Origin of the sequence: Burkholderia sp. Bp8992, from assembly GCF_003853705.1 — a bacterium.
Lineage (GTDB): Bacteria > Pseudomonadota > Gammaproteobacteria > Burkholderiales > Burkholderiaceae > Burkholderia.
Genome location: NZ_QTQI01000020.1, coordinates 56982 through 113901, shown reverse-complemented (window position 1 = coordinate 113901; position 56920 = coordinate 56982). Strand labels below are relative to the sequence as shown.

Genomic DNA, 56920 nt, shown 5'->3' with positions numbered 1-56920 from the left:
CCTGAGCATCCGCTTCGGCCTCGGCTGGGCGAAGTCGCACTCGTTCTTCACGGGCCAGACGCCGGTGCTGAAGTACAACCGCAACCTGATGCAGGCGATCCTGTTCGACCGGTTGCCGATCGCGAAGATCGTCAATGTCGAGGTGATCTCGCTCGACCAGGCGCCGGAAGGCTACAAGAAGTTCGACGGCGGTGCGCCGCGCAAATTCGTCATCGACCCGCACGGGTTGCTGGCGGCATGATGCGCCGGCGTTCGTTCGCTACGCGCTGAAAGAAACGGGCGGCTCCGGAAACGGGCCGCCCGTTTTCGTTGTGGATGGGGTGGCGATAGCGACGCCAGCATTCGTCGCGATACAAGCGGCGTTTCGTAACGGGCGGTTCGGAAACACGCATCGTCGGATGCGACGGCGCGGACCGCGCGCTCAGTGGCCGCGATAGAGTCTCGCGGCCTCGGCGTTGCCCGACGGGTTGTGCCGCCAGTGGCGCGTATGCAGGCTCACGCGCCGAGTCGGGTGCGTGCGATGTACGGCATCGTGCCTGCCTTTCCAGTCCGACACGCGAACCACGCCGGCGCGTGTCCGGTCGGGTGCGCGCATCGACGGTGCGGCTTGCGCAACCTGCGTCTTGCCTGCCGGTGGGCTGGCGTTCGCGTCGCCGTGCGGCGGGATGGCCGCCAGTTGCGGCGTTCCGTCGGGCGAATGAAACGGAAAAACGGGCGTCGGCAATACCGGCAGCACCGGCTCGTTCGCGGCAGGCGGGCCGGATTCGGTCGCGGCAGCTGCCGGCGTACCGGCACCGCGGCAGGCAGGATCGGCCCTGCATGTACGGTCGACCAACACATAGCCACCGACCATCAGCACGAGCGTCAGGAGGCTCAGGATCGGCGCGCTCGATGCGCTCGGCCGCCGGAACGCCGCGTCGCGCAGCGAGTGCGCGACGCGCGACGACCGCGAACGGCCGGCACGCGGCGCGTATGCGGCGTGCGCCGGGGCGCGCGTATGACGAATCGGATCGAACGGCCAGTCCCACTGGCCGCAGGCGGGGCAGCGCTCGAGTGCGCGGGGCGCGACGAATCCGCATTCCCTGCAACGGCAACGCGTGGGGTGCCGCGATTCGGCGCGCGCGTTCAACACGGCGCGCCATGCATCGCGCGTGCGAACGTTCCGGTTGGGCAGGACGCGCATCGTCAGCGGCGGGCCGGCGCCGTCGACGGAGCACACTTCGACTGTCGTTCGCGTTCAGTGTTCATGTGATTCTCCATAACATCGGACGCGTGGAATCCCTTCGTCCGCCGCTGCCTACCGCTTCATTCTTTGTCGCTTGCGCGTGAAACGCAAGGCGTATGTCGAACGTCGCGATCTGCGTGTTTCGTACTACCTGTCGTGCCGTTGCCGGGCCGCGAGCGTCCCGATGGTCTCCATCGCGTGCTCGACGGCCGGCGTCCACGGCCGGCCGTAGTTGAGCCGCAGAAAGCGGCGGAATCCGCCGGTCGCGGAAAAGATCGGCCCCGGCGCGATGCTGACGCCGCTGTGCATCGCGGCGTCGAACAGGTGCATCGCGTCGATGCGCGGCGGCAGTTCGATCCACAGGAAATACCCGCCGCGCGGTGCGAATACTTCGGTGTCCGTCGGAAAATACGCGCGCACGGCCGCGAGCATCTGCGCCTGGTGCGCGGCGAGATTGCGCCGCAGCTTGCGCAAGAAGCGGTCGTATGCGCCGTCGCGCAGGTAGCTCGAAATCGCCAGCTGCGCGGGTACGTCGGCAGCCGGCGCGCTCGCGCCCGTCGCCTGCCGGATCTGCCGTACGTAGCGCCCGGCCGCGACCCAGCCGATCCGGAACCCCGGCGCGAGACATTTCGAGAACGATCCGCAATGCAGGACGAGCCCGCTGTCGTCATACAGTTTCGCGGGGCGCGTGGGCGCCGTGCCGAAATGCAATTCGTTGTACACGTCGTCCTCGATCAGCGGCACGCCGCGCGACGCAAGCAGGTCGATCAGCGCGCGCTTGCGTTCGTCGGTCAACGTCGCGCCGGTCGGGTTGTGGAACGACGTCATGAACCAGCACGCGCGCACCGGATGCGTGTCGAGCGCTTGCGCGAGCGCGTCGAGATCGAGGCCCGTGCGCGGGTCGACCGGGATCTCGACGGCTTTCAGGTGCAGGCGCTGCACGGCGTGCAGCACGGCGTGGAATGCGGGACGTTCGATCGCGACGATGTCGCCTGGGCGGGTCAGCGCCTGCAGGCAGAGTGTCAGCGCTTCGAGCGCGCCGGTCGTGATGACGATCTCGTCCATCGGCAACGCAGCGCCCGCATTGAGGTAGCGCAGCGCGATCTGGCGGCGCAACGCGTCATTGCCCGGCGGCAATCCCGACAGCAGTTTCGTGCGGTCCATGTTGCGGGCCGCCGACGCCGCGTAGCGCCACAGGCTGCTCATCGGGAACAGCGAATAGCTGGCGAATGCCGAGCCGAGCGGCACGATGTCCTCGCATTTGAGGGAGTCGAGCAGGCGCAGCAGCGTATCGTCGTCGCCGGCCGGCGCGGCGGCCGGCTTGCGCGGGGGATCGTGACCGAACCGCACGCGCTTGTCTTCGAGGTTCGCAACGAAATATCCGGATCGCGCGCGCGCGACGATCAGACCCTCGCTTTCGAGCGCGTAGTACGCGCGAAACACGGTGGACGGACTCACGCCGTACGCGCGGCACGCGGCGCGCACGGTGGGGATGCGCGCGCCGGCCGCCAGGTCGCCGCGCCGGATCGCGTCGGCGATCGTCTGTGCCAGCGCCGCATATCGCTTCATGCCTGCCTCCCCGGCCGCTCGAAGCCTTGCTGACAAAAAGAGTAGGGCACGGCACCCGTCGCGTGCAAGCGCGCCCCCCAATCGCTGATCCGTATGTTTTTTGACCGCTCTGATGCTGTTATTTCGTCTGACGAGCGGGCATCCTCTAGCACGTTTCATTCCCGACGCCCGACCGAGACGGAATCCTCGCTGAATGGCGGCGGCTCCTTGTCCCACGCGCGTGTCGCATGGGCTGCGGTCTGAGGCGTCCTGACCCTATCAGGAAGCAACCAGCGTGAAATTGAAGACTCTCACCGCCGGCCTCGTGGCCGGCATCGCACTCAACCTGTTCAGCGGCGTCGCAGCCGCGGCCTGCATCAACAATCCGGCGGCCCAGCCGAACGCGACGTTTCCCGCCGCACTGACCGGCAAGCTCGTCTATCACAGCTACGTCAAATACGGCGACGGCACGAGCCAGCTGTTCCTCTACGACTTCTCGGCCCACACGCTGACGCAGCTGAGCAAGAGCACGTGGGGCATTACCGATCCGATGAACGGCGTGTTCAGCCCCGACGGCAAGTGGCTCGCGTTCATGGGCATCAGCAACGGCGCATGGAACGTGTTCATGCTGCAGCTCGGTGCCGGCACGCCGCCCGTCAACATGACGAACAGCACGGGCGCGACGCGCAACGAGGATCCGAAGTTCAGCGCGGACGGCAAGTCGCTCGTGTTCAAGCAGAACGGCGACGTCAAGCAGGCAACGCTGTCGTACACGAGCGCGGGCCCGACGTTCACGTCGGTCGTGAGCCTGACGAATGCGCCGTCCGGTGCCGAATATTCGATGCCGTTCCTCGCGCCGGACGCGAGCGCCGTGTACTACGCGACCGGCACCGGCTCGAACATGGGGCTGATGAAGCGCACGATCGCGACCGGCGCGACCGCCGTGTTCGATCATCCGGCCGGGCTGCAGACCTACTACCCGATCGTGCGTGCGGACGGCATGGTGTACTACGCGCGCTGGAAGGACAGCGGCGGGGCCGACCAGATCTATGCGAAGACGGCCGACCCGGCATCGACGCCGAGCGCGCTGGCGCTCAACGACTGCGTGAGCAACAACTCGGATCCGGCGCCGGTGAACGGCACGAACTACCTGTTCTTCTCGTCGACGACGGCGGGCGGCTATCAGCTGTACGTGGGCGACGTGACGACCGGCCAGCGCTGGAGCCTGTCGCAGTTCGGCGTGAATGCCGACACGACGAAGGCGAAGCTCGGGTCGAGCTACTACGGCGGCCCGGCTATCGCGCAGCCGACGCTGCTGTCGCAAGGGCGCCCGGCCGCCGCGTCGGCGAGCTACAACGCATCGCTCACGCCGGACAAGGCGTTCGACGGCAACACGACGAGCACGCGCTGGGATTCGCCGGAAGGCGCGGGCGTTGATCCGCAATGGATTTCCGTGGATCTCGGTGCGACGAAGACCATCAGCAGCATCGACCTGTACTGGGATGCGGGCGCGCTCGTCTACCAGATCCAGACGTCGACCGACAACGCGAACTGGACGACGATCTACTCGACGAGCAACGGCGTGTCGTACGGCCACGTGACGCTGCCGAACCTGAACGGGCACGGCCGCTACGTGCGGATGCTCGGCACGAAGCGGGCGACGCCGTGGGGGTATTCGCTTGACGAAATGCAGGTGTGGGGATCGTAAGTAGAAGCCGAACGAAAACGCTGGTGAAGGTGTTGGAAGGAGATGGCCCGCATTGCGCGGGCCAGTAAATGCGTCGTGTAACGTTAGTGCGTGTTAGGTATCGGGTTCAGGTTCGGGCAACAGTGATCGGGGCACCCTGGGCCGAACGTGATCTCGACGCGACGCCCGGTATCGTCGAACTCACTCGGGGGAAACGGCAACTTGTAGATTCGCGCGATGATGGAATTCCGCTCGCCTCGAATCGAAAACTGATCCAATGCAGCCTTGACATTCGCGGCACGTTGTTGAGCAAGGGCCTTCGGATCTTTCTCAGTTGGTTCCGCCAGTCCGACAATCGACACCACATCGATAATGGAATAGCGGTTGCGCATGTCGGTTGACCATACGGACAGCTTCGCCAGTTCGGCGATGGACAGGTCGCTCGAATCCTTGCTGAATCGAACATCAAAATCCCAACCCGGCAAGTTCGACGGACCTTCACATGCCAATACTGATTGTGTGCAGCTCAATGCGAGCGCGAGCGCTGTTAGGAATTTAGTCAATGTCAACGACGTACCCCGCGATGCTGTCGGCGTTGTTGATTGACAACTCGGGATGTGATCGTCCCCACCCAGGGAGCAACGGGGTAATCGTGTATTGGTCATCGGTTGACGACATAGTGTCGTGGAAATGAGTCGCTTCGTGAATGATAGTTGATACGTGTGAATCGGCATTCGCAGTCCACGGACGCATCGTGCAGAATCGCTCGCCAATCGCGATCGTATGCGTCGTTGTGTCAGGCGCACACACGTGAGCGGCCTCGTTGGTCGTTCCGCGCGGATGAGGCGTGCAACCCGTTGCTAGATCGCCGGGGCTGCCGCTCCGGACGACGTTGTTTTCATTGAATGCCCGAACTACGCCAAGTACTTTCGTTAAGCCCGTGAGCAAATGCATCCGAGTTTTGTCGTCGTCGCGACCGAACCACTTGAACACGCGATCCTTGTCCTGCTTTGACCACTTCTTCAAGTCGGCGATGCGAATCGTCAATCGATCGACCGCGCGCCCCTGTGCAACCGCGAACATCTTACGAAATTCTGAATTCGTCATGTTTTCGCAGATCGGACGCAAGTCGACGTCCGCGAATCGCTGCGAGCCCTCGATGGTGTTTGTCGTTGTCTCGGCAACGGTAGTTTGGTTTCCCATCTTCTCAGTCCTCGATGTCCAGCGTCAAAATTTGCGCGTCTTCGGTTTGCACGCGTGCGGTACAACCATGCCGATCGCTCACGCCCGTTGCTAGTACGTTTCCGGATCGATCCTTGATCCAATAGCGCACGTTGCTTAATCGCTGCTTTGTCCGCACGTCGCGGATCACGAATTGGTCGTCGTGGATACCGGGTGCAGCCATGTGCCGCGTGGGTGCCAGTGTCGAACCCGCAGCGAACGGGTTCGCTGTATTTCCGCTACCGCTGCCACCATAAAAAATCGTGCTATCGCTCCCCGCGATCAATCGGTTTCGCCCACATGGACACAATACGGCGTCACCCTCCAGCGCAACACATCGCCCGCGGTGAGTCATGCGCTGTGCGCCGCCCACTATCGGGAACGCCCCGTCGCAATTTCCGCATGTCGCTTTGTCGCCATCCACGGCTACCTGTTTGCCGTGATTGAACATCGTAGACGTCACCGCGATGACGACACCACCCGTTGTCGTCGGATCGCCATTCCTCACTGCTCGTCGTCTCATGGTTGTTCCCTCAATCGAAGTTGGTAAAGACCCAGTCGACCGACTCGGGGTCGTAAATCGCGTATTGATCGATCTCCGCGCCGTCAATAGCGACGGTCGGCGGCATATGTGCCAATGCTTCGGCCTCTGCACCAGCTATTTGCTCGGCGGTCCATGTATCCATCATGTCGAGCGTCTTGCTGAACTCGGATAGTCCGGCTCGTGAATAGGCGGTTTCAATTCGATCGACCACGCTGTCGGGGAAGCGGATGGTGAAGTGGTCGCGATGTTCGACCGGAACGTCGAAGGATGCAAAGGTGTAGGTCATCAACGGATAGCCTGCATCGGAAACCACCAGACGGCTCCCGGTCGCCGCATACGCATAGTTCACGGCGATCAACAGTCGGCCATGCTGTTCCATGAAATGACGGGTGTCGACCTGCCGGAAATCGATGGGCCAGAAGTGGTCATCGTCGCGCGCAAGCGTCCGCGAACCCATGACTGCATCAACGGGTGAAAGGTAGGTGCAAATGAACGGATCAATCGTGCAGATCATCTGCATGTTGCCGCTATATGTTGAACCGATTGCGCCGGGAGAATAGGGCCGCGTGGCGCCTAAATGCTGAACCATCGCGTAAAGCCGGATCGACGAATGAAGAAAATATGGATAGTCGGCTTGTTCTTTTTCTGTCATAGGCTCGGATATCTCTTGCATGAACGAGCTATGAACGTTCGCCGGTAATGGTCGACGTGTCTATCGGACGAGTATGATTTTAGTTTGGATTCCGACGGAAAAGAGGTGACGTGACAATGGGCAATATTGAATAAGCGTCAATGAATCAATTTCGGCGCGCTTTGTACTTTGAGTAAGCGATTCGCGAAAGCCCGGGGTAGCGTCGAGCGCATGCTCGGCATGATCGCGCTTACCTTCGCGCCGGACGGCAGCGGGCGAGATTGCGCGATGGAATCGGAATGTCAGCTCTCGGGAATTGCCAGGCGTGGACGCGCGGCGCGTTGGGTGCGACGTCCGCCGATTTCCGGCGAACGCCTTCTTGTAACCGTAGCGCACCGGGAAGACGTAAATCGGCGATTACAGTGGTAATGCCGTCAGGTGAAGCGGCGCGAAAGCACCGCGCCGGAAGGGGGAAACATCCGCATCGTGTATTCGATCACGCTTTCGCAGTTGCTCGGCATGATTCCTGCCGCACAGCGCCGGCTTCACGCATGCAGCACATGAGCAGGAAATACGGGGCTGGCCGCGCTCGCCGCACCCTGCGCGAGCGGCGCGACCTGCTTGCGACGTTCGCGCGTCGGCGCGACGCCGAACGCGTCGCGATAGCTCTTGCTGAAGTGGCACGCCGACTGGAAGCCGCACGCCATCGTGATGTGCATGATCGACATGTCGGTCTGCAGCAGCAGTTCGCGTGCGCGGCGCAGCCGCAGCGTCAGGTAATAGTGCGTCGGCGTCATCCCGAGATGTTCGCGGAACAGGCGCTGCAGTTGCCGCTGCGACATGTTCGCGAGCCGCGCGAGCTCCTCGCGCGACAGCGGCTCCTCGATGTTGTTCTCCATCAGCGAGATCACTTCGAACAGCGACTTGTTCGCCGAGCCGAGGCGCGCGACGAGCGGCATGCGCTGCTGCGCGCTCGTGTCGCGCACGTGTTCGACGATGAACTGCTCGGCGATCTGCGTGACGCGCGCGGTGCCCACGCGCGCGGCGATCAGGTTCAGCATCATGTCGAGCGGCGCGACGCCGCCCGTGCACGTGATGCGGTCGCGGTCGATCACGAACAGTTCCTTCAGGAAGCGCGTGTCCGGAAACTCTTCCTTCAGCGCCGACATGTTTTCCCAGTGGATCGCGCACGCGTAGCCGGCGAGCAACCCCGATTTCGCAAGTGCATAGGTGCCCGTGCACAGGCTGCCGAGCGGGATGCCCGAGCGCGCGAAGCGGCGCAGGGTCGACAGATGGGCCGGCGTGGTCGCACGCTGCACGTCGACGCCGCCGCACACGAACACGATGTCCGGCTGCCCCGCGCATTCGGCCGGGCCCGTATCGACCGTGAGGCCGTTGCTCGCCGTGACCGGGCCGCCGTCCGGGCTGATCACCGACCAGCGGTAGAGCGGCTGGCCGCTCAGGTAGTTCGCCATCCGAAGCACCTCGATCGCATTGGTGAACGCGATCATCGTGAAATTCGGCAACGGCATGAACGCGAAGTGGGACAGCGACGCTGTGCGGTCGGGCGACATGGGGAGCGTTCCTAGAATCTCTAATAGCTATACGCCCGGGGGCACGGATCGGGCTGCGGTATTGTGTGAGCGAGCGCAACAAGCGTGCCATACGGCTAAACCCTAGCTCCATACGTTGTCTGGGCGTAAGGCCGATGTTGCACTGCACCGTATCCGGGAGACGCCGCACTCCGAACGCGCGGCAAACGCACTGCCGGTGTGCGTGTCCATAGGTGAACAGCCGACATCGTTTGGGTCGGTCAGCCGAAAAAGCACGACCGGTCACTTGTATAAAACGGACGCGCATGGCGGAAAAGGCAAAGAACGCGTCTAAATTCATCAATCCGCCGAAAATCCGAACGACAAGAATAGAGCCGTCGGCAACCTTGCACTGGCGCAGCGGGAAACCCAGGCAGGGCGGGCCTTGAGCTTTGGTTGCAGCCCTTTATTCTTCGTCACGGACGCACTATGTCGAATACCCAGCCTTTCTTCTCGCAGCCCCTTGCCGAGCGCGACGCGCCGGTGCGCAGCGCCATCCTGAAGGAACTCGAGCGTCAGCAGTCGCAGGTCGAGCTGATCGCATCGGAAAACATCGTGTCACGCGCCGTGCTCGAGGCGCAGGGCTCGGTACTGACGAACAAGTACGCGGAAGGCTATCCCGGCAAGCGCTACTACGGCGGCTGCGAGTTCGCCGATGAAGTCGAGGCGCTGGCGATCGAGCGCGTGAAGCAGATCTTCAACGCGGGCTATGCGAACGTGCAGCCGCACTCGGGCGCACAGGCGAACGGCTCGGTGATGCTCGCGCTGGCCAAGCCGGGCGACACGGTGCTCGGCATGTCGCTGGATGCCGGCGGCCACCTGACGCACGGCGCGAAGCCGGCACTGTCGGGCAAGTGGTTCAACGCGGTCCAGTACGGCGTGAACCGCGACACGATGCGGATCGATTACGACCAGGTCGAGGCGCTGGCCCACGAACACAAGCCGAACCTGATCATCGCCGGCTTCTCGGCGTACCCGCGCGCACTCGATTTCGCGCGCTTCCGCGCGATCGCCGACAGCGTCGGCGCGAAGCTGATGGTCGACATGGCGCACATCGCCGGCGTGATCGCCGCGGGCCGCCACGCGAACCCGGTCGAACACGCACACGTCGTCACGTCGACCACGCACAAGACGCTGCGCGGCCCGCGCGGCGGCTTCGTGCTGACCAACGACGAGGACATCGCGAAGAAGATCAACTCCGCCGTGTTCCCGGGCCTGCAGGGTGGCCCGCTGATGCACGTGATCGCCGGCAAGGCCGTCGCGTTCGGCGAAGTGCTGCATGCGGACTTCAAGACCTACATCGACAACGTGCTCGCGAACGCGCAGGCGCTCGGCGAAGTGCTGAAGGCCGGCGGCGTCGATCTCGTCACGGGCGGCACCGACAACCACCTGCTGCTGGTCGACCTGCGCCCGAAGGGCCTGAAGGGCGCGCCGGTCGAGCAGGCGCTGGAACGCGCGGGCATCACCTGCAACAAGAACGGCATCCCGTTCGACACCGAGAAGCCGACCGTCACGTCGGGCATCCGTCTCGGCACGCCGGCCGGCACGACGCGCGGTTTCGGCGTCGCGGAATTCCGTGAAGTCGGCCGCCTGATCCTCGAAGTGTTCGACGCGCTGCGCGCGAACCCGGAAGGTGACCATGCGACCGAACAACGCGTGCGCCGCGAGATCTTCGCGCTTTGCGAACGCTTCCCGATCTACTGATCGACCCCCACAAGAACAGTCACACGAGCGAGAGCGGATATGAGCACGCTGCATCAGGACAGCATCATCATCGACGGACTGAACATTTCGAAGTTCGAGAAGCCGGTGTTCGAGGACATGCGCAAGGGCGGCATCACGGCCGCGAACTGCACGGTGTCGGTGTGGGAGAACTTCACCAAGACCGTCGACAACATTGGCGTGATGAAGAAGAAGATCCGCGACAACGGCGAGCTGCTGACGCTCGTGCGCACGACGGACGACATCTTCCGCGCGAAGAAGGAAGGCAAGACGGGGATCATCCTCGGCTTCCAGAACGCGCATGCGTTCGAGGACAACCTCGGCTACATCGAAGCGTTCGCCGACATGGGCGTGCGCGTGGTGCAGCTTTGCTACAACACGCAGAACCTGGTCGGCACCGGCTGCTACGAGCGTGACGGCGGCCTGTCGGACTTCGGCCGCGAAGTGATCACCGAGATGAACCGCGTCGGCATCATGGTCGACCTGTCGCATGTGGGCGGCAACACGTCGTCGGAAGCGATCGCGTTCTCGAAGAAGCCGGTGTGCTACTCGCACTGCCTGCCGTCGGGCCTGAAGGAGCATCCGCGCAACAAGAGCGACGCACAGCTGAAGGAGATCGCCGATGCGGGCGGCTTCGTCGGCGTGACGATGTTCGCGCCGTTCCTGAAGCGCGGGATCGAAGCGAACATCGACGACTACATCGAGGCGATCGATTACGTCGTGAACCTGATCGGCGAAGACGCGGTGGGCATCGGCACGGACTTCACGCAGGATTTCGCGAAGGAATTCTTCGACATGCTGACGCATGACAAGGGCCGCTATCGCCAGCTGACGAACTTCGGCAAGGTGATCAACCCGGACGGCATCCGCACGATCGGCGAATTCCCGAACCTGACCGCCGCGATGGAGCGCCACGGCTGGAGCGAGTCGCGCATCCGCAAGATCATGGGCGAGAACTGGGTGCGCGTGTTCAAGGACGTGTGGGGCGCGTAAGCGCCGCATCGAGCCGAACCGCCGCTCGCGATTCAACATTAGAAAAATCGGGACGTGCCCGCGCAAATCGCGCGGGCACGCGGACGATGTCGCGCCTGCGCACTGAGCCGCGCGGCCAATTTCCTCACGGAGTCACCACGATGCAACCGCAACTGCCGATCAACGTCGATCCCGATACCGGCGTCTGGACCACCGACGCGCTGCCGATGCTGTACGTGCCGCGCCACTTCTTCACGAACAACCACGTGGCCGTCGAGGAAGCGCTCGGCGTCGAAGCGTATGCCGAGATCCTCTACAAGGCCGGCTACAAGTCCGCCTACCACTGGTGCGACAAGGAAGCCAAGCAGCACGGCATCACCGGCATGGCCGTATTCGAGCATTACCTGAAGCGCCTGTCGCAACGCGGCTGGGGGCTGTTCTCGATCATCGAGGCCGACCCGGCGAGCGCACGCGCAAAGATCGAGCTGCGCCACTCGTCGTTCGTGCTCCAGCAGCCGGGCAAGGAAGGCAAGCTCTGCTACATGTTCGCGGGCTGGTTCGCGGGCGCGATGGACTGGGTCAACGACACGACGCCGGAAGGCAAGGGCGCGCCGCGCGCGTTCTCGAAGGAAGTGCAGTGCGCGGCCGAGCATCACGACCACTGCGTCTTCGAAGTGTCGCCGATCGCGCACTGATGCATTGATTCACTGAAGCAGAACAACACCCGCAACACGAGACATTCGAACGCCAGAGGTCGCCAGCGATGCGTTATCCCCACCTGTTCAAACCCATGCAGCTGAACCAGCTGACGCTGCGCAACCGGATCGTCAGCACCGCGCATGCGGAGGTGTATGCCGAGCCGGGCGGCCTGCCGGGCGACCGCTATATCCGCTACTACGAAGAAAAGGCGAAGGGTGGCGTCGGCCTGGCCATCTGCGGCGGGTCGAGCCCCGTGTCGATCGACAGCCCGCAAGGCTGGTGGAAATCGGTGAACCTGTCGACCGACAAGATCATCGATCCGCTCACGCGCCTGGCCGACACGATGCACAAGCACGGCGCGAAGATCATGATCCAGGCGACGCACATGGGCCGCCGCTCGTCGTTCCACGGCGAGCACTGGCCGCACCTGATGTCGCCGTCGGGCGTGCGCGAACCCGTGCACCGCGGCAACGCGAAGATCATCGAGATCGAGGAAATCCGCCGCATCATCGGCGATTTCGCGGCGGCCGCGAAGCGCGTGAAGGCAGCGGGCATGGACGGCATCGAGATCTCGGCCGCTCACCAGCACCTGATCGACCAGTTCTGGAGCAAGCGTTCGAACCACCGCACCGACGAATGGGGCGGCAGCCTCGAGAACCGCCTGCGCTTCGGCATCGAAGTGCTGACGGCCGTGCGCGAGGCGGTCGGCAAGGACTTCTGCGTCGGCCTGCGCATGTGCGGCGACGAATTCCACGAGGACGGCCTCGATCACGAAGCGCTCAAGGAAATCGCGCAGGCGATGTCGGAGACAGGCCTGATCGACTACCTGAGCGTGGTCGGCTCGGGCGGCGACACGCACAACACGATCGCGAACTGCATGCCGCCGATGGCATTGCCGCCGGAGCCGTTCGTGCACCTCGCGGCCGGCATCAAGTCGGTCGTGAAGATTCCGGTGATGCACGCGCAGAGCATCCGCGATGCGGGCCAGGCCGAGCGCCTGCTCGCGACCGGCATGATCGACCTGGTCGGCATGACGCGCGCGCAGATCGCCGATCCGCACATGGTGATCAAGATCCGCGACGGCCGCGAGGACGAAATCAAGCAGTGCGTCGGCGCGAACTACTGCATCGACCGCCAGTACAACGGCCTCGACGTGCTGTGCATCCAGAACGCGGCGACGTCGCGCGAAGCGACGATGCCGCACATCATCGAGAAGTCGCGCGGCCCGAAGCGCAAGGTCGTGGTGGTGGGCGCTGGCCCCGCAGGGCTCGAGGCGGCGCGCGTCGCGAAGCTGCGCGGCCACGACGTCGTGCTGTTCGAGAAGAACGCGGAAGTGGGCGGGCAGGTGATGATCGCCGCGAAAGCGCCGCAGCGCGAACAGATGTCGGGGATCATCCGCTGGTTCGACATGGAAACGAAGCGCCTGGGCGTCGACCGGCGTCTCGGTGTCGCTGCCGACGAGAAGATGATCATGGCCGAGAAGCCGGACATCGTCGTGCTCGCGACGGGCGGGTCGAGCTTCACGTGGCAGGTGCCGGGCTGGGGCGTGGCCGAGGGTCTTGCCGTCAGCTCGTGGGACATCCTGACCGGCAAGGTCGAGCCGAAGCAGAACGTGCTGCTGTTCGACGGCGTGAGCACGCATGCCGGCGCGGGCGTGGCCGACTTCATGGCGAGCCGCGGCTCGAAGGTCGAGGTCGTCACGCCGGACGTGAAGGTCGCCGACGATTGCGGCGGCACGACGTTCCCGATCTTCTATCGCCGCCTGTACGCATTCGGCGTGATCCCGACGCCGAACACGATGCTCGACCGCGTCTATGAAGAGGACGGCAAGCTGATCGCCGTGCTGCGCAACGAGTACACGGAAGAACTGGAAGAGCGCGCGGTCGACCAGGTGGTGATCGAGAACGGTTCGTCGCCGAACGACGAGCTGTACTGGAAGCTCAAGCCGGAATCGGTGAACCGCGGCCAGATCGATCCGCACACGCTGTTCGCGGCCGAGCCGCAACCGTGCCTGTCGGAAGAACTCGGCAACGGCCGTTTCCTGCTGTTCCGTGTCGGCGACTGCATCTCGATGCACAACGTCCACGGTGCGATCTACGACTCGCTGCGTCTCGTGAAGGATTTCTAAAAGATGAATCCGTCCTTCCTCATTACCGCCCTGTTGTGGCTGTCGGTGGCGGGGCTCGCGTTCGCGGTCGCGAAGCGCTCGTCCTACTGGCGGCTCGGCCGCGCCACGGCGCCCGGCTCGTTCGGCGTCGCGAACCTGTTCGCGATCCCGAAGCGTTATTTCGTCGACCTGCATCATGTGGTCGCCCGCGATCCGTACATCGCGAAGACCCACGTCGCGACGGCCGGCGGCGCGATCGGCGCGCTGGCGCTGGTGTTCGTCAACTACGGCCTCGCGATCTACTCGCCGTGGCTCGACAAGCTGATCTTCCTCGCGGCGCTCGCGATGCTGGTCGGCGCCGTGTTCGTGTGGCGCCGGCGCGCGGCGAAGGACGTACCGGCGCGCCTGTCGCGCGGCCCGTGGAATACGCTGCCCTGGCTGCTCGGCTCGTTCGCGCTCGGCCTCGTGCTGTTCATGCTGGTGCCGACCAGCGCGATGTCGGGTACGTTCGCGGTGCTCTGCGCGCTGCTGATCGGCATCGGCGCGTTCACGATGACGGTCGGCGCCGCGAAGGGCGGCCCGATGAAGCACGCGATCGCCGGCCTGCTGCACCTCGCGTTCCACCCGCGCCAGGAGCGCTTCGCCGCGACGCGCGAATCGTTCACCGGCAACGGCACGGCCACGCCGCCCACCGCGCTGAAGCTGCCGGACATCGAGCATCAGGAATACGGCGTCGCGAAGCCGGTCGAATTCCGCTGGAACCAGTTGCTGAGCTTCGACGCCTGCGTGCAGTGCGGCAAGTGCGAAGCCGCGTGCCCCGCGTTCGCGTCGGGCCAGCCGCTGAACCCGAAGAAGCTGATCCAGGATCTCGTCGTCGGGATGGCGGGCGGCACCGATGCGGCGTACGCGGGCAGCCCGTCGCCGGGCATCGCGGTCGGCCAGCATCGCGGCGAACCGAACGGCCCGATCGTGTCGGGCCTGATCGAGGAGCAGACGCTGTGGTCGTGCACGACCTGCCGCGCCTGCGTGCAGGAATGCCCGATGCTGATCGAACACGTCGACGCGATCGTCGACATGCGTCGCAACCGCACGCTCGTGCATGGCACGGTGCCCGGCAAGGGCCAGGAAGTGCTCGCGAACTTGCGTGAAACGGGCACGATGGGCGGCTACGACACGGCCGCGCGCTACGACTGGTCGGTCGACCTGAGCGCACCGGTCGCGCAGCCGGGCAAGCCGGTCGACGTGCTGTTCGTCGCGGGCGAAGGTGCGTTCGACATGCGCTATCAACGCACGCTGCGCGCGTTCGTGAAGGTGCTGAACAAGGCTGGCGTCGACTACGCGGTGCTCGGCTCGAACGAGACCGACACGGGCGACGTCGCACGCCGGCTCGGCGACGAAGCGACGTTCCAGCAGATGGCGAAGCGCCTGATCGGCACGCTCGGCACGCTGTCGTACACGCAGATCGTGACGGCCGACCCGCACGTGATGCACAGCCTGCGCAACGAGTACCGTGCGCTCGGGCTGCGCGTGACGGTCAAGCATCACACGACCTATCTCGCGGAACTGGCCGACAGCGGCAAGATCGCGCCGAAGGCCGTCGAGGCGCTGCAGGAGAAGCGCACGACGTATCACGATCCGTGCTACCTCGGCCGCTACAACGGCGAGACGGAAGCGCCGCGCAAGCTGCTGAAGGCGATCGGCATCCAGGTCGTCGAGATGGAGCGCAACGGCATGCGCGGCCGCTGCTGCGGCGGTGGCGGCGGTGCGCCGCTGACCGACATCCCCGGCAAGCAGCGCATTCCCGACATCCGCATCGCCGACGCGCGCACGATCGGCGCGGACGTGGTCGCGGTCGGGTGCCCGAACTGCACGGCCATGCTCGAAGGCGTCGTGGGCCCGCGCCCCGACGTGCTCGACGTCGCCGAACTCGTTGCCGCTTCGCTGGAGTGAGTCGATGAACACGATCAAACGAATCGATCCGCGCCGGCCGTTCATCATCACGGCCGCCGGCCTGAAGCGCATCACGCTCGGCGAGGAAGGCAGCGCCGATGCGAACGCCGCGCAGTGGTCCGCGCACGGTCACGGCGCGGCCGCGAAGCCGCGCCGCGCGCTGCAGGATCCGAAGCACGTGATGCTGGTGGTCGCGCACGGCGAGCGCGGCGCGCTCGACGACCATTCGCGGCAGGCGATCGCCGCCGCCGCCGTGCTCGCCGACGCGCAGACCGAAGTCGCGCTGCTCGCGTTCGGCGAGCTGAAGGACGACGTGGCCGAGCTCGGCGTCGACAAGCTGCTCGAGCTGACGGGCTTCGATCGCCGTGCGTTCGATCCCGAAAGCGAACTGCAAGCATTGCAGGCCTGCGTGGCCGCGCTTGCACCGAAACACGTATTCATCCCTGACAACGCGACGGGCGACGGCGATCTTGGCCGGCGTTACGCGGCAGTAGCCGGCGCGAGCGTCGCGACCCACGTCGTCGAGATCGATGCGAAGCATGTCGGGGCGTATGCGCAGGCCGGGCGCGCGTTTGCCACGCGCGCGCTGCCGGACGTGATCCTGCTCGCGCAGAACGCGGTCGACGCGAAGCTGCCGTTCGTCGGCGCGGGCGAACGCCTGGCCGCCGACTTCATCCGCCCGGCGGGCGATGCCGCCCAGCCGTACCGCGATCTCGGCCTCGACGAAATCGATGCGGCCCAGGTCGCGCTCGAGGAAGCCGATTTCATCGTGTCGGCCGGCAACGGCGTGTCCGACATCGGCGCGTTCGAGCAGCTGGCCGGTGCGTTCGGCGCGGCGATCGGCGCGAGCCGCGTCGCGGTCGACAACGGCCACTTCACGCGCGACAAGCAGGTCGGCGCGACCGGCAAGACGGTCGAGGCGAGCGTGTACATCGCGTTCGGCATTTCGGGCGCGGTGCAGCACCTGCAGGGGATCAAGGATTGCCGCCACGTGATCGCGGTGAACCTCGACGGCAGCGCGCCGATCGCGAAGCGCGCGAACCTGACGGTGGTCGGCGACGCACAGGCGACGATCGCCGCGCTGATCGAACAGGTGCAGGCCGCGCGTGCCGCGCGCGGCGAATCGCCGGCCGCGGTCGGCACCCGTGAACCCGAAGGAGTCGCCGCATGAACGCCCCCCGCCCCCTGCAACGCATCGCGGTGCTCGTGTCCGTGGGCCGGCACCCGGTCAGCGGCGTCGCGCGCTACAGCCGCAACGATGCGGCCGCACTTGAAACCGCCCGCCAGCTCGCCGAGCAGCATCGCGCGACGCTCGACGTGATCCATGCCGGCGACCCCGCGAACGCGGCGCTTGCCGAATATCTCGCGCTCGGCGCGCGGGAGGTCGAGGTGCTGGCCTGCCGTGACGGCGACGACGCCGTGCACGCGCTCGCCGCGCGCATCGAAGACTACGACCTCGTGCTGACCGGCACGCGCGCCGAGGGCGCATACGACACCGGCATGCTGCCTTACCGCATCGCCGCGAAGCTCGGCTATCCGCTGGTCGGCTCGGCCGTCGACGTGACGGTCGAAGGCGGTCGTGCGGCCGTCCGGCAATTTTTGCCGAAAGGGTTGCGGCGACGCGTCGATACCGCGCTGCCTGCCGTGATTGCCGTCCATCCGCTCGCCAATGCCGAGCCGCGCTACGCGTACGCGCGGCTGCGCGCCGGCGCGATCCGGCCGGCGCTCGCGGCGCCTGGCACGGACGCCGACGCGGCCGCTTGGACGGTCGGCCCGGTCGAGCGTAAACCCGTAAAGCTGGTCGCCGCCGAGAAGCGCTCCGGGCATGCCCGGATGCTGTCCGCGACGACGACCGAGAGCCGTGGCGGCAACGTCGTAAATGAAGGGAGTTCGGTCGAAAAAGCACAAGTGATCCTCGCGTATTTGCGCGAGCATCAGCTCATCGACTACTGATTTTGATGCCTGTCGGCAAGAACCCAGGGATGCAAGGAATCCGGAGCAAACGATGAAAGTATCGGCAGACATTCGTGCACTGATCGAGCGGCGCAAGGAAGGGCACAGCCTCGATGCACCGTTCTACACGAGCGAGGACATCTTCGCGCTCGACATGGAGGCGATTTTCCGCCAGCACTGGATCCAGGTGGCGGTCGAACCGGACATTCCCGAGCCGGGCGACTACGTGACCGTGGAACTGGGGAGCGATTCGATCCTGATCGTGCGCGACGACGACATGGCGATCCGTGCATTCCACAACGTGTGCCGTCACCGCGGCGCGCGCCTGTGCAACGAGGATAAAGGTTCGGTCGGCAACATCGTGTGCCCGTACCACAGCTGGACCTACAACCTGACGGGCCAGCTGATGTTCGCCGAGCACATGGGCGAGAAGTTCGACCGCTGCAAGCACAGTCTGAAATCGGTGCACGTCGAGAACCTCGCGGGCCTGATCTTCATCTGCCTCGCCGACGAGCCGCCGGTCGACTTCGCGCAGATGCGCGCCGAGATGGAGCCGTACCTGCTGCCGCACGACCTGCCGAACACGAAGATCGCCGCACAGATCGACATCATCGAGGAAGGCAACTGGAAGCTCACGATGGAAAACAACCGCGAGTGCTATCACTGCGTCGCGAACCATCCCGAGCTGACGATCTCGCTGTACGAATACGGCTTCGGCTACCAGCGTTCCGACGCGAACGCGGAAGGCATGGACGCATTTGCGGAGACGTGCGTGCGTCGCGGGAAGGAGTGGGCCGAGATGGGCCTGCCGTCCGCCGAAATCGAGAAGCTGCTCGACGTGACGGGTTTCCGCACGCAGCGTCTGCCGCTCGACCGCAGCGGCGAATCGCAGACGCTCGACGCGAAGGTCGCATCGAAGAAGCTGCTCGGCGGCTTCGACAAGGCCGACCTCGGCGGCCTGTCGTTCTGGACGCAGCCGAACTCGTGGCACCACTTCATGAGCGATCACATCGTGACGTTCTCGGTGATCCCGCTGTCGGCCGGCAAGACGCTCGTGCGCACGAAGTGGCTCGTGCACAAGGACGCGAAGGAAGGCATCGACTACGACGTGAAGAACCTCACGGCCGTGTGGAACGCGACCAACGACCAGGATCGCGCGCTCGTCGAGTTCTCGCAGCGCGGTGCGAACAGCAGCGCGTACGAGCCGGGCCCGTACTCGCCGTTCACGGAAGGTCTCGTCGAAAAATTCTCGGCCTGGTACATCGGCCGTCTCGCCGAAAAAACCGGCGCGTAGTATCCAGCAGCGTATAAGCGGAGCAAGACATGATGCGAGATGCGGCCAATTTCGAGCCGGCGGACAGCCGGGTGACGCACCCGGCGTTCTGGAACGCGCTGCCCGAGCGCTGGACGAGCGACGTCGAGGAAACGCTGGTGTGCTGCCACGTGCGGCAGGAAACCCACGACGTGAAGAGTTTCTTCTTCCGTTCGCCGCAGGGCCGCACGTTCTCGTTCGAGCCCGGGCAGTTCATCACGCTCGAGCTCGACATCGACGGCGAGACGATCAACCGCTGCTACACGATCTCGTCGTCGCCGGCGCGGCCGCACACGATTTCGATCACGGTCAAGCGCGTGCCGGGCGGCAAGGTGTCGAACTGGCTGCACGACAACCTGCAGCCGGGCGCGGCGGTGCGCGTGCTCGGCCCGGCCGGCGAATTCACCTGCGCACGGCATCCGGCGCGCAAGTACCTGTTCCTGTCGGCCGGCTCGGGCGTCACGCCGCTGATGTCGATGAGCCGCGCGCATCATGATCTCGCCGAGGATCGCGACATCCTGTTCGTGCACAGCGCACGTACGCCGGACGACATCATCTTCGCGCGCGAGCTCGACCTGATCGCGTCGAACCATACGAATTTCCGCACGTCGTTCGTCGTCGAGCGCGTCGGCGCACGTACCAACTGGCCGGGCGTCACGGGCTTCCTGACGCTGCCGCTGCTCAAGCTGATCGCGCCGGATTTCATGGAGCGCGAGATCTTCACGTGCGGCCCCGCGCCGTACATGAAGGCGGTGCGCGACCTGCTCGACGAAGCCGGCTTCGACCGCAAGCAGTATCACGAGGAAAGCTTCTCGTTCGAGACGCTTGCGCAGACCGCGAGCGACGAAGTGCTCGCCGAACTCGTGCCGGCCGCCGACGGCGTGGATGGCGCGACGAAGCAGTACACGGTCAGCTTCGCGAAGAGCAACCGCGAGATTGCGTGCGGCTCGGAGCAGCACGTGCTCGACGCGGCGCGCCAGTCGGGCGTGCGGCTGCCGGCGTCGTGCACGCAGGGCATGTGCGGCACCTGCAAGGTGAAGCTCGTGTCGGGGCAGGTCGACATGAAGCACAACGGCGGCATCCGCCAGCGCGAGATCGACCAGGGCATGGTGCTGCTGTGCTGCAGCAAGCCGCTGTCGGATCTCGTGATCGACAAGTAGTCGAAACGCGCCATCGGCTGTCCGGGCGCGTCGCGTCCGGACAAGCATCCGTCGGAAAACAACGATACCGCGGATTTGTGGTTGAAGAACCTAGAGAGGCAACGCGCACGGTGCGCATATCAAGGAGATCGACCATGAAACTCTTCGGAAAACTGTTGTGGGGCGGCGCACTGTCGGCGATGGTGGCACTGAGCGCGTCAGCGCTCGCCGATACGAAGCCGACGTTGAAGATCGGCTACGTCGAAGGCTGGGACGACAGCGTGGCGACGTCGAACGTCGCGGCGCGCGTGATCGAGAAGAAGCTCGGCTACGAGGTGAAGCTCGTGCCGGTCGCTGCCGGGATCATGTGGCAGGGCGTCGCGCGCGGCGATCTCGACGCGACGCTGTCCGCATGGCTGCCGGTCACGCACGGCTCGTACTGGAGCGAATACAAGAGCAAGGTCGTCGACGTCGGCGCGAACTTTCCTGACGCGAAGATCGGCTTGATCGTCCCGGATTACGTGAAGGCGAAGAGCATCGAGGATCTGAACGCCGAGAAGAGCAGCTTCGGCGGCCGCATCGTCGGCATCGATGCCGGTGCGGGCGTGATGCGCAAGACCGACGAAGCGATCAAGAACTACGGGCTCGGCTACACGCTGATGCCGAGCTCGGGCAGCGCGATGACGGCCGAGTTGTCGCGTTCGGTCGGCGCGAACAAGCCGGTGATCGTGACCGGCTGGGCGCCGCACTGGATGTTCGCGAAGTGGAAGCTGCGCTTCCTCGAGGATCCGAAGAAGGTGTTCGGCGGCGCCGAGCACGTCGACAGCGTCGTGAATCCGGGGCTCGAAACCAAGGCCAAGCCGGTCGTCGCGTTCCTGAAGAAATTCCAGTGGAAGCCGGGTGAAATCGACAGCGTGATGCTGGCGATCCAGAACGGCTCGAAGCCGGAAGCGGCTGCGGATGCGTGGATTGCGGCGCATGCCGACCGCGTGAATTCCTGGACGGAAGGCGTCCAGTAAGTACCTGAACATACGTCGTACGAATCACCATAAAAATACGCCGGGAATGGCATGCAGGAATCCGAAATAATCGCGATGACTTGCGGCCATATCCCGGAATTCTTTTTCGGATTCTGCAAAAAAGCCCGTAAATTGTTACACTACGGCCCTTGTGCAGAGTCATCACAGGAGGAATTGGATGAGTCAGGCAGGACTGCGTGCGAACGGCACCAGTGATGTTGAGGCAACCATCTCACATGATTCGACGGGCCACACGCTGCATCGTGGCCTGACTTGGAAAGACGCTTTTTGGGTAACGAGCGGCGTGCCGGCAGGCGTGCTGTTCACGATCGGCGGCGTATGTGCGACGATCGGCCAGCCCGCGTGGGCGATCTGGATCGCCGCGATCACGATGGGGCTGATTCAAAGCGCGACTTATGCGGAAATATCGGGACTATTTCCCCATAAATCGGGCGGCGCATCCGTGTACGGCGCGATCGGCTGGGTGCGTTACAGCAAGCTGATTGCCCCGGTGTCCGTGTGGTGCAACTGGCTCGCGTGGTCGCCGATGCTCGCGCTCGGCTGCGGTCTCGCGGCGAGCTATGCGCTCACGAGTCTCTTTCCCGCCAACGCGGCGGTGCTGCAATGGCAGCTCAAGATCGCGGATCTGGGGTTCATCAAGCCGGGTCTGTCCCTGCGGATCAATGCGACGTTCATCATCGCGACGATCCTGCTTCTCATCACGTTCAAGCTTCAGCATAGCGGTGCGTCGAAGGCGGCACGTACGCAGCGCATCCTCGGCATTGCATCGCTCACGCCGCTGTTGATCGTCGGCATCGTGCCGTTCGTCACCGGCGACGTGCCGATGTCGAACCTGCTCCCGCTGCTGCCGCTCGGTCACGACGCGCACGGCAATCTCACGGCCTCGACCTTCGGCTCGTGGAACGGGCAGGGCGTCACGATGGCGCTCGGCGCGATGTTCATGGCCGGCTGGGCGTCGTACGGCTTCGAGACGGCCGTCTGCTACACGCGCGAATTCCGCGATCCGCGCCGCGATACGGCGAAGGCGATCTTCTGGTCGGGCGCGCTGTGCCTCGTCGTGATGACGCTCGTGCCGATGGCGTTCCAGGGCGCACTCGGTACGCAGGCGATGCTCGATCCGTCGATCGGCGACGGCACCGGTGTCGCGGCGGCGATGGCGAAGATCGTCGGCGGCGGCGCGTGGGTCGCGAATGCGGTCGTCGTGATGCTGATGCTGTCGATCCTGCTGATCGTGATGACGTCGATGATGGGCTCGTCGCGCACGCTGTACCAGGCGTCGGTCGACGGCTGGCTGCCGAAGTACCTGTCGCACGTGAACGAGCACGGCTCGCCCACGCGCGCGATGTGGACCGACCTCGGCTTCAACCTCGTGTTGCTGATGATGTCGGACTACATGACGGTGCTGTCGATCTCGAACGTCTGCTACATGCTGTTCGTATTCCTGAATCTTCAGTCGGGCTGGATCCACCGGATGGATCGCGGCAACTGGGATCGGCCGTTCCGCTGTCCGACCTGGCTGCTCGTCGCGGGTTCGCTCTGCGGCTACGCGAACCTCGTCTATGTCGGTGCGGGCGCGAACCTGCAAGGTGAAGGCACGCTGCGCAACGGGCTGATCGCGATGCTGCTGATCGTGCCGGTGTTCCTGTTCCGCCACTACTGGCAGGATCGCGGCCGCTTCCCCGCGCAGATGCAGCGCGACATGGAACTCGAAGTGCCGAAGCGCGCGCTGTGGCTGAGCCTGATGCCGTATGCGGCGCTGATCGGCGCAGGGCTGACGATCTGGCTGTCGTATTACTTCGCGTGGGTGAAGTAGGCGCGCCGCGCGTATGGCGATGCGCGCGCCGGACACGGAAACCGCACACGGGTCCGGCGCGCCGAATGCAGCACGTGATGCACCCGGCGCCACGCATGTTCGCTCAATTCCTTGCCCATGGCCCTCGCACACGTGCGGGCGGCACATGACTCGCCGACAGCACGATACCGCGTCCGATCACGCGACGCTCACGGTGTTGGTCTGCGCGCGCGACGAGCCCGAACGGCCTCCATCAGCCCCGCAAGCCAGCAGGCCGGACATCCCCGCATGAAGTAGACGGCCAGGCCGAACAGTCCGATCGCGGGCCAGAAGCGGGGCGTGAGCGCGATGGCGCCCGCAATGGATGCAACGGCCGAAGCCCCGCGAAGCAATTGCTTTGTCACTGAAGTGCTGCAGTACATGATGTGCTCTTGTCACCCGATGGCGGTACGTCTGGAAAGGTGCCGGATGTCGTGCCTGCCCGCCGCGGGCGGACGCTCTGCTCCGTCTCGCCAATAAGAGGGGCGCTGCCGTCAAAACGGTTCGCGACATCCCTCCTGAAAGTCGGGATACGCGAAAGCGAAGCGGGATCTCGCGGTGCAGCCGTACAGATTTTTTTCTTCGACGCGAACCGTTTTGACGATTCGCCGCCTCTTGGATAGCAACCGTCGCTCTTCGCGGCTGCCGTTTGCTCGTGCGAGTTGTCGCCTTGAGCGGTTTCCCCCGATTTTCGAGGGCCCTGCCCAAGCTCGCTCGACCCGCACGACTTCGGCGTCGCGCCGAGCTTCGCCCTTGTCGAAACAACCCCGGAAGCCGGGATGTTTCCCACTCAGGAGCTTTCCATGAATGCCAGGCTGACACTGCCCCTTCTTTCCGAAGACACCGCCCCCGAAAAGAGCCGCGAGTTGCTGGGCAACGCGCGCAAGAAGCAGGGATTCATTCCCAACATGTACGGAGAGATGGCCCACGCGCCCGGCGCACTCTCGACCTATCTGCATGGGTACGACTGGTTCCGCAAGGAATCCCGCTTCACACCCGCGGAGCAGGAGGTCGTGTTCCTGACCATCAGCCGGGAAAACGCGTGTCACTACTGTATCGCCGCGCACAGCATGATCGCCGACAAGGTATCGAAGGTGCCGCCGCAGGCGATCCACGCAATCCGTGATGGCGCAACGATCGACGATCCGAAGCTGGGTGCCTTGGCCGCTTTCGTCAAGGAGATGGTGCAAACGCGAGGCAACCCGTCCGAAGCCGCTTTGCAAACCTTCGCTGGCGCAGGCTACAGCGAGCAGCAGGCGCTGCAGATCGTGCTTGCCATCGCCGTCAAGACGATCTCGAACTACACCAATCATCTGTTCGAGACCGCGGTGGATGCGCCCTTTGCGTCCTACGCTCTGCCGGCAGGGACGAAATGAGTCTGCTGCGTTTTCCGTTCCTTCGGTAGCCGCAGGTGCCCGCCCAGGCAGGCGCGTGCCGCCGACGGTTGTGGCGGGCGGCACGCGTGAAACTGTCTCGTGTCCGCTGGCCGTCCCCTTCGCGGGGATGGGCTGGCGAACTGCTGGCCGCGCTTTACATGGGGGCGATCGCGTGGATCGCAGCGGTCACGCAGATTCACACCATTCTTTTTCCCGAACTAGGCGCCCTGGCCCATGACGTCATCAAGCGACCGCAAGGCACCTGGGCCAGGGCGCCGGGAATGCTGGTGATGACGCCGCTGCTCACAGGCCTCGTCGGCACGCTGCTCGTTCGAAGCATGGGCAGCGGGATCGTGCCGATCCTGCTGTCGACTGCGGCTGCGCTCGTCGTCATCCGGGTCCTGAAATCACCGATCGCCCCGGCCATCTCGGCCGGCGTGCTGCCGATCTCGCTCGACGTCACGAGCGCGTACTATCCCGCATCGTTGCTGGTCGGGCTGGCGTTGCTCGCCGCGATCTCCATCGTCTGGCCTCGCATCGTCCCGCCGCCGCAAGCGCGAACGCCCGCCGATGCGGCCGACGACCTGACGGAGGAAGCGCCGCGCACGTACGCGTGGCTCCCGTTCTTTCTGGTGTTTCTGGTCGGCACGGCGATCCTGGCGGAGGTTACCGGCTGGCGGCTGATCCTGTTCCCGCCGCTGATCGTGATCGGCTTCGAGATGTTTGCCCATGCGGACGTCTGCCCGTGGGCCAGAAAGCCGCTGCGGTTGCCGATCGCATGCACGTTGAGCGCGTCGATCGGCATCGCACTGGTCACGGCCTTCGGCGACGCGCCGCTGGCGGTCGTCGCCAGCATGGCCTGCGGCATCCTCATCGTGCGGGTATTCGATCTGCACGTGCCACCGGCGCTCGCCGTGGGCCTGCTGCCGTTCGTCATTCCAGCCGTCGATTACAGGTTCGCGGCCTCCGTGGGCATCGGCACGCTGTCGCTGACCACGGTGTTCCTGATTTGGCGCTGGCTGGGCAAAATGCGTCCTTGATCGTTCAGCAGCCTTCCCCGCGACGTCCGGAAAGCTTGCGCATCCAGTGGTCGAGGGAAAGCCGGCCCGGCCCGATGGCGATCAAGGCGATCGCCATGGTGGCCCAGGGCAGATGGAAGTTCGCCCAACCGTCGGGCACGATGAGCTGGATCACCGCCGTCATGCCGAGCAGGCCCAGCGCGCTCAGTCGAGTGGCAACGCCGATGACCAGCAGGATCGGAAAGACGATTTCGCCCAGGCCGCTGGCGAACGCGAGCACGTCGGGAGCGGGCAGGTCATAGAGCTGCCCGAGGATGTGCAGCTTGAATTCTTCCTCGAACAGGAAGCCCGCGGTCGGGGACAGCGACAGAAAGCCGTCCCATTTCGTGAGACCGGACTTGAAGAAGGGCAATGCCAGCGCGACCCGAAGAAACAGCGGGGCGGCCATGCAGGCGATCTGTTCCAGCCCGTGCAGTGCGCGGTTTGCCGTGCGCGATACGCGGGACCAGCCTTTCGCCAATCTGGCGTTACTCATGATCGTTTTCCTCGGACTGCAGTTCGAAGCCGACGAAGGCTCCCATTCCGGCAAGCTCGCGCAGGTTCGCCGCGAGGTCGAAATCGCCGTCGACGGCAAGGGCGATTTCCATCGCCTGCGATAGCGTCATGCCCTGGCCGAGCGCGGCCACGAAGTCATGGCTCGCCGGAAGCACGTGGCGCACATCCACCTCGGCGTCGGGACGCAGCACCATCGTGTCCTGCGCTTCGGAGAGGTCGACCGGCGCGGGGATGCCGTCGACAGCGTTCATTCGCCAGATCGTGAAGGCCGGAAATCGGGAGCGCAGCAGGCGAACCGAAGGGTGAAGCCTGAATCGCAACCGTGGCGTCTGGTCGATCGGTACGGCCAGGAGCGCGTCGAATGACAAGGGTGCCGCCTCGCGCTCGTGATAAGCCTCGGTCGCGGCGCGCTCGATGCGGGCCACGTCGGCGAGATAGGGCAAGGATTGGGCGGGCGGGAAGGCGGCAAGGAACGCCGGGAACCCGGCGCCGTAGTGCAGTAGTACCGGCGAGCCGGGCGGATGCGCGGCCGCGAAGAAGCGGGCCATGGCCGCGAAGAATTCGTCTCCCACCAGCCTGCCGACACGGGGGAAGCCTGCGCGCAGCGCATCGGTCAGCCCGACGAAGACGTTGTTCCGGTAAACGGCAAACCGTCGGGGGCTCGGCTCGCCATCCGGGCCAACCAGGCCTTCGGGTATCGGACGGTCGGGATCGAGCAGCGCCAGGGCAAATTCCTCCAGGTGTTCAGCCGCGCGTGCCATGGCGCCGTTCCTCCGTGCTGGACGTACCCATCAGCGTCTCGGCCATCACGGCCTCCGCCTGCAACTCGGGCCACGCGGGAACGTTGGCGTCCCGCTCGATCAAGGTCGGGACCGGCCCGATGCGTTCGATGACCCGCCGAAAGAGGTTCCATACCGGCTCGTCGACACACTGGTCGTGCGAGTCGATCAGCAACGGACGTCCTTGTTCGTCAGTCCGGCGGGCGTGGCCGGCCAGGTGAATCTGCTGCACGTGATCAAGCGGGAAGTCATCGATATAGGCGTGCGCGTCCCACGCCTGGTTGGTGCTTGAAACGTACGCGTTGTTTACGTCCAGCAGCAGGCCGCACCCGGTTCTTTGCGCGATCTCGCGGATGAAATCCGTCTCGCACCAGGTGCTTGCCTCGAACCGCAGGTAGGTGGAAGGGTTCTCCAGCAGCATTTGCCGATTCAGGGCCATTTGTACCTGGTCGATGTGTCGGCAGACGCGATGCAGCACGTCGTCGGTATAGGGCACTGGCAGGAGGTCGCCGAGGTAGCGGTTGCCATGCGAGGACCAGGCAAGGTGTTCGGAAAACAGCGCAGGTTCGTACCGCGCGTTCAGCGCCTTGAGGCGCTGCAAATGCGCGTGGTCGAGCGGTCCGTCGGCGCCGATGGACAGGCCCACGCCGTGCAGCGACAGCGGGTAGTGTTCGCGGATGGCGGTCAGGTAGCGATGAGGCGGCCCGCCGGCGCCCATGTAGTTCTCCGCGTGCACTTCGAGGAAGCCGATATCCGGCAGCGTCTCGATGATGACGCGGTAGTGGTCGGCCTTGAGGCCGACGCCGGCGCAGGCAGGGAGTCCCCGGCCGGCAGCGTGCGCAGTCTGGTGAAGACCCATGATGCTCCTCTCTCCGGCGGGCGGGCGCGGCCGTCAGGCCGCCGCCCGCCTGCACGGTTGCGGGTGTCAGACCTTCTTGGGCTCGAGGCTGCCCATGCCGTTCGGCGTCGAGATCGTCGTGCAGGTGCCCTTGGCGACCATCTTCCAGGCATTGCCCTGGTAGTCGGCGGAGCTGGTGCCCGCGCAGCTCGTGCCGGCGCCGGCGAAGCAGTCGTTCTGCCCCTTGAGCGCGACGCCGTAGCACTTCTCGAACTTGCCGGTCTTCATCTTTGCCATGTTCATGGCCCGGGTTTCCATCATCTTCTTCTGCATGTCGGCCTGGCTCATGTCCTGCGAGAACGCAGGCGCGGCGAAGGCTGCGACGAATGCCGTGGCAACGGCGGCGGACAACATGTGGTGGTTCGACATCGAAATCTCCTGATGGAAAGGGCGCGGCCGCACGAGCCGCGGGTAGGCGGCCGACAGCAGCCGGCCTTGGCAACTAAGAGGGCGGGGACGAGCAAAACGGTTCGGGGCACTGAAAAAAAACCGCGTTCACCGGCCGGGATGCGGTGAACGCGGATTGGCCGTCGCAGCCATGACGAGGAGATTGCACCCTCTGCGGTCGAGGGAGCCGGTGCGGCGCTGCCTGGCTATTTCGCCGGCGCGCGGTGCGTGGAGGACGGTTCCGTGCCGATCATGTATTCACGCACCAGTTCGCGGGCACGATGCAGCCGGCTCTTGACTGCGCCAGGTTGTTCGCCGAGCCGAGTCGCGATCTCGGCAATGGTCAGTTCCTCGAAGTCGCGCAGAAGGACAACCTCGAGGTAGTGAGCAGGCAGCGACTCCAGCGCATGAGCGAGGTCGATTCTCAGTGCATCGTCCGGACGATGCAGCATCAGTTCCTCGGCCACCTCGTCCGGCAGAGGATCGTGCTTGAACATCATCCGCGAAAGTTTTCGACATTCGCGCTTGATGACCGTGAACAGCCACGATGAAAATGCCGCAGCCGCCTTGAGCCCGCCGACCTTGCGGGAAATGATCAACAGCGACTCCTGGACAGCATCGTCGACGTCGCTGGCGTGACAGTGCTTGTACGCATAGCGGCGAGCGTCTGCCTGGCAGACTGCCAGCAAACGGGTAATGGCGACCGCATCTCCGGTCTGCGCCGCCATGATCAGATGGTTGCGGTCGTCCACAGGGACTGCCATGGTGTTCTCCCGTTCTGATTCGATGATCGGTCCAATCGGTGAATCCCGATTCGACCTGCCTGCTTCCATCATGTTTATACCTCCGACGCGCGAGTTGCTGCTCACGAAGACGTGGCGGATCGAGCCGCACACGCATGGGCCCCGAGCCGGCCGTAGGTGTAACCGAGCACGGCGCCCCAGACGAGGTGCAGCATCAGGGTCATGACCGGAGCCATCATCCCGAGCTTCATGCCGAACAGGCCCGCGCCGGCCATCGGCATGGCCAGGACCATCATCAGCAGCCAGGCCAGCACGGCGAAGGACATGCCCTTGATGCGCGCACATGCGCCGGGGAGCCGGCTGTAGAGCAGTTTGAACAGGATGCCCCACAGAGCGGTGCCGATCATGAAGTGCGCCAGCCATCCCACCGCGGGGGAGGCCGGCATGCCCATATTGGCGTGCGCCATGGCCGCGAGCATGGCGACCGGATCCAGTTCGGGCATCAAGCCCATGGCCGCCTTCATCAGCATCAGCAGCGACAGCGCCACAGTGGCGACCAATCCGGCGGCCATCGAACGAACGTAGGAATTCATGGTGTCAGGTTCTTCAGGGTTGGGGATCGTTGATCCACGATCGAGACGGAGGCGCGACGGCGCCTTCCCGAACTAAGAGGCGCCGAACCGGGAAAACGATTCGGTCGAATTGCGCGACGAAATCAACCGGACGGGTCGAGCACGCGGGAATCCTCGACGGCGCTTGATTTTGGGAATGATCGGTTCTAATATCCGGACTCATGAGTCCGACCTCTCCCGGCTCCCGCGACAGGGGGCGCCCACGCGAATTCGACACCGACGAGGTGATCGACGCCGCGGCACGCGTGTTCTGGGAGCAGGGATATCACGCGACGTCGATCGACACGCTGTGCGAGGCGACCGGCGTGTTTCGCGGCAGCCTGTACCGGACGTTCGGCGACAAGCACGGCTTGCTGGTCGCCGCCTTCGACCGTTACGCGGAAGGCGCGATCGCGCGCCTCAAGGAGCGCCTCGCGGCGGATCTGCCGCCGCGGCAGGCGCTCAGGGAAGCGCTGCTGTACTACACGGAAATCGGCGTGCGGCTGTCCGAGCGCCGCGGCTGTCTCATCACGAATTCAGCCGTCGAGCTGCTGCCCGGCGACGACGCGTTGCGGCCACACATCGAAGCGACGCTGCTGCGCATCGGCACGCAATTCAGCCTTGCCGTCGCGCGCGGCCAGCAGTCGGGCGATTTCGACCGGAACCTCGATCCGGAGGAGGTCGGCCGGTTCCTGCTGTGCCTGATCCAGGGCATGCGCGTGCTGGGCAAGTCGAGTGCGTCGGAGGCGGAACTGGCCTCGATCGTCGACATCGCAATGCGGGCGCTGACCTGATTTTTTTGATTATTTTGAGAATGAGCGGTTTCAAATGGTGCGCATTCGATGCGCGGCTGTCGAGACCGGGAAGGGCAGGCAGATTCGGCCATGAAGTCGAAGAAACGCCGCCGCTGCGCGCAGCCGCACCGGCATCATTGTTCAATTAATTTGAGAACGATCAGTCATGAATAATGCAAATTTCGCGGTCCCTGCCGCAAGCGTGTACGGGAAAGGCATCGCGGCATGCGTATGCGCGACGATCTTGATGGGCGTGATGTTCCCGGTGATGACCGACGCGTTGCGGTACATCGATCCGTTCACGTTCACGTCGCTGCGCTATCTGATCGCCGGCACGGCGTTCGTCGCGTTGCTGCGGATCGTCGAAGGGCCCGGCGCATTCCGGCCGGCCGGTGAATCCGTGCTGCTTGCGTGGCTGCTCGGCTCGATCGGCTTTTGCGGATTCGGGTCGTTCGTGTTCCTGGGCCAGCAACTGGCCGGTGACGAGGGCGCACTGACCGCATCGATCATGATGGCGACGCAGCCGATGATGGGGCTGCTGCTCAATGCGCTGGTGCGGCGCGTCGCGCCTGCGCCGGTGTCGGTGCTGTTCGTTGTGCTGTCTTTCGCCGGCGTGGCGCTCGTCATCACGCGCGGCGGCGTGATTGCCGCGCTGCACGAGCCGCAGCACTACGCGGCCAACGCACTGATCGTCGTCGGCGCGTTGTGCTGGGTCGTCTATACGTTCGGCGCGGCGCGCTTCACCGGCTGGTCGGCATTGAAATACACGACCTTCACCACATGCCTCGGCCTGACCACGATCATCGCCGTCAATCTCGTGTTGATCGCGACGCACGGGATCGCGGCGCCGTCGTGGTCCGCCGTGCATGCGGTGTTGCCGCATCTCGCGTACATGGGGCCGGTGGCCGGCTTTGGCGCGATCCTGCTGTGGATGACGGGCAACCGGATCCTGGGGCCGATGAACGGCGTGCTGTTCATGGACGTCCTGCCGATCACCGCGTTCATCGTGTCCGCGGCGACGGGCGTGGTGCCCAATCGCGCGCAGATCGCGGGCGCCGCGCTGACGGGCGCGGCACTGATCCTGAACAACCTGTATCTGCGGCGCCGGGCGCGACGAGTCGGCACGGCGCCGGCACGCGTGCCGTCGGCTTCCGCATGACGAACGATCGTGGCCGCCCGCTTACGAAAACACCACGGTGCGGTCGCCGTTCAAGAACACGCGCCGCTCGATGAACGCCTTCACCGCGCGCGCGAGCGTGATGCATTCGACGTCGCGCCCGACCGCAAGCAGTTGCTCGGGGCGCAGCGCATGGTCGACGCGCTCGACGACCTGCTCGATGATCGGGCCTTCGTCGAGATCGTCGGTGACGAAGTGCGCGGTCGCCCCGATCAGCTTCACGCCGCGCGTATGTGCCTGGTGGTACGGCTTCGCGCCCTTGAAACCCGGCAGGAACGAATGATGGATGTTGATCGCGCGGTTCGCGAGCTTCGCGCTGGTTTCTTGCGACAGCACCTGCATGTAACGCGCGAGGATCACGAGTTCGGCGCCGCTCGATTCGAAGAAGTCGAGCCACTGCGCTTCCTGCTGCGCCTTCGTCTCGGCCGTGATCGGGAAATGCCGGAATGGCAGCCCGTGCTGTGCGGCGAGCGGCTCGAAATCGGGATGGTTCGACACGATGCCGACGATGTCCATCTTCAGCTCGCCCATCCGCCAGCGGAACAACAGGTCCGCGAGGCAGTGCTCGAGCTTCGACACCATGATCAGCACCTTCGGCCGCGCGTTCACGTCGTGGATCGCCCACTGCATGTCGCCCTGCTGGCCGCCGAGGCTGGCCGCGATCGGCGCGAACTCCTGGCGCAGCGCGTCGATCTGCAGTGTTTCATCCGTCGGATGAAAGACGCAGCGCACGAAGAAGCGGTTGCTGAGATCGTCGTCGAACACGTTCAGCGCATCGACATAGCAGCGATGGCGATCGAGAAAGCCGACGACGGCGGCGACCTGGCCGGCCGCGCTCGGGCACGACAGCGTCAGGACGAATTGATCGGGGCGGTGCTCGGCGGTCATGAGACTCCTCGGATGGCATGGGGCGCACGGCCGTGCGGCGGCGCACGACGGCGCCGCACCGCGCGGGTAGCGGGAGGCTCAAGTAAATCAGGACGATTTCGGGGCGGATAGAACCAACCCGCCGTGTGGCTGGTATCGGCACGCCAGTGCGTGCGGGCCGGGCGGCCCCGTCACGCGCACGCGTCGAGCAGCCAGCGGCGGAACACGTGGGTTGCGTCCGGCTCGGGCCGCTGCGGCGGGCGTACCAGGAAGTAGCCGCGCGGCGTGACGACGGGCGCGTCGACGAGCTTCACGAGCTGGCCGGACGCGACGAGCTCGTCGACGAGCGGCGCCCAGCCGAGCGCGACGCCTTCGCCGAGCAGCGCCGCATGGATCACGAGCGCATAGCTGTTGAAGGTCACGCCGCGCGCGGCGGCCGGTGATTCGAGACCGTGCGCGTCGAACCAGCCAGGCCACGACAGCCAGCGCTCGGGGCGCGTCGGCTGCACGTGCAGCAGCGGCAGCGCGAGCAGGTGGTCGGCCCGCGCGACGCCGGGATGCGCGTCGCGGAACGCGGGCGAGCACACGGGCGTGACCGATTCCGGAAAGAGCCGCGCGGCCGTGCACGACGGCCAGTGACCGTCGCCGAACAGGATCGCGATGTCGCCGTGGTCGCGCTGCGCGTCGTAATCCTGTGACGTGACGACGCGCACGTCGACGTCCGGCATCACGCGCTTCAGCCCGGCCAGCCGCGGCATCAGCCAGTAGGTTGCGAAACCGAAGTCGGTGACGATCGTGAGCGCGCCGTGCTCGCGGCGCGCGCGCAGCGTGGCGGTCGCGCCGCGCAGCGTGTCGAGGCTCAGCCGCACCGCTTCGTACAGGCACTGGCCGTCGGCCGTCAGCGTGACGCCGCGCGGGCTGCGTTCGAACAGCGGCACGCCCAGCTCGGCTTCGAGCTGGTACACCTGCTGGCTCACGGCCGGCTGCGTCGAGCCGAGCTCGCGCGCGGCGGCCGTGAAGCTCGCGAGCCGGGCAGCGGATTCGAACGCGCGCAGCGCCTGCATCGACGGTAACGGTTCGGATTTCGACATAAGTCTCTCTAATGGCCCCATAAGGGCCGGACGCCTACCCGCGCGAATTCGGGCGGGCGATAGTGCAGCGGACGGTACGGCACGCGCGCTTCACGGCCGCCACGCAACGCATTCCGCGATTCTAGCCAGCGCGGCCCGCACGCGCGGCACTTTCTGCGGGCCGCGTCCGTCATGCCGGACGTTTCGCTGCGCGAGCGGCGCGCCGCTCCATTCGAACACCGCTTTCCTCACGACCGCCGATGACGAACCCGACACCCAACATCCTGATCCTGATGGCCGACCAGCTCACGCCATTCGCGCTGCCGGCCTACGGCAATCGCGTCGCGCGCACGCCGACGCTCGACCGGCTCGCCGCCGAAGGCGTGGTGTTCGACGCCGCGTACTGCGCGAGCCCGCTGTGCGCGCCGTCGCGTTTCTCGCTGCTGACCGGCAAGCTGCCGTCGGGGATCGGCGCCTACGATAACGCCGCCGAATTGCCGGCGCAAACGCTGACGTTCGCGCACTACCTGCGCGCGGGCGGCTACCGGACGATGCTGTCCGGCAAGATGCACTTCTGCGGGCCCGACCAGCTGCACGGCTTCGAGGAACGGCTCACGACCGACATCTATCCGGCCGATTTCGGCTGGGTGCCCGACTGGGACCGGCCGACCGAGCGGCCGAGCTGGTATCACAACATGAGCTCGGTGCTGGAGGCCGGCCCGTGCGTGCGCACGAACCAGCTCGACTTCGACGACGAGGTCACGTTCGCCGCGAAGCAGAAGCTCTACGACGTCGCGCGCGAGCGTGCGGCCGGGCACGATGCGCGGCCGTTCTGCATGGTCGTGTCGCTGACCCATCCGCACGACCCGTATGCGATTACGCGCGAGTACTGGGATCGCTACAGCGACGACGAGATCGATATGCCGGCCGTGCGGCTCGATGCGGCTGAAAGCGACCCGCATTCGCAGCGGCTGCGCTTCGTCTGCGAAAACGACCGCACACCGCCCTCCGACGCGCAGATCCGCGCTGCCCGCCGCGCATACTACGGTGCGACGTCCTACGTCGACACGCAGTTCGGCAGCGTGCTGGCCGCGCTCGAACAGTGCGGGTTCGCCGACGACACGATCGTGATCGTCACGTCCGACCACGGCGACATGCTCGGCGAGCGCGGTCTCTGGTACAAGATGACGTTCTTCGAAGGCGGCTGCCGCGTGCCGCTGATCGTCCATGCGCCGGGCCGCTTCGGCGCCGCGCGCGTGCGCGGGCCCGTGTCGCACCTCGACCTGCTGCCGACGCTCGTCGACCTGGCCGGCGCCGCGCCGGCCTGCGGCTGGCCCGACCCCGTCGACGGCGCGAGCTTGTTGCCGCACCTGCACGGCACGCCTGCGCACGACGTCGCGCTCGGCGAATACCTTGCGGAAGGCGCGGTCGCACCGGTCGTGATGATCCGTCGCGGCGACTGGAAATACGTGCATTGCCCGCTCGACCCCGACCAGCTCTACAACCTGTCGGACGATCCGCGCGAGCTGACGAACCTGGCCGGCGTGCCCGAAGCCGCCGACGTGCTGGCCGCGTTCCGCGCGGAAGCCGCGCGGCGCTGGGATTTGCCCGAGCTCGACCGGCAGGTGCGCGCGAGCCAGCGGCGCCGGCGCTTTCATTACGCGGCAACGACGCAGGGCCGCATCCAGGCGTGGGACTGGCAGCCGTTCACCGACGCGAGCCAGCGCTACATGCGCAATCACATCGAACTCGATACGCTCGAAGCGATGGCGCGTTTCCCGCGCGTCGGGGGCTGAACGTACCGCATTGCGGTCATTGAAGAACGACGGAGGAAGCGAACCATGCAACGACAATGCAATGCAGCAATCCGAAGGATCGGGGCGGTGCTCGCCGCGGCCGCGTGCGTGCTGGCGACGCAGCCCGCGTATGCGGCCGACCCGCAGACGTGCGGCAACGTGAAGATGGCGGCGCCCGGCTGGACCGACATCGACGCGACGAACGCGATGGCGGGCGTCGTGCTGAAGGCGCTTGGCTACCGGCAGGACGTGGCGAACCTGTCGGTGCCGATCACGTACCAGGGGTTGAAGAAAGGGCAGGTCGACGTGTTCCTCGGCAACTGGATGCCCGCGCAGGCACCGCTCGTGAAGCCGTTCGTCGACGACAAGTCGATCGACGTGCTGCACGCGAACCTGAGCGGCGCGAAGTTCACGCTCGCGGTGCCCGACTACGTGGCGGCTGCCGGCGTGCATACGTTCGCCGATCTCGCGCGCTACGCGGACCGCTTCGACGGCAAGATCTACGGGATCGAGCCCGGGGCGCCCGCGAACCAGAACATCAAGCGGATGCTGTCCGACCACGCGCTCGGTGCGGCGAACTGGTCGCTCGTCGAATCGAGCGAGACGGGCATGCTCACGCAGGTCGAGCGCGCGGTGCGCGACAAGCGCTGGATCGTTTTTCTTGCATGGGAGCCGCATCTGATGAACACGAAGTTCCATCTGACGTATCTGTCGGGCGGTGACGCGTACTTCGGCCCGAACTATGGCGGCGCGACGGTCAACACGGTCACGCGTGCCGGGTTCGCGGGCCAGTGCGCGAACCTCGCGCGGCTGTTCCGGCAGATGACGTTCTCCGTCGACGTCGAAAACCGGATGATCGCCGACATGCTCGACCACAAGACGTCGCCCGCGCTCGCGGCGCAGCGTGCGCTGAAGGCTGACCCGGCGCTGGTGGCCGGCTGGCTGGACGGCGTGACGACGGCGGCCGGCGCGCCGGGCCTGCCGGCCGTGCGCGCGGCCCTCGACAGCCACTGATTCCCTCCTTCCTGGCGGCCGGTTTCTGCCGTGCCGCCTGTCTACGTGTTTTCCCGACCGGGTCGCATCGTGACCATTTAGTGTCGCCTTCAGACGGGTGACCCGAAATATGGGTTTGTATTTTTCGCCAATGGCTCCGTTATTGCGGAAAACGAAATGCCGAAGCCAGCGGGGCGGTCTGAATTCGAATCCAGCGGCGCATCGCGGCACGCGCCGGGACGAGATTCTATCCATCGAACGGTTCAGGGAGGGTGGTCGACAATGAAGCAAAAGAAAGTTGCCGTAGCCGCCGCGCTTGCATGCGCGGCCTGCATTCCCGCCATCGGGCATGCACAAAGCAGCGTGACGCTGTACGGGATTCTCGACGCGGGCATCACGTACGTGAACAACACGGGCGGCTCGCACGTCGTCAAGTTCGACGACGGCGTCGCGTACGGGAACCGCTTCGGCCTCAAGGGCACCGAAGACCTGGGCGGCGGCCTGAAGGCCGTGTTCACGCTCGAGAGCGGCTTCCACCTCGGCAACGGGCAACTCGGCTTCGGCGGCGCCGAATTCGGCCGGCAGGCGTATGTCGGCCTGCAGAACGACTGGGGCACGCTGTCGTTCGGCAACCAGCTCGACATCACGAACGAACTCGTCTCGATCTACAACATCTCGGCGTGGGGCAGCGGCTATGCGATCCACCAGGGCGACTTCGACCGCTTCAACGGCGACCGTCTGCCGAATTCGGTGAAGTTCCTGTCGAACGATCTCAGCGGCTTCAAGTTCGGCGCGATGTACTCGTTCGGCAACGTCGCCGGCAACTTCCATCGCAACAGCGCATGGAGCGCAGGCGCGAGCTTCACGAAGGGCGATTTCTCGATCGGCGCCGCGTACACGCGCCTGAACAACCCGAACGGCATCTACGCGTTCGATCCGTACGCGATGATCGGCACGCACACGTTCCTCGGCCAGCAGACCGTGACCGTCGATCCGGCGACCGGCGCGCGCACCGACCTGTTCGCGAATACGCCGATGGACGTCGACAGCCAGGGCACGTTCGGCGTCGGCACGAGCTACACGATCGGCAAGCTGACGCTCGACGCCAACTACTCGTACACGACGATCAAGGGCTTCGGCCAGTCGTCGCACATGCAGGTGTACGAAGGCGGCGGCCTGTACCAGTTCACGCCGGCGCTGAGCCTGATCGCGGGCTACCAGCACACGCGCTTCGAAGGCCATCACTGGAACCAGGGCACGGCGGGCCTGCATTACCTGCTGTCGAAGCGCACCGACGTGTACATCTCCGGCGACTACGTGCGTGCATCGCAGGGTGTCGATGCGGTGGTCGGCTACAGCTTCACGCCGTCGACGACGCAAACGCAGGCCGACGTGCGGATCGGGATGCGGCATTCGTTCTGAGCGAAGTGGTGTGGGGCGGCGACGTCCTCAGCGAGGGTCTCTCTTTGGCGCGAACCGAGGTTCGCGCTTTTTTTTTTGAAGGTTGTGAGCGGGCACGAGATCCGTCCGGTTGGCCACCGCCCCGCGATCGTCGCCGGGAACGGCGGTCGGATGGCCTTGACCTGTGCCGTCCATAGACGCTAGCATCGACCGCATGCCTGATCGCGCCCATTTCCGCTCCTCGCTTGCCCGTGCATGTTGTCAGAACATGCCAGGGGGAATTTGCGTCTAGCGAACTCGCTAAACTTTCAAGCAATCGCCTTCCGGCCGCCTGTGTTGCAGAACAGGCGGCCTTTTTGTTTTTGGGCCCACCTCTTCGGGACGGAGAAACTCGATGCCGCTTGCGCTGTATGACACCTGGTCGCGTACCGTGCGACCGTTCACGCCCATCCGTGCCGGACGGGTGGGCATGTACTGCTGCGGCCCCACGGTGTACGACGATGCCCATATCGGCAACCTGAGAACCTATGTGTTCGAGGATCTGCTGCGCCGCGTACTGGAGCGCAACGGATACGCGGTCCGGCACGTGGTCAATATCACCGACGTCGGCCACCTGACGTCGGATGCGGACGAAGGCGAAGACAAGATGGAGAAGGGCAGCCGTCGCACCGGCGCGTCGGCGTGGGCCATCGCCCAGCGCTACACCGACGCGTTCGTCCGGGACTGGCGCGCGCTCCACCTGCTCGAGCCGACGGTCTGGTGCCGCGCCACCGATCACATCGCCGAACAGATCGCGTTCATCGATACGCTCGACCGGGCCGGCTACGTCTATCGGACGGACGATGGTCTCTACTTCGACACCAGTCGGCAGGACGACTACGGCTATCTCGCGCGGCTGGACCGCGCAGGGTTGCAGGCGGGCAAGCGGGTTGCACTGGGCGAGAAGCGGAGCATCACGGATTTCGCGTTGTGGAAGTTCAGCCCGGCCGGCGTCAATCGGCAAATGGAATGGGACAGCCCGTGGGGTCGCGGCTTTCCTGGCTGGCATATCGAATGCTCGGCGATGTCGGCGAAGTATCTCGGGACGTTGTTCGATATTCACTGCGGCGGCGAGGATCATATCGCCGTGCATCACAGCAACGAGATCGCGCAGACGCGGGCGGCCCACGGCACGCAGCTCGCGAATTACTGGATGCACGGGCACTTTCTGACGCTCGACGCCGATGCGAAGATGTCGAAGTCGAGCGGCGACTTCGTCCGTCTGCAGACCTTGCAGAGCCGGAACGTCGATCCGCTCGCGTACCGTTACCTGTGCCTGACGGCCCACTACCGTAGCAAGCTGCATTTCACGTGGGCGTCGCTCGACGCCGCGCACACCGCGCTGAATCGACTGCGGCACTTGTACGCCGGCTGGCCGGACGGAGGCCGCGTCGATGCGGATTTCGCCGCACGATTCGACGCCGAAGTGAACGAGGACCTGAATCTGCCCAGGGCACTCGCGGTGCTGTGGGATCTGGTCAGGAGCAACCTGCCGCCCGGTACGCTGAAGGCGACCGTGGACAGCTTCGACACCGTGCTTGGCCTCGGTTTGCGCGAATGGAAGCCGGTTGCGTTCGACGTTCCGGAACACGTCCGCGTGTTGCTCCGTGATCGTGAGCGCGCGAGGGCGGACAAGGACTGGGCGCAGGCCGACCGGATACGGGAAGCGTTGGGCGCCGAGGGCTGGCGAGTCGAGGACACCCAGGAAGGCCAGCGCCTGTTCGGCATTGCGATGGGCTCGACCGATGCGGGCGGCCCGCCGCAGTGACGTGCGCGGGCCGCGTGCATCGGTCGAGCCGGTGCACCTGCGACCACCCGGCGGCCGCGATCGACGCAGTCGCCCGAATCGCCGGCACCCGCGCCCGCAAGATGTCGCCGGCATCGCGTCCGGCCCGTTTTCCGAGGTTGGCATATCATCGCGACTTGGTCGCGCCTCCACCGTTGTCGCCCGCCCGCATCGGCGGGCGTCGTCATGTTCCGACGGTTGCAGTGCGCAGCGCCGCCCGCCCAGATCCCGATGACCGACCCCGTGCCCGATTCCAGTCCTTTATCCCCGTTACCCGCCAACCTGTTTCGGCACGCGCCGTTCCGGCGTTTCTGGGGCACGCGCGTGATGTCTTCCCTGGCTTTCCAGATCCTGTCGGTCGCAATCGGCTGGTATGTCTACGCGCTCACGCACAGCGCATTCGCGCTCGGCCTCGTCGGCCTCGCGCAGTTCGTGCCGATGTTCGCGCTGACGCTCGTCGTCGGGCAGGTGGCCGACCGCTACGATCGTCGGCGCATCGCGACGATCTGCCAGGGCGTCGAAGCGCTGGCCGCCGCCGTGTTCCTGCTCGGCGCCGTGCAAGGATGGCTGGCCGCGCCGGCCGTGTACGCGCTCGCGGCGATCGTCGGCACGGCCCGCGCGTTCGAGTCGCCGTCGGTATCGTCGCTGCTGCCGGCCGTCGTGCCGCGCACCGACCTGCCGCGCGCAACCGCGCTGTCGACGTCCGCGAACCAGGCCGCGCAGATCCTCGGGCCGGCGTTCGGCGGGTTGCTCTATGGTGTCGGCGCACCCGTCGCGTTCGGCACGAGCGTCGCCGCGTTCGCGATCGCGGCCGTGCTGAGCAGCACGATTCCGCTGCGCAGTGCGCCGCCGGCCCGCGAGCCGGTCACGCTGCGCTCGGTGTTTTCGGGGATCGCGTTCATCCGGCGCGAGCCGGCGATTCTCGGCGCGCTGTCGCTCGACCTGTTCGCGGTGCTGTTCGGCGGCGCGACCGCGCTGCTGCCGATCTACGCGCGCGACATCCTGCAGGTCGGCCCGTGGGGGCTCGGTGCGCTGCGCGCGGCGCCTGCGGTCGGCGCGCTCGCGGGCACGCTGTGGCTCACGCGTTTCCCGTTGAAGGGCCGGCCGGGCCGCGCGATGTTCGGCGGCGTGATCGCGTTCGGCGTCGCGACGATCGTGTTCGGGCTGTCGCGGCACTTCGCGCTGTCGCTTGTCGCGCTGGCCGCGCTCGGCGCATCGGACGTGATCAGCGTCGTCGTGCGCCTGTCGCTCGTGCAGCTGCGCACGCCCGACGACATGCTCGGGCGGGTGAGCGCGGTCAATGCGCTGTTCATCGGCACGTCGAACCAGCTCGGCGAATTCGAATCGGGCGTGACGGCCGCGTGGTGGGGCGCACCGACGGCGATCGTCGTCGGCGGTGCGGCGACGATCGCGGTTGCGCTCGCGTGGATGCGGCTGTTTCCACAGCTCACGAACATGAAGTCGCTCGAGCGCGACGCGTGACGTGCGTCACGCGTCCTGCGCCACGCGCACGGCCGTGCCGTAGCAGATGACTTCGGTCACGCCCGAGCCGATCTCGGTCGAGTCGTAGCGCATCGCGACGATCGCGTTCGCGCCGAGCTTGCGTGCATCGGCGAGCATCTTGTCGAACGCCTGCTGGCGCGCCTTTTCGCATAGCGACGTGTAGAGCGTGATGTTGCCGCCGAAGATCGTCTGCAGCGACGCGCCGAACGAACCGACGATCGAGCGCGAGCGGACGATGATGCCCTGTGCGACGCCGAGCGAGCGGACGGTCGTATGGCCGGGCAGGTCGAATGCGGTCGTGACGCGAGCGGGCGACAGGTCGTCGATGGAGCGCGTGGATTCGGTCATGGCGGAAAGCCTGTAGCGGAGTGGTCGAATGACGATTCTAGCCGGATGAACGTCCGTACCCGGCACACGTGGCCGATCGTGCCGGTTGCGTGAGTGTCGGGCATGCGTCTCCACGGGGCGCCTGGCGAGATCGTCTGATCGACGTCGTCGGGAAGGAGGCGTGCGCGGGCCGCGAGTACACGCCTCCTTCATTCAGGCGCGTCAGGGTTTCGCAGTCGTCCCGCCATCTCCGCCAAGATCGACCGCATACGCCAGCGCGAGCTTGCCGAATTTCAGTGCGTGGTTCGCCTGCCGGTCCGAGTTTTCCAGCGTGTCGTTCACCGTATGGATATACGGGCTGTCGTTCTGGTCGGCCTCGAACGGGAACGATGCCGGATAGCCCTGCGCATTCCACGATGCATGATCCGAGCACGCGTACCCGCACTGCGACGTACCGATCGCGAGTTCCGGCAGGTAGGTCTTCGCCAGGTTCGTCAGGTAGGTGTTCTGCGCCGCGTTCGTGTAGTCGGTGATGAGGTAGATATCCTTCGGATCGCCCTTGTAGTTCGTCATGTCGAGCTGCAGCACGCCGACCACGTTCGCGTTCTGCGTACGGAACTGCTTCGCGATCGCCTTCGAGCCGAGCAGGCCGGCTTCCTCGGCCGCATACCCGATGAACTTGATCGTCCGCTTCGGCCGGTAGTTGTTCGCGAGCAGCACGCGCAGCGCCTCGGTGAGGCTCGCGATACCCGATGCGTCGTCGTCCGCGCCGGGCGAGCGCGTGTTCTCCGTCGTGCGGCCGACCGTCGAATCGAGGTGGCCGCCGAGCACGATGGTGCCCGCGGCCGGATCGCTGCCGCGAATCGTCAGGATCACGGATTTCTGCGGGAAGCCGGTATGCGCGAACTGCTCGACGGTGATGTCGGCGCGCGAGCCCGCCAGCTGTTTCCACTGCAGCGCGAGCCAGTCCGACGCGGCGACGCCGTGCGAAGTCGTGTAGTAACGATTCGTGAAGCCCGACATCGACGTGATCGTGCCGACGATGTTGCTGGCCTGCAGCTGCTGGATCCAGGTGCCGATCTGCGGCGCGTTCGAAAGCTTGTACGCGGGAGCGGCCTGCTTGGCCAGCGTGGCCGGCAACGGCTGCAGCGCCTGCCGCGCTTCGTCGAACGAGTCGTGCACGACATAGCCGGGCCCGTGGCCGCGCGTATGGTGGACGGCATGGGCGAGGTCGCCGAGCCGTGAATCGTCGATCTCGACGACGTGAACGGTTTCGCGGCGCGCGGCGCCGTCGGCCGTCTTTCCGGCGTCGACGGTCGTGCTGTACAGCGCGGTGGCGCTTGCGTCGATGCGCTGCAGCTGGCGGAGCGCGGCGTCGCCGAGCGTGATCCAGACGGGTGTCGCGTGTGCGGCGGCGGTCAGCAGCATGCCGCCCAGCGCGGCGCTCAGATGAGTCAGTTTCAGAGTAGGCATGTTCGATCTCGTGAGGATGGCGATGTCGATGAAAGGAGCGCGCCGCAGGTCGTGCGCCGCGCTCCTGCCTGCTGCGGCATTACGACTTCTGCGGAACGGTCACGCCGTACGTGCAGCTCTTGTTGTACGCGTTGCCGATCGCGGTGAGCTGCGCGTTGCTGTAGCCGAGCGCGGACGCGGCCGTCAGCACGGCCTGCGCGGCAGCCTTCTGGTTGGTCGAGCTATTGGTCATCGACAGCCCCTTCAGGAACGCCTTGTCCATCGCCTGAGCGCCGATCGCGTCGCGCGCGACGAGGTTGCACGACGCCCAGTACTGGCCGGCCGTATGGATCTCCGCGCCGCGCGCCTGTGCATAGGTACGCCCGACGTTCCAGTTGGTCACGCGGCCGCCCCAGAACTCGTTGTGGCCGTCCCAGTTGTAGACCCAGTGGTACTGCGCATCCGACGGGCTCCACTGGTTGAAGTCGCGGCTGTATGCGGCGGCGAGATAGTCGCCGGTGCCTTCGGACAGCCCTTCCTGCTGCGACAGGCCGCCGTTCGTCACCCAGTCGTGGATGCCGTGGCCGAGCTCGTGGATCACGACGTCCGCATCCTCCGCGTCGTCGACACCGCCCTGGCCGAAGGTCAGCCGGCCGCTGCTCGACGAGTACGACGAGTTGTCGTCGCCCGATTCGCCGTGCGGGTCGTATTGCACGCCGCCCGTGTACTGGTAAGGCAGCGCCTTGATGCCGAGCGTCTGGTTCACGTAACGCAGGAACGTGTCGATGTGGTAGTACACGTTCACGGCCTCGAAATACAGGTTGCCGCGCGTGAACTCGAACGCGGGCGTCGACTGCGCGGGGCACGCGTTGTCGAGCGGCGCATCGAAATCGATGCACGCCGCGTACGGGCCCGTCAGCGTGTAGCGCGAGCCCGACTGCGCGAGCTCCTTCAGCGTCACGCGCACGCGCGCGGCCGTGAGCTGCGTCGAGTCGGCATCGTTGTTGTCCTTGTAGCCCGTGCTGCCATAGCTGCTTTTCGTCGGCGAAAGCGGGTCGGGGCGGAACACGAAGCCGGTGCCGTCGGTCGCATAGAACGCCTTGTCCTCGGCGCGCAGCACTTCGCCGCTGCCCGAATCGATCAGCAATTCCCAGTCGCCCTTCGGGCCGTCCTGCGGGCGGCCGCGCACTTTCCACGCGGTATGCGTGCCGGTCTTGTCGACGAACGCGACGAGCTGCGCATCGAGGTTCGTGAAGCCGCTCACGCCGAGATAGGCGCGGGCGCGGTCGAGCGCCTGCTGCTGGTCGACGGCCTGCGACTTGCGCGTCGTCGCGACCACGCCGTTGATCGTATTGCTCGCGACGTACAGGATGCGGCCGTCCTTCGCGACCGTCACCGCGATGTCGCTGCCGTACACGGGCAGCCCGGCGGCCTGCTGCTGCAGGCGCACGACGGTGAAGTCGGCGTCGTTGCGCTCCGACGTGACGACGAGGCTCGCAAGCGCGGCTGCGTCGAGCCCGAGCTGCGTCGCCTGCGACGCGACGAAGTCGCGCGCGGTCGCGGCGGGCGTCGACGCGGCCTTCTTGACGCGATAGGCGGGGTTGTACAGCGTGACGGCGACGCCGTCCGCGCGGAACTGCCCGCCGGCCGTATCGGATTTTGCGGCTGGCGGCGCGACGCCGCGCGTCAGGCTTTCGCGCAGGCTCGCTGCCTGCGGATTCGAGACTTTGGTATCGGCCAGGCTGCCGCCGACGATGCCGAAACCGAGCGCGAGACCCAGGGCGAGCGGCAATGCTTTGCGTGATGTCTGCATACGTGATCCTCATCTCAACGGTTGGACACGCCCGCGCGTTCGTGGCGCGCAGGCACGACACGGCCCGCGCGCCGGTTCGATGGAACCGGTGCGGCGAAGCGGTGTTGGGGGTGTCGACTGACTAAGGAACCCTAAATGTCAGGTCGAAAAGAAACAGGCGGAAGAGGCGGCGGAGAAGCGAACGGCAGGCAGGTGCGGCGACGGCGAAGCGAGCATCGTCATGTCATACCCCTCGGATCGGATCGATATCGGTTGGCAGCCGGCGTGGCGCGACGCGTGCCGGGATGCGGCATGCGTGTCGTTAGGCTGCCTATCTAACTTTGTTTGATATGTTACAGAACATTTTCAACGACATTCCAAATTATTTTCGACGACCGCTTCGGTTCGCCGATCAATCGCCGGCATTGTGCAGCGAGCGGCGGGAAACGCTGCCGGAACGCGCAATACCGCGCTGGATTGTGATTAAAACGCGCGACGATCAGCGCGTCGCGCGCCGGTCGCTGCGCGGGCTGACGCCAAACCGCGCGCGATACGTTCGCGAGAAATGCGACGGCGATTCGAATCCGCACGCGACGCACACCGACGTGATGCTCATGTCGGTCTGCTGCAGCAGTTCGCGGGCGCGATCGAGGCGCAGGTTCAGATAGAAGTGCGTCGGCGTGTCGTTCAGCGTCGCGCTGAACAGCCGTTCGAGCTGGCGCCGCGTGATCGACACATCCTGCGCGAGCGCGTCGGAGCCGAGCGGGTTCTCCATATGCTGCTGCATCGTGCCGATCACCTGGATCAGCTTGCGGTTGTGCACGCCGTAGCGTGCGGCGATCTCGAGCCGCTGGCTGTCCGAACGCTGCCTGATGCGGCTGACGACGAACTGCTCGGAGATGGCCGCCGCGAGGTCGGCGCCGTGCCGGCGGCCGATCAGGTCGAGCATCATGTCGATCGACGCGGTGCCGCCTGCGCACGTGATGCGCCGGTCGTCGATCTCGAACAGCTCCTGCGTCGCGTTCAGGCCCGGATAGCGTTCGCGGAACGCGGCCAGCGCTTCCCAGTGCAGCGTGAGCGGCTGCGATTCGTCGAACAGCCCGGCTTCCGCGAGCACGAAGCTGCCCGTGTCGATGCCGCCGAGCGTTGCGCCATGCCGGTGCTGGCGGCGCAGCCAGTCGGCGAGCGTGCGCGTGTAGCACACGAGCGGGTCGAAGCCCGCGACGACGAACACGGTGTCGACCTGGTCGACGTCCGCGCACGCGGCTTCGGCCGCGACCGGAATGCCGTTGCTCGCGGCGACGGGCGCGCCGTCGGCGCTGATCACGTGCCAGCGGTACAGCTCGGTGCGAAAGCGGTTCGCGACGCGCAGCGGTTCGACCGCCGACATGAAGCCGAGCGCGGAGAAGCCGGGCAGCAGCAGGAAATGGAAATCCTCGGGCATCGGGGCAGGGGATCGAATCCGGTGGTCGTCACGCGGCGCACGGGGCGGCGATGGGGCGGGCACAGGCCGCGCCGGTTCGCACGCGCCGAACGGTCAGCGGGAGATTATCGCGGGTTTTGCGCGTGTCAGCGCGTTTTCGCGCTGCGCACGGAACGGCGCGCGGTGGTCGACGGCAGTTCGCCGAATTGCGCCTTGTACGCGTTCGCGAAATGGCCGAGATGGATGAAGCCCCAGTGCGCGGCCGCATCGCTGATCGGCAGATCGGCCTGCCGCGTGTCGAGCAGCATGCGGCGCACCTGCGACAGGCGCAGCGAGCGCACGTAGTGCAACGGGCTCGTCTGCACGACCGACTGGAAGCTGTTCTGCATCGTGCGCCGGCTCACGCGCAACTGCGCGCACAGGCTCAGCACGTCGACCGGCGCTTCCGGGTGCTCGATCACGTAGTCGTGCACGCGGCGCACGATGTCGGCGCGGCATGCGTGCGTGAGCCGGTTCGACGGCTCGGGCATCCGGCACGCGAGGAGATCGACGAGCACGTTGCCGACTTCGCCGCGCAGCTCGCGCTGCACGCGGGCGTCGCCGTACGTTTCGGGCGAAGACAGCACGCGTTCGAGCTGCGTCGCGATCTGCACGCTCGCGCGCATCAGCACGGCGGCCGGCATGTCGACGACGCCGCGCCGCAGCGTCGTTTCATCGAGCCGCACATCGGCTGCATCCTCGACCTGCTGCAGCAGCCCGGCATCGACGACGACGCCGATCAGCGACATGTCGTCGGGCGAGTGCAGTTCGAACGGTGCGCCGCCACGCGCCACCACCATCGTGCCGCGTTCGATGCGCGCGCCGCCGAACGCGAACGCACCGGCGCCGGTGAGCGGCATGCCGAACACCGTATGGCCGGGCGGCAGCCGGCCGCGCTGGATGATGCGCACGTTCGCGGCTTCCTGGAACAGCTGCAGGCCGTCGAGCACCGCGTGCTTGACCGCGCTGCGGTACGAGCCCGGACCGATCTGGTCGTAGCGCTGGTTCCAGCCGCGCAGCGCCTCGGCATGCCGGTCCGCGTCGTCGAACATCTCGTGAAACACGAACACTGGGCCTCCGGGGGATCGAGCAGGACCGCGAAAGATTAAACCGACCGAGCGGTCGGCGCAATAAGGAGGAGCGCTATTCCGCGTGCATTCTCCAGAGGGTCGGAGGGCACGCGGCGACGAGGCTTTCGCGCGCATTTCCAATATCCCGAATCGGCACGCACGCGTTGCCGGTCCTGGTGCTGACCGGATTTATTGTCGAACTACAGTCGCCCCACATTACGTGAATCCCCAACTGGAGGCGACATGAGGACAAGGCGACGAACCGCGGCGCTCGCGGCGACGCTGGCGTTCGCGGCGGCGTGGGCCGGCAGCGCGAACGCGACGGAAAAGCCCGAGGAACTGGTCGTGCAGAAGATGCCGCCGTGGCATCCGCACGAAGTCTATGTCGTCGACATCTCGATGCCGTCGATGACCGACGGGCGCATCTATGTGTACGACGGCGACGCGAAGAAGCTGCTCGGCCAGATCGACGGCGGCTTCGGCCCCGGCGTCGCGATTTCGCCGGATCACAAGACGAGCTTCGTCGCGACGACCTACTTCTCGCGCGGCTCGCACGGCACGCGTACCGACGTCGTCGAGATGACCGACAACACGACGCTCGATCACACGGGCGAGATCGTGATCCCGGCGAAGCACGCACAGCATGTGCCGTCGCCGTACAACACCGCGTTCAGCGCCGACGGCAAGCGGCTGTATGTCGCGAACATCACGCCGGCCGCGTCGATGACGGTGATCGACGCGGTGTCGAAGAAGGTGCTGTCGGAGATCGACACGGCCGCCTGCGTGCTCGCGTATCCGTCGGGCAACGACCGCTTCACCGCGCTGTGTGAAAGCGGCAAGGCGCTGATCGTCACGCTCGACGCGAACGGCAAGGAGACGAAGCGCGCGATGTCGGACGCGTTCATCGACGTCGACAAGGATCCGGCGTTCGTGAACGCGTCGCGGTACCAGGGCGGCTACCTGTTCACGACCTACGGCGGCAACGTGCGCAGCGCCGACTTCAGCGGCGACAAGCCGTTGTTCGGCAAGCCGTGGTCGCTGCTGACGGACGCCGAACGCGCCGAAGGCTGGCGCCCGGGCGGCATGCAGCAGACGGCAGTGCAGGCGAAGCAGAACCGCTACTACGTGCTGATGCACAAGGGCACCGACGGCTCGCACAAGGATCCCGGCACGCAGGTGTGGGTGGTCGACCTGAAGACGAAGCAGCGCGTCGCGCGCTGGGATCTCGCGCAGCAGAAGATCGAGCCGCTCGTGTCGATCCAGGTCAGCGAGGACGACAAGCCGCTGTTCTACGGGCTGACGGCGACGTCCGATCTCGTCGTGATGGATGCGCGCACCGGCAAGCTGCAGCACGTCGAGAAGCAGATCGGCAATACGTCGACGCTGCTCGTCAACCCGTGAGGCCGCGATGACGCTCGATCCCGTACTCGCCACCAGCGCGCAGGCCGGCGCGGCTGCCGTCGTGCTGCTCGGCGCCTTCGCGAAGATGCGCCGGCCCGCCGCGTTCCGGCAGGCGCTCGCCGGCTACCGGCTGCTGCTCGATGCGCTGACCGCGCCCGTCGCGTTCGCGCTTCCGCTCGCGGAAGCGCTCGGCGCCGCGGCGCTGCTGTTTCCCGATACGCGCACGGCCGGCGCGATCGGCCTGATCGCGCTGCTGCTGGCCTTCGCGGCCGGGCTCGCGATCAACCTGCTGCGCGGCCATACCGACATCGACTGCGGCTGCTCCGGCTTTACCACTGCACGCACGGATGCGCCGCGCGGCATCGGCTGGCTGCATGTCGGCCGCGTACTGCTGCTCGTCGCACTGGCCGCCACCGCGTTCGTCGAACCGGGCACGCGCGCCGTCGTGTGGTTCGACTACCTGACGCTGTTCTTCTCCGTGCTGCTGATCGTCTGCGCGCTGCTCACCGTCGACGTGCTGCTCGCCAACGTACCGCGCCTTTCCCACCTGAGGAATTCATGATGCAAACCGCTCTTGCCGTTTCCACCGCCCTGCTGTGGGTGGCCGTCCTCGCGCTCGGCGCGATCTGCCTCGCGCTGGTGCGCCAGATCGGCATCCTGTACGAACGCATCATGCCGGCCGGCGCGCTGATGATCGACAAGGGGCCGGCGGTCGGTGCGATCGCGCCGACGTTCGAACTGACCGACATCCGCGGCTCGCAGGTGAAGGTTGGCGGCATCGACGCGTCGGGCAACGCGACGCTGCTGTTCTTCCTGTCGCCGACGTGCCCGGTCTGCAAGAAATTGCTGCCGCTGCTGCCGTCGCTGCAGGCAAGCGAATCGATGGCGGTGAACATCGTGCTCGCGAGCGACGGCGATTTCGACGAACACGCGCGCTTCGCGCAAAAGCACGACGTCGCGCGCTTCCCGTACGTGCTGTCGCAGGAACTCGGCCTCGCGTACCAGATCGGCAAGCTGCCGTACGCGGTACTGCTCGACGAAACCGGCACCGTGCGCGCAAAGGGGCTCGTCAACACGCGCGAGCATCTCGAGAGCCTGTTCGAGGCGAAGGAGCGCGGCGTCGCTTCGCTGCAGCAGTTCGTGCACGGCGATCACAGCCACGACGCACACGCGCGGCACGCATGACCGGCCGATCCATTTACAACGTCATGGGAGAACAACGACATGGGCCTGTTTGATTCATGGTTCGAGCGGTCGGCGCGCGGCGTCGCGCAGCACAGTTCGCGGCGCAGCGCGATGGCGAAGCTCGGCAAGGTGCTGGTGGGATCGGCGCTGCTGCCGCTGCTGCCGGTCGACCGCACCGCATATGCGGCCGATGCGGCGTCGGGTGCGTCCGGCGCCACCGCCGGTGCGAGCGACGACCCGACGAGCTGCGACTACTGGAAATACTGCGCGATCGACGGCTGGCTCTGCAGCTGCTGCGGCGGCACGTCGAGCAGCTGCCCGCCCGGCACGACGCCGTCGCCGATCACGTGGATCGGCACCTGCCGCAATCCGCACGACGGTTCGGACTACATCGTGTCGTACAACGACTGCTGCGGCAAGACGTCGTGCGGCAAGTGCTTCTGCAACCGCAACGAGCGCGAGAAGCCGCTGTACAAGCTGTCGTTGAACAACGACATCAACTGGTGCATGGCGAACGGTAATTCGAATTACCACTGTTCGGTTTCGGTTCTGCTGGGAGCGGCAAAGCAATGAAAGTGAAGCAAGCAGGAAAGCGGGTCTTTGCATGCATGACGGCTGTCGCGGCCTTCACGTTGCCGCACGCGGCCGGCGCGCAGGACACCGTGCATTACCCGGCCGGGAAAGGCCTGTTCGACGCGCAGTGCGCGGTGTGCCACCAGGCGGGCGGGAAAGGGCAGGACGGCCTGGCGCCGTCGCTGACCGAGTATCCGGGCAAGTACGCGGCGGCCGAGGCCGGGCGGGCGCAGCTGGTCGCGACGCTGCTGCACGGGATGTTCGGCGAGATCACGGTGCACGACAAGCACTACAACTTCAAGATGCCTTCGTTCGCGAGTGCGAGCGACGATGACATTGCACATGTGCTGAACTACGTCGTGTTCGACCTCAACGCGCAGCACGGCGACGCGAAGCCGTTCACCGCGGCCGATATCCGTGCGGCACGCGCGAAGCAGATGGACGGCACGGACGTGCATGCGCAGCGCGCGGTGGTGGTCAAGGGGCTCGGCCTGTGAACGGCGCTTGCGCGTCTCGTGCGAGCGCCTCCGCGCAGGGCACGCGGGGTGCGTTGTCGTCGCGGCACGGCGCTCTCTCGCGGCGCCTGTCGTCGTGGCTGCTGTTGGCAGGCGCTGCCGCCGTCGCGGTCGCATCGCCCGCGCATGCCGACGGCGCGGCCGATGCCGCGCTCGCGCGGCAGCACTGGGTGCTCAACTGCATGGGCTGCCATACGGCGACGGGCGGCGGCATTCCGGGCAAGGTGCCGCCGCTCGCGAATTCGCTCGGCTATTTCACGCATCTGCCGGCCGGGCGCGAGTACGTGATGCGCGTGCCCGGCGCGTCGAATTCGGCGTTGTCGGATCGCGAACTGGCCGACGTGCTGAACTGGGTGCTCACGACGATGAACCGTGATGCGCTGCCGCGCGATTTCACGCCGTATACGGCTGCCGAAATCGCCGCGCATCGGCGGCCCGCGTTTTCGGATGTCGCGACGATGCGTGCGGGGCTGGTGCGCGAACTGCACGAGCGCGGGATCGATGGTGTCGCCGACCGCTACTGATCCAGCACGTCGATGGGCCGGCGTAATGGATCGTGAGCGTTCCAACTGGCACCGCGCCGGTTCAGTGCGGTGGCGACAGCCGCTTGAAGCGGCCCCACAGCTTCTTCATCGCCTGATGATCGGCCGCGGCACGCGCGGCCAGAAAGCCGCGAGCAAAGCCCGCGCCCGGCGCGGCGTCGGGCGCTGTGCGAGGCAGCGACTTCAGGAGGTGATCCGCGACCACGGCATCGTTACGCCAGCCCAGATCATCCTGAAGCGCGGTCAGCGCGCCGACATATGATCGGACGGCTTGCTTGCGGCACAGCGACGCGAAGAATTCCGTCGCGTACCGGACCTTCTTCGCCGCGATGCGGGCACGGTGACGACGATGATCGTCGAGATCGGCGAGCTTTTTGCCGCGCTTGATCAGTTTCCGGTGCCGGCAACGCAGAACGTCGTGAGCGAAAGGACTCGCGGGCTGCATGATCGCATCGCGCTGTTCGTCGGACATCCCGTCGCGCCAGCCCTTTCGGTTCAACCATGACGCCAGCTGCAACGCGAGACGCGTGTAGCGTACCGCCTGGATGGCGGTGGCCGCACGCTGGCGATGGGTGACGGCAATGCGCTGGCAGGCGTCGCGGACCGCGCGGATCTCGTCCGCATTGCCGTTCGTGCCGGCACGCTCGAGCGTCGTTCCAGCAAGCACTTCCCAGTCACGCGCGGCGCCGAGTTCGCCGGCGATCCAGCGCAACTCGTCGTCAAGGCCGGGATACGCGGGAATCACCTTCTCGAACAGGTCGAGCGCCGAACGCAGCCGGCGAAGCCCCACGCGCATCTGATGAATGCTCGCCGGATCATGGCCCGACTCGACGCCGCGCTCATTCGCGTGGACCTGGTCCAGGCAGTTGCGCACGATCCGACAGAAGGCGTCTTCGACTGAATCGTGCTTCTTCAGTTGCACCGGTTTTGCCTTGACGGCCGGCTGGTGCTCGGCGACGAGCAGTTCGTAGCCGAGATCGGCCTTGCTCTCGTGATCGATGCGCAATGGCACGGTGTCGAGCAACTCCAGTGCGATGCCGTACAGGTTTTCAGGGCGGCCTCGTTTCAGCTCCAGTTCGACTCCGGCGATCGGGACCGAATTCGAATCCGCGTCGACCGTCCCCTTGTCGAGCGCAACCTCGACCTCATCGCCGGACGGCAGGCGCAGCGGTAAAACCGTCCGCTTGATCCGCGTGACGAACACGGGGTGGAGATCGGGTGCCGTGGCATCGTCGCGAACCAGGCGGCCGCAGTTGCTGTCGTCGGGGAGTTTGTCCCGCAGCAGTTTCAGATCGGGGACGTCGCCGTCGACCGGCATCTCGAATTCGTCCCGATCGAAGAGGCCGGCCTGCGGCGACCCTTCCAGTTTCAATGTCTGGATCCTGTCGTTGCCGACCGCTCGTACGCGCAGCGAAGCCGCACATTTGTGAAATTCAAGCGCGGAAGTGTCGAAGTACGTGCTCGTCAGCTGTTGACGCGCGTGGGTACCGCCGGACTTCGCAAGTAGCGGTGCGTGGCGCACCTTGTCGAGATCCTTGACGGAAACCCGCAGCTTCAGCTCTCGTTCCATACCGCCTCCGATGTGTCGCTGACTATCAGACTACACCCTATCTGCGGGCGTCTTCCCAGTCGTGCCACTCGATCTGATGCGTTTCCACATAACGGTTTACCGCTTCGCCGATTGTCGGGAAGAGGTAGCTGTCGCCGAACATGCCGTACATGCCGTAGTGCTTGAGGCTGTCCTTGACGGGGCCCTTCAGCTCCGCGAAGACCAGCTTGACCTGTCGCGCCGCCAGTTCGCCGTGCAGCCGTTCGAGCACATCGGCGGCGGTCAGATCGATATCGGTCACGGGCTCCGCCGCGATGACGATCCAGCGCGCCGGCTCGGGCGACTCGTCGACGGCGCGCAGCACGCGCTCACGAAAGATTTCCCCATTGGCGAAAAAGAGCGGCGCATCCCAGCGCAGCAGCACGAGCCCGGGTACGCGCCGTGCTTCCGGATGGCGCGACACGTCGTGATAGCCCTTCATGCCGTCGACTCGCCCGAGCACGGCGTCGTAAGGTCGCCACGCACGCCATAGAAACGACAGTACGGTGAGCAGCAGCGCCAGTGCAATGCCGTTCACGACACCAAGGACTGCAACGCCGACGAAGCACACCACCGCCTGGACGAATTCGCTTTTGCGCAGACGATAAAGCCGCATGACGCCCCGCACCTCGACCATGTTCAGGCATGCTGCAATCACGACGGCAGCCAGCGCGGATTGCGGCGTATGCGCAAGCGCGCGTGGCGCGAACAGGAGCAGCGCGGCGACGACGGCGGCGGCCACCACACCGGTCGCCTGGGTCTTTGCGCCCGCCGCCTCCGCGACGGGCGTGCGGGATCCGCTCGCGCTCACTGCGAACCCCTGCACCAGACCGGCGGCGATGTTCGACAGCCCGAGCGCGACGCATTCGTGATTCCGGTCCACGCGGGTGTCGTTGCGCAGTTCGTAGGTCCGTGACAGCACGCTGATATCCGTGAACGAAACGAGCGCGATCGCTGCTGCGCTACCAGCGAGATGCAGCCAGTCGCCGAGGGCGACACGGGGGATGCGCGGCACGGGCAGGCCTTGCGCGATCGCGCCGACGGTTGCGACGCCCGCGCGCCGGGACAGATCGAAGCACATCACCGCGACCGTCGCGCCCGCCACGGCGAGCAGCACGCCTGGCGCCTTGGGCCAGAGCCGTTTGCAGGCGAGTATCAGCACGAGCGCAGCGACGCCGAGCGCGAACGATGTTGCGTTCACCTTCGATGCCGAGATGCCTTCCACCACGTCGCGCACCTGCTCGACGAACGATTCGCCCTTGCCTTCGTAACCAAGCAGCCTTGGCAACTGTCCGATGCCGATCGTCAGCATGATGCCGTTCAGAAAACCGTACCGGATGGGCAGCGACAGAAGCTCGGTGACGAATCCGAGCCTGAGCGCCCCGACCGCGATGCAGATCGCGCCCGTGAGTATCGCGAGCGCCCCGGCAAGCGCCAGCGCGTGAGTGGCGTCGCCGCGAGCAAGCGGCATGATGCTTGCGGCGATCAGCGCGACCAGCGCGGAGTCGGGTCCGAGGACGAGGATGCGGCTTGGGCCAAAGAGCGCATACGCAAGCATCGCGGCAAACGATGCATAGAGCCCGTTGACGGCGGGCAGGCCCGCCGCCTGCGCGTATGCCATGCCGGCAGGCACGAGAACGGCACTGAGCGTGACGCCGGCAAGCAGATCGTGAGGCAGCCACGGCAATTGATAGCCACGCGCCACGGTGAGTCCGTTGATCCACTGCAGCGGACCACCGGCGGGCTTGCGGGCCGGTGGTGCCGTGTGCTGGCGGGGACGGCTTTTCCTGTTCATCGGAGGGTGTCGAGGAACCCGGGTGGAATCGTGGGCGGAATCGACCTGATCACGACCACGGATATGTCGCGCTGCCTGAATCCGAATCTTGCCATCATCAGGCCCGCTCGAACACCGTCTTCGAAGCACGACTGGTCGGCCTCCCGCAACGCCGCATCCGGACAAGCCAATCCCCGTCAAAGCCCACGGAAAACCCCTGTCACGCCTGACACAGCCCGTACGTAGTGGTTTCCACTCATAGTCGCAAATAGTCAAGAACAGGTCGCCGGCGGTCTTCTCGCGGCGAATATGGCTCGTTACTTTTACTCCCACGATGCAGGCCGGCGCACACTCCGCGCACCGGCTGCCGCGAGACCAACCGGGAGGAACCGAACCATGAAGTCGACGAAGATCGCCGCGCTTGCCGCGGCCGTGCTGGCGACCGGCGCGTTCACGAATGCGGCGCTGGCCGAGACCGATGCCGCGACCTGCCGTACCGTGCGTTTCGCGGATATCGGCTGGACCGACATCACGTCGACCACGGCGCTCGCGTCGACCGTGTTCGAGGCGCTCGGCTACAAGCCGACCACGACGATCGCGTCGGTGCCGATCTCGTTCGCCGGTCTCAAGAGCAAGCAGCTCGACGTGTCGCTCGGCTACTGGTGGCCGGTGCAGCAGAAGCAACTCCAGCCGTTCCTCGACAGCAAGTCGATCAACGTCGTCGAGCCGCCGAACCTGTCCGGTGCGAAGGCGACGCTCGCGGTGCCGAGCTATGAATACCAGGCAGGCCTGAAGACCTTCGAGGACATCGCGAAGCACCGCGCTGAACTCGACGGCAAGATCTACGGGATCGAGCCGGGCAGCAGCGCGAACGCGACGATCCAGAAGATGATCGACACGAACCAGTACGGGCTCGGCGGCTTCAAGCTCGTCGAATCGAGCGAGGCCGGGATGCTCGTGACGGTCGAGCGCGCGGTTCGCGAGAAGAAGTGGGTTGTTTTCCTCGGGTGGGAACCGCATCCGATGAACATCCAGCTCAGCATGAACTACCTGTCCGGCGGCGACGCGTCGTTCGGGCCGAACTACGGCGAGGCGCGCGTGTACACGCTCACTGCGCCCGACTTCATTTCGCGGTGCCCGAACGCGGGCAAGCTCGTCACGAACCTGCGCTTCTCGACGCAGCTCGAGAATCAGCTGATGCAGTCGGTGATGAACAAGACGAAGCCGGCCGAGGCCGCGAAGGCCTACCTGAAGAAGAATCCGCAGGTGCTCGATCCGTGGCTCGCGGGCGTCAAGACGTTCGACGGCAAGGACGGCCTGCCTGCCGTGAAGGCGTATCTCGGCCTGTGACGGCCGGCGCCCGCGCCACCCCAGCAATGCGACACAACCCGAATCAAGCGAGGCACCCAGCATGAACCATGAAGTCATCATCACCTGCGCCGTCACCGGCGCGGGCGACACGGTCGGCAAGCATCCGGCGATTCCCGTCACGCCGAAGGAAATCGCGGCAGCCGCGATCGAGGCCGCGAAGGCCGGTGCGACGGTGGCGCATTGCCACGTGCGCGATCCGCAGACGGGCCGCGGCAGCCGCGACCCGAACCTGTACCGCGAAGTGGTCGACCGCATCCGCTCGGCCGACGTCGACGTGATCATCAACCTGACGGCCGGCATGGGCGGCGATCTCGAGATCGGCCCGGGCGAAGATCCGATGCGCTTCGGCAAGGGCACCGACCTGGTCGGCGGCCTCACACGTCTCGCGCACGTCGAGGACCTGCTGCCCGAGATCTGCACGCTCGACTGCGGCACGCTGAATTTCGGCGACGGCGACTACATCTACGTGTCGACGCCCGCGCAGCTGCGCGCCGGCGCGAAACGCATCCAGGAACTCGGCGTGAAGCCGGAACTGGAGATCTTCGATACGGGCCATCTGTGGTTCGCGAAGCAACTGCTGAAGGAAGGACTGCTCGACAATCCGCCGCTGTTCCAGCTGTGCCTCGGCATTCCGTGGGGCGCACCGGCCGATACGGGCACGATGAAGGCGATGGTCGACAACCTGCCGCCGGGTGCGCACTGGGCCGGCTTCGGGATCGGCCGCATGCAGATGCCGATGGTCGCGCAGGCGATGCTGCTCGGCGGCCACGTGCGCGTCGGTCTCGAAGACAACATCTGGCTCGATCGCGGCGTGCATGCGACCAACGGCACGCTCGTCGAGCGCGCCCGCGAGATCGTCGAACGGCTCGGCGGCCGCGTGCTGACGCCGGCCGAAGGCCGC

The 56920-nt window shown here is 65.8% G+C and carries 52 protein-coding genes (2 of these 52 only partly in view); 30 read left to right on the top strand and 22 right to left on the bottom strand.

Annotated features, from left to right (window positions below; genetic code table 11):
* On the top strand, window positions 1-241 hold the end of the coding sequence (gene fdhA, locus DIE03_RS26425) for a formaldehyde dehydrogenase, glutathione-independent (RefSeq protein ID WP_059239222.1). 956 nt of this gene lie to the left of the window's left edge; only the last 241 of its 1197 coding nucleotides appear in the window; the start codon falls outside the window, past its left edge; its stop codon occupies window positions 239-241.
* 180 nt (window positions 242-421) lie between these two features.
* Here fdhA and DIE03_RS26420 read toward each other — a convergent pair whose 3' ends face one another.
* Both DIE03_RS26420 and DIE03_RS26415 read right to left on the bottom strand, forming a co-directional pair.
* Window positions 422-1183, bottom strand: a complete 762-nt coding sequence (locus tag DIE03_RS26420; protein WP_124455295.1) for a hypothetical protein — start codon at window positions 1181-1183, stop codon at window positions 422-424.
* A 189-nt stretch (window positions 1184-1372) separates the two neighbouring features.
* Complete coding sequence (locus DIE03_RS26415) at window positions 1373-2794, bottom strand: PLP-dependent aminotransferase family protein (protein ID WP_124455251.1); 1422 nt, start codon at window positions 2792-2794, stop codon at window positions 1373-1375.
* A 274-nt stretch (window positions 2795-3068) separates the two neighbouring features.
* On the opposite strand from DIE03_RS26415, the gene DIE03_RS26410 reads away from it, so the two are divergent.
* Window positions 3069-4481, top strand: a complete 1413-nt coding sequence (locus DIE03_RS26410; RefSeq protein WP_124455250.1) for a discoidin domain-containing protein — start codon at window positions 3069-3071, stop codon at window positions 4479-4481.
* Window positions 4482-4564: 83 nt separating this feature from the next.
* On the opposite strand, the gene DIE03_RS26405 is transcribed toward DIE03_RS26410, so the two are convergent.
* The 5 genes from DIE03_RS26405 to DIE03_RS26385 form a co-directional block, all read right to left on the bottom strand.
* Window positions 4565-5029: a hypothetical protein gene (locus DIE03_RS26405; RefSeq protein ID WP_260434961.1), complete on the bottom strand. Its 465-nt coding sequence runs from the start codon at window positions 5027-5029 to the stop codon at window positions 4565-4567.
* Window positions 5016-5663 (bottom strand): M35 family metallo-endopeptidase, encoded by a 648-nt coding sequence (locus DIE03_RS26400; protein WP_124455249.1) that lies wholly within the window; start codon window positions 5661-5663, stop codon window positions 5016-5018. Before DIE03_RS26400 ends, DIE03_RS26405 begins: the two co-directional genes overlap by 14 nt.
* Window positions 5664-5667: 4 nt before the next feature.
* A complete protein-coding gene (locus tag DIE03_RS26395) occupies window positions 5668-6204 on the bottom strand; it encodes a PAAR domain-containing protein (protein ID WP_124455248.1) in 537 nt (178 codons plus the stop codon).
* A gap of 10 nt (window positions 6205-6214) precedes the next feature.
* Entirely contained in the window at window positions 6215-6877 is a 663-nt protein-coding gene (locus DIE03_RS26390; RefSeq protein ID WP_260434960.1) for a hypothetical protein, read from the bottom strand.
* Between the two features lie 524 nt (window positions 6878-7401).
* Window positions 7402-8430: a GlxA family transcriptional regulator gene (locus tag DIE03_RS26385; protein WP_124455246.1), complete on the bottom strand. Its 1029-nt coding sequence runs from the start codon at window positions 8428-8430 to the stop codon at window positions 7402-7404.
* Between the two features lie 447 nt (window positions 8431-8877).
* On the opposite strand from DIE03_RS26385, the gene DIE03_RS26380 reads away from it, so the two are divergent.
* From DIE03_RS26380 to DIE03_RS26320, 13 genes are all read left to right on the top strand, one after another.
* A complete protein-coding gene (locus tag DIE03_RS26380; protein WP_059239231.1) occupies window positions 8878-10152 on the top strand; it encodes a serine hydroxymethyltransferase in 1275 nt (424 codons plus the stop codon).
* Window positions 10153-10191: 39 nt separating this feature from the next.
* Window positions 10192-11163, top strand: a complete 972-nt coding sequence (locus tag DIE03_RS26375) for a dipeptidase (protein WP_006480656.1) — start codon at window positions 10192-10194, stop codon at window positions 11161-11163.
* A gap of 140 nt (window positions 11164-11303) precedes the next feature.
* Window positions 11304-11837 (top strand): DUF5943 domain-containing protein, encoded by a 534-nt coding sequence (locus tag DIE03_RS26370; protein WP_027807228.1) that lies wholly within the window; start codon window positions 11304-11306, stop codon window positions 11835-11837.
* A gap of 68 nt (window positions 11838-11905) precedes the next feature.
* Window positions 11906-13969 (top strand): NADH:flavin oxidoreductase, encoded by a 2064-nt coding sequence (locus DIE03_RS26365; RefSeq protein ID WP_021160633.1) that lies wholly within the window; start codon window positions 11906-11908, stop codon window positions 13967-13969.
* Window positions 13970-13972: 3 nt separating this feature from the next.
* A complete protein-coding gene (locus DIE03_RS26360; RefSeq protein WP_124455245.1) occupies window positions 13973-15898 on the top strand; it encodes a (Fe-S)-binding protein in 1926 nt (641 codons plus the stop codon).
* Between the two features lie 4 nt (window positions 15899-15902).
* Complete coding sequence (locus tag DIE03_RS26355) at window positions 15903-17069, top strand: electron transfer flavoprotein subunit alpha/FixB family protein (RefSeq protein ID WP_124455244.1); 1167 nt, start codon at window positions 15903-15905, stop codon at window positions 17067-17069.
* Window positions 17066-17851, top strand: a complete 786-nt coding sequence (locus DIE03_RS26350) for an electron transfer flavoprotein subunit beta/FixA family protein (protein ID WP_124455243.1) — start codon at window positions 17066-17068, stop codon at window positions 17849-17851. The genes DIE03_RS26355 and DIE03_RS26350 overlap by 4 nt, the downstream gene beginning before the upstream one ends.
* Window positions 17852-17903: 52 nt before the next feature.
* On the top strand, window positions 17904-19145 hold the full coding sequence (locus tag DIE03_RS26345) for an SRPBCC family protein (protein WP_124455242.1): 1242 nt from the start codon (window positions 17904-17906) through the stop codon (window positions 19143-19145).
* Between the two features lie 29 nt (window positions 19146-19174).
* Entirely contained in the window at window positions 19175-20323 is a 1149-nt protein-coding gene (locus tag DIE03_RS26340) for a hybrid-cluster NAD(P)-dependent oxidoreductase (RefSeq protein ID WP_124455241.1), read from the top strand.
* Between the two features lie 134 nt (window positions 20324-20457).
* Window positions 20458-21321, top strand: coding sequence for a glycine betaine ABC transporter substrate-binding protein (locus DIE03_RS26335; RefSeq protein ID WP_124455240.1), 864 nt, complete (start codon window positions 20458-20460; stop codon window positions 21319-21321).
* A 178-nt stretch (window positions 21322-21499) separates the two neighbouring features.
* The gene (locus DIE03_RS26330) at window positions 21500-23155 is read left to right on the top strand and encodes an APC family permease (RefSeq protein WP_124455239.1); all 1656 of its coding nucleotides are present in this window, start codon (window positions 21500-21502) and stop codon (window positions 23153-23155) included.
* An 821-nt stretch (window positions 23156-23976) separates the two neighbouring features.
* Window positions 23977-24549, top strand: coding sequence for a carboxymuconolactone decarboxylase family protein (locus tag DIE03_RS26325; protein ID WP_124455238.1), 573 nt, complete (start codon window positions 23977-23979; stop codon window positions 24547-24549).
* Window positions 24550-24635: 86 nt separating this feature from the next.
* Entirely contained in the window at window positions 24636-25589 is a 954-nt protein-coding gene (locus DIE03_RS26320) for an HPP family protein (protein ID WP_260434959.1), read from the top strand.
* Between the two features lie 4 nt (window positions 25590-25593).
* On the opposite strand, the gene DIE03_RS26315 is transcribed toward DIE03_RS26320, so the two are convergent.
* From DIE03_RS26315 to DIE03_RS26290, 6 genes are all read right to left on the bottom strand, one after another.
* Window positions 25594-26103, bottom strand: a complete 510-nt coding sequence (locus DIE03_RS26315) for a DoxX family protein (protein ID WP_124455237.1) — start codon at window positions 26101-26103, stop codon at window positions 25594-25596.
* Window positions 26096-26884 (bottom strand): DUF2063 domain-containing protein, encoded by a 789-nt coding sequence (locus DIE03_RS26310; protein WP_124455236.1) that lies wholly within the window; start codon window positions 26882-26884, stop codon window positions 26096-26098. Before DIE03_RS26310 ends, DIE03_RS26315 begins: the two co-directional genes overlap by 8 nt.
* Window positions 26868-27761 (bottom strand): DUF692 domain-containing protein, encoded by an 894-nt coding sequence (locus DIE03_RS26305; protein ID WP_124455235.1) that lies wholly within the window; start codon window positions 27759-27761, stop codon window positions 26868-26870. The genes DIE03_RS26310 and DIE03_RS26305 overlap by 17 nt, the downstream gene beginning before the upstream one ends.
* Before the next feature lie 66 nt (window positions 27762-27827).
* Complete coding sequence (locus DIE03_RS26300; RefSeq protein ID WP_124455234.1) at window positions 27828-28169, bottom strand: DUF2282 domain-containing protein; 342 nt, start codon at window positions 28167-28169, stop codon at window positions 27828-27830.
* Window positions 28170-28393: 224 nt separating this feature from the next.
* A complete protein-coding gene (locus tag DIE03_RS26295) occupies window positions 28394-28951 on the bottom strand; it encodes an RNA polymerase sigma factor (protein ID WP_124455233.1) in 558 nt (185 codons plus the stop codon).
* Between the two features lie 101 nt (window positions 28952-29052).
* On the bottom strand, window positions 29053-29523 hold the full coding sequence (locus tag DIE03_RS26290; protein ID WP_124455232.1) for a DUF6789 family protein: 471 nt from the start codon (window positions 29521-29523) through the stop codon (window positions 29053-29055).
* A gap of 200 nt (window positions 29524-29723) precedes the next feature.
* Between DIE03_RS26290 and DIE03_RS26285 the strand changes: the two genes are divergently transcribed.
* Window positions 29724-30335, top strand: a complete 612-nt coding sequence (locus DIE03_RS26285; RefSeq protein WP_124455231.1) for a TetR/AcrR family transcriptional regulator — start codon at window positions 29724-29726, stop codon at window positions 30333-30335.
* 166 nt (window positions 30336-30501) lie between these two features.
* Window positions 30502-31494, top strand: coding sequence for a DMT family transporter (locus DIE03_RS26280; protein ID WP_124455230.1), 993 nt, complete (start codon window positions 30502-30504; stop codon window positions 31492-31494).
* A 21-nt stretch (window positions 31495-31515) separates the two neighbouring features.
* Here DIE03_RS26280 and purU read toward each other — a convergent pair whose 3' ends face one another.
* Together purU and DIE03_RS26270 are read right to left on the bottom strand one after the other, a co-directional pair.
* Window positions 31516-32400, bottom strand: a complete 885-nt coding sequence (gene purU, locus DIE03_RS26275) for a formyltetrahydrofolate deformylase (RefSeq protein ID WP_124455229.1) — start codon at window positions 32398-32400, stop codon at window positions 31516-31518.
* 170 nt (window positions 32401-32570) lie between these two features.
* Window positions 32571-33470, bottom strand: coding sequence for a choline sulfate utilization transcriptional regulator (locus tag DIE03_RS26270; protein ID WP_124455228.1), 900 nt, complete (start codon window positions 33468-33470; stop codon window positions 32571-32573).
* Between the two features lie 239 nt (window positions 33471-33709).
* Here DIE03_RS26270 and betC point away from each other — a divergent pair, with 239 nt between their 5' ends.
* The 5 genes from betC (at window position 33710) to DIE03_RS26240 (ending at window position 40946) form a co-directional block, all read left to right on the top strand.
* Window positions 33710-35245 carry a choline-sulfatase gene (gene betC / locus DIE03_RS26260; RefSeq protein ID WP_124455227.1) on the top strand — a complete coding sequence of 512 codons (1536 nt, stop codon included), beginning with the start codon at window positions 33710-33712 and terminating at the stop codon, window positions 35243-35245.
* 45 nt (window positions 35246-35290) lie between these two features.
* A complete protein-coding gene (gene choX, locus DIE03_RS26255; RefSeq protein WP_124455226.1) occupies window positions 35291-36259 on the top strand; it encodes a choline ABC transporter substrate-binding protein in 969 nt (322 codons plus the stop codon).
* 261 nt (window positions 36260-36520) lie between these two features.
* Window positions 36521-37660 carry a porin gene (locus DIE03_RS26250; protein ID WP_124455225.1) on the top strand — a complete coding sequence of 380 codons (1140 nt, stop codon included), beginning with the start codon at window positions 36521-36523 and terminating at the stop codon, window positions 37658-37660.
* 373 nt (window positions 37661-38033) lie between these two features.
* The gene (gene cysS / locus DIE03_RS26245; protein ID WP_124455224.1) at window positions 38034-39446 is read left to right on the top strand and encodes a cysteine--tRNA ligase; all 1413 of its coding nucleotides are present in this window, start codon (window positions 38034-38036) and stop codon (window positions 39444-39446) included.
* Between the two features lie 249 nt (window positions 39447-39695).
* Window positions 39696-40946 carry an MFS transporter gene (locus tag DIE03_RS26240; RefSeq protein WP_124455223.1) on the top strand — a complete coding sequence of 417 codons (1251 nt, stop codon included), beginning with the start codon at window positions 39696-39698 and terminating at the stop codon, window positions 40944-40946.
* Between the two features lie 6 nt (window positions 40947-40952).
* Here the strand turns inward: DIE03_RS26240 and DIE03_RS26235 are convergent, their stop codons facing one another.
* The 5 genes from DIE03_RS26235 to DIE03_RS26215 all read right to left on the bottom strand — a co-directional run bounded on the left by DIE03_RS26235 (window position 40953) and on the right by DIE03_RS26215 (window position 47052).
* Complete coding sequence (locus DIE03_RS26235; protein ID WP_124455222.1) at window positions 40953-41315, bottom strand: YbjQ family protein; 363 nt, start codon at window positions 41313-41315, stop codon at window positions 40953-40955.
* Window positions 41316-41516: 201 nt separating this feature from the next.
* A complete protein-coding gene (locus tag DIE03_RS26230) occupies window positions 41517-42767 on the bottom strand; it encodes a M20/M25/M40 family metallo-hydrolase (RefSeq protein WP_124455221.1) in 1251 nt (416 codons plus the stop codon).
* Between the two features lie 79 nt (window positions 42768-42846).
* On the bottom strand, window positions 42847-44559 hold the full coding sequence (locus DIE03_RS26225; RefSeq protein WP_124455220.1) for a M36 family metallopeptidase: 1713 nt from the start codon (window positions 44557-44559) through the stop codon (window positions 42847-42849).
* 478 nt (window positions 44560-45037) lie between these two features.
* Entirely contained in the window at window positions 45038-45982 is a 945-nt protein-coding gene (locus tag DIE03_RS26220) for a GlxA family transcriptional regulator (RefSeq protein WP_124455219.1), read from the bottom strand.
* Between the two features lie 125 nt (window positions 45983-46107).
* A complete protein-coding gene (locus DIE03_RS26215) occupies window positions 46108-47052 on the bottom strand; it encodes a helix-turn-helix domain-containing protein (RefSeq protein WP_409364434.1) in 945 nt (314 codons plus the stop codon).
* A gap of 261 nt (window positions 47053-47313) precedes the next feature.
* On the opposite strand from DIE03_RS26215, the gene DIE03_RS26210 reads away from it, so the two are divergent.
* The 6 genes from DIE03_RS26210 to DIE03_RS26185 are packed head-to-tail and all read left to right on the top strand — an operon-like array spanning window position 47314 to window position 51268.
* The gene (locus DIE03_RS26210) at window positions 47314-48471 is read left to right on the top strand and encodes an amine dehydrogenase large subunit (protein ID WP_124455217.1); all 1158 of its coding nucleotides are present in this window, start codon (window positions 47314-47316) and stop codon (window positions 48469-48471) included.
* Between the two features lie 7 nt (window positions 48472-48478).
* Window positions 48479-49033, top strand: a complete 555-nt coding sequence (locus DIE03_RS26205; RefSeq protein WP_124455216.1) for a MauE/DoxX family redox-associated membrane protein — start codon at window positions 48479-48481, stop codon at window positions 49031-49033.
* On the top strand, window positions 49030-49656 hold the full coding sequence (mauD, locus tag DIE03_RS26200; protein WP_124455215.1) for a methylamine dehydrogenase accessory protein MauD: 627 nt from the start codon (window positions 49030-49032) through the stop codon (window positions 49654-49656). Before DIE03_RS26205 ends, mauD begins: the two co-directional genes overlap by 4 nt.
* A gap of 39 nt (window positions 49657-49695) precedes the next feature.
* Window positions 49696-50229, top strand: coding sequence for a methylamine dehydrogenase light chain (locus DIE03_RS26195; protein WP_124455214.1), 534 nt, complete (start codon window positions 49696-49698; stop codon window positions 50227-50229).
* Window positions 50226-50726, top strand: a complete 501-nt coding sequence (locus tag DIE03_RS26190) for a cytochrome c (protein WP_124455213.1) — start codon at window positions 50226-50228, stop codon at window positions 50724-50726. The genes DIE03_RS26195 and DIE03_RS26190 overlap by 4 nt, the downstream gene beginning before the upstream one ends.
* 53 nt (window positions 50727-50779) lie before the next feature.
* Window positions 50780-51268 (top strand): cytochrome c, encoded by a 489-nt coding sequence (locus tag DIE03_RS26185; protein ID WP_124455212.1) that lies wholly within the window; start codon window positions 50780-50782, stop codon window positions 51266-51268.
* A 61-nt stretch (window positions 51269-51329) separates the two neighbouring features.
* Here the strand turns inward: DIE03_RS26185 and DIE03_RS26180 are convergent, their stop codons facing one another.
* Window positions 51330-52856, bottom strand: coding sequence for a CYTH and CHAD domain-containing protein (locus DIE03_RS26180; protein ID WP_124455211.1), 1527 nt, complete (start codon window positions 52854-52856; stop codon window positions 51330-51332).
* A 37-nt stretch (window positions 52857-52893) separates the two neighbouring features.
* The gene (locus tag DIE03_RS26175; RefSeq protein ID WP_124455210.1) at window positions 52894-54669 is read right to left on the bottom strand and encodes a SulP family inorganic anion transporter; all 1776 of its coding nucleotides are present in this window, start codon (window positions 54667-54669) and stop codon (window positions 52894-52896) included.
* Between the two features lie 375 nt (window positions 54670-55044).
* Here DIE03_RS26175 and DIE03_RS26170 point away from each other — a divergent pair, with 375 nt between their 5' ends.
* Both DIE03_RS26170 and DIE03_RS26165 read left to right on the top strand, forming a co-directional pair.
* Window positions 55045-55998: a choline ABC transporter substrate-binding protein gene (locus DIE03_RS26170; protein WP_124455209.1), complete on the top strand. Its 954-nt coding sequence runs from the start codon at window positions 55045-55047 to the stop codon at window positions 55996-55998.
* Between the two features lie 61 nt (window positions 55999-56059).
* Window positions 56060-56920: the 5' portion of a 3-keto-5-aminohexanoate cleavage protein gene (locus DIE03_RS26165; protein ID WP_124455208.1), read on the top strand. The gene runs 69 nt beyond the window's last position; 861 of the gene's 930 nt are visible here — the first part of the coding sequence; it begins with the start codon at window positions 56060-56062; its stop codon lies beyond the right edge, outside the window.

What these genes read in the sequence shown, in the direction of transcription:
- betC (WP_124455227.1), top strand. Translation starts at nt 33,710, where the DNA reads ATGACGAACCCGACACCCAACATCCTGATCCTGATGGCCGACCAGCTC.
- DIE03_RS26395 (WP_124455248.1), bottom strand. Translation starts at nt 6,204, where the DNA reads ATGAGACGACGAGCAGTGAGGAATGGCGATCCGACGACAACGGGTGGT.
- DIE03_RS26240 (WP_124455223.1), top strand. Translation starts at nt 39,696, where the DNA reads ATGACCGACCCCGTGCCCGATTCCAGTCCTTTATCCCCGTTACCCGCC.
- DIE03_RS26190 (WP_124455213.1), top strand. Translation starts at nt 50,226, where the DNA reads ATGAAAGTGAAGCAAGCAGGAAAGCGGGTCTTTGCATGCATGACGGCT.
- DIE03_RS26385 (WP_124455246.1), bottom strand. Translation starts at nt 8,430, where the DNA reads ATGTCGCCCGACCGCACAGCGTCGCTGTCCCACTTCGCGTTCATGCCG.
- DIE03_RS26350 (WP_124455243.1), top strand. Translation starts at nt 17,066, where the DNA reads ATGAACGCCCCCCGCCCCCTGCAACGCATCGCGGTGCTCGTGTCCGTG.
- DIE03_RS26170 (WP_124455209.1), top strand. Translation starts at nt 55,045, where the DNA reads ATGAAGTCGACGAAGATCGCCGCGCTTGCCGCGGCCGTGCTGGCGACC.
- DIE03_RS26415 (WP_124455251.1), bottom strand. Translation starts at nt 2,794, where the DNA reads ATGAAGCGATATGCGGCGCTGGCACAGACGATCGCCGACGCGATCCGG.
- DIE03_RS26400 (WP_124455249.1), bottom strand. Translation starts at nt 5,663, where the DNA reads ATGGGAAACCAAACTACCGTTGCCGAGACAACGACAAACACCATCGAG.
- DIE03_RS26220 (WP_124455219.1), bottom strand. Translation starts at nt 45,982, where the DNA reads ATGCCCGAGGATTTCCATTTCCTGCTGCTGCCCGGCTTCTCCGCGCTC.
- DIE03_RS26180 (WP_124455211.1), bottom strand. Translation starts at nt 52,856, where the DNA reads ATGGAACGAGAGCTGAAGCTGCGGGTTTCCGTCAAGGATCTCGACAAG.
- mauD (WP_124455215.1), top strand. Translation starts at nt 49,030, where the DNA reads ATGATGCAAACCGCTCTTGCCGTTTCCACCGCCCTGCTGTGGGTGGCC.
- DIE03_RS26290 (WP_124455232.1), bottom strand. Translation starts at nt 29,523, where the DNA reads ATGAATTCCTACGTTCGTTCGATGGCCGCCGGATTGGTCGCCACTGTG.
- DIE03_RS26230 (WP_124455221.1), bottom strand. Translation starts at nt 42,767, where the DNA reads ATGCCTACTCTGAAACTGACTCATCTGAGCGCCGCGCTGGGCGGCATG.
- DIE03_RS26285 (WP_124455231.1), top strand. Translation starts at nt 29,724, where the DNA reads ATGAGTCCGACCTCTCCCGGCTCCCGCGACAGGGGGCGCCCACGCGAA.
- DIE03_RS26250 (WP_124455225.1), top strand. Translation starts at nt 36,521, where the DNA reads ATGAAGCAAAAGAAAGTTGCCGTAGCCGCCGCGCTTGCATGCGCGGCC.
- DIE03_RS26390 (WP_260434960.1), bottom strand. Translation starts at nt 6,877, where the DNA reads ATGACAGAAAAAGAACAAGCCGACTATCCATATTTTCTTCATTCGTCG.
- DIE03_RS26420 (WP_124455295.1), bottom strand. Translation starts at nt 1,183, where the DNA reads ATGCGCGTCCTGCCCAACCGGAACGTTCGCACGCGCGATGCATGGCGC.
- DIE03_RS26215 (WP_409364434.1), bottom strand. Translation starts at nt 47,052, where the DNA reads ATGTTCGACGACGCGGACCGGCATGCCGAGGCGCTGCGCGGCTGGAAC.
- DIE03_RS26235 (WP_124455222.1), bottom strand. Translation starts at nt 41,315, where the DNA reads ATGACCGAATCCACGCGCTCCATCGACGACCTGTCGCCCGCTCGCGTC.
- DIE03_RS26355 (WP_124455244.1), top strand. Translation starts at nt 15,903, where the DNA reads ATGAACACGATCAAACGAATCGATCCGCGCCGGCCGTTCATCATCACG.
- DIE03_RS26210 (WP_124455217.1), top strand. Translation starts at nt 47,314, where the DNA reads ATGAGGACAAGGCGACGAACCGCGGCGCTCGCGGCGACGCTGGCGTTC.
- DIE03_RS26335 (WP_124455240.1), top strand. Translation starts at nt 20,458, where the DNA reads ATGAAACTCTTCGGAAAACTGTTGTGGGGCGGCGCACTGTCGGCGATG.
- DIE03_RS26340 (WP_124455241.1), top strand. Translation starts at nt 19,175, where the DNA reads ATGATGCGAGATGCGGCCAATTTCGAGCCGGCGGACAGCCGGGTGACG.
- DIE03_RS26175 (WP_124455210.1), bottom strand. Translation starts at nt 54,669, where the DNA reads ATGAACAGGAAAAGCCGTCCCCGCCAGCACACGGCACCACCGGCCCGC.
- DIE03_RS26365 (WP_021160633.1), top strand. Translation starts at nt 11,906, where the DNA reads ATGCGTTATCCCCACCTGTTCAAACCCATGCAGCTGAACCAGCTGACG.
- DIE03_RS26225 (WP_124455220.1), bottom strand. Translation starts at nt 44,559, where the DNA reads ATGCAGACATCACGCAAAGCATTGCCGCTCGCCCTGGGTCTCGCGCTC.
- DIE03_RS26345 (WP_124455242.1), top strand. Translation starts at nt 17,904, where the DNA reads ATGAAAGTATCGGCAGACATTCGTGCACTGATCGAGCGGCGCAAGGAA.
- DIE03_RS26360 (WP_124455245.1), top strand. Translation starts at nt 13,973, where the DNA reads ATGAATCCGTCCTTCCTCATTACCGCCCTGTTGTGGCTGTCGGTGGCG.
- DIE03_RS26195 (WP_124455214.1), top strand. Translation starts at nt 49,696, where the DNA reads ATGGGCCTGTTTGATTCATGGTTCGAGCGGTCGGCGCGCGGCGTCGCG.
- DIE03_RS26295 (WP_124455233.1), bottom strand. Translation starts at nt 28,951, where the DNA reads ATGGCAGTCCCTGTGGACGACCGCAACCATCTGATCATGGCGGCGCAG.
- DIE03_RS26330 (WP_124455239.1), top strand. Translation starts at nt 21,500, where the DNA reads ATGAGTCAGGCAGGACTGCGTGCGAACGGCACCAGTGATGTTGAGGCA.
- purU (WP_124455229.1), bottom strand. Translation starts at nt 32,400, where the DNA reads ATGACCGCCGAGCACCGCCCCGATCAATTCGTCCTGACGCTGTCGTGC.
- DIE03_RS26310 (WP_124455236.1), bottom strand. Translation starts at nt 26,884, where the DNA reads ATGGCACGCGCGGCTGAACACCTGGAGGAATTTGCCCTGGCGCTGCTC.
- DIE03_RS26300 (WP_124455234.1), bottom strand. Translation starts at nt 28,169, where the DNA reads ATGTCGAACCACCACATGTTGTCCGCCGCCGTTGCCACGGCATTCGTC.
- DIE03_RS26205 (WP_124455216.1), top strand. Translation starts at nt 48,479, where the DNA reads ATGACGCTCGATCCCGTACTCGCCACCAGCGCGCAGGCCGGCGCGGCT.
- DIE03_RS26375 (WP_006480656.1), top strand. Translation starts at nt 10,192, where the DNA reads ATGAGCACGCTGCATCAGGACAGCATCATCATCGACGGACTGAACATT.
- DIE03_RS26270 (WP_124455228.1), bottom strand. Translation starts at nt 33,470, where the DNA reads ATGTCGAAATCCGAACCGTTACCGTCGATGCAGGCGCTGCGCGCGTTC.
- DIE03_RS26325 (WP_124455238.1), top strand. Translation starts at nt 23,977, where the DNA reads ATGAATGCCAGGCTGACACTGCCCCTTCTTTCCGAAGACACCGCCCCC.
- DIE03_RS26315 (WP_124455237.1), bottom strand. Translation starts at nt 26,103, where the DNA reads ATGAGTAACGCCAGATTGGCGAAAGGCTGGTCCCGCGTATCGCGCACG.
- choX (WP_124455226.1), top strand. Translation starts at nt 35,291, where the DNA reads ATGCAACGACAATGCAATGCAGCAATCCGAAGGATCGGGGCGGTGCTC.
- DIE03_RS26305 (WP_124455235.1), bottom strand. Translation starts at nt 27,761, where the DNA reads ATGGGTCTTCACCAGACTGCGCACGCTGCCGGCCGGGGACTCCCTGCC.
- DIE03_RS26370 (WP_027807228.1), top strand. Translation starts at nt 11,304, where the DNA reads ATGCAACCGCAACTGCCGATCAACGTCGATCCCGATACCGGCGTCTGG.
- DIE03_RS26280 (WP_124455230.1), top strand. Translation starts at nt 30,502, where the DNA reads ATGAATAATGCAAATTTCGCGGTCCCTGCCGCAAGCGTGTACGGGAAA.
- DIE03_RS26380 (WP_059239231.1), top strand. Translation starts at nt 8,878, where the DNA reads ATGTCGAATACCCAGCCTTTCTTCTCGCAGCCCCTTGCCGAGCGCGAC.
- cysS (WP_124455224.1), top strand. Translation starts at nt 38,034, where the DNA reads ATGCCGCTTGCGCTGTATGACACCTGGTCGCGTACCGTGCGACCGTTC.